This is a genomic window from Pseudomonas sp. RC2C2, assembly GCF_018390435.1.
Taxonomy (GTDB): Bacteria; Pseudomonadota; Gammaproteobacteria; order Pseudomonadales; family Pseudomonadaceae; genus Aquipseudomonas; species Aquipseudomonas donghuensis.
This window is the reverse complement of the sequence record NZ_JAHBAX010000001.1, coordinates 1,979,856-2,036,352: the sequence shown is the minus strand read 5'-3', so window position 1 is coordinate 2,036,352 and position 56,497 is coordinate 1,979,856. Positions and strand designations below refer to the sequence as shown.

Sequence of the window (56,497 nt, the reverse complement as noted above, 5' to 3'; positions counted from 1 at the left end):
TGGCCCCAGCGGGTATCCAGCAACTCTTCGGCGAATTGCTCGGGTGCGGCACGGCGTACGTCTTCATCGTCAATACCGGCCAATACCAGCGGGCGCCAGTCTTCGAGCAGGGCGTCGAGGCTGTTGCGCAGCTCGCGGGTGCTGGCGCGTGGGCCGGCCTGGCCGAGGCTGCTGGCCAGGGCGCGCAGTTCCCAGAGGTTGTCGACCCAGTCCTGCAGCAGGCGCCAGTGGCCGTTGAAACGGTACTGTTCGGCCAGGCGCTGGCTGCTGCCGAGCAACTGCCAGGCCAGTGCGGCGAAGGCGTCGTCGAGGGACATCTGGGCGTTCAGTTCGGCGGCCGGCAGGCTCAGGGCGTAGCTGCCGGCGTCGAGCAGGCGATAACCGCGCTCGGCCTTGCTGATGTCACACGGCATCAGCGGCAACTTGGCCGACAGCTCGGCGGCCAGCTCCAGCAGGGCTTCGGGGGCGCCTTCGCGCAACTCGAGCTCCAGCTCGCAGATTTCTTCCTTGTGCTTGCCGGCAACCACGGTGCCGAGGTCCAGTGCGGCCTCGATCACCACCTTGGCCTTGCCGCGGCCCCAGGCGATTTCTGCGTATTCACGGGTGAAGTCAGTGGTGAACAGCGCCTTGATGGTCTTTTTGTCGACATCGGCCAGTTGCTCCGGCCAGCACTCGGCGTCGAGTTTTTTCAGGTCGAGCTTGGCCTTGGGCAACTGCCATTCGAACTCGTTGCGCTGGGACAGGCCGGCGACGCTCTGGCCGCGGGTCTTGAGGGTCTGGATGACCACATCGCCGTCGCGGCGCAGGCGCAGGGCGACCTTGGCGGCGGCCAGGTCGCGCTCCGGGGTATCGAAGTACTGGTTGAGCAGTTCGCGGCTTTGCCACCCGGACTTGTTGCGCTTGTTCAGCAATGGGTGTTCACGCAGGGCGGCGAGGGTCTCGCGGCTGACCCGCAGTTTGATTTCGGTTTCTTTATGCATTGCTGGGTAATCCAGGCTCGAATGACAGGGAGCGTCTTGGGGGTGCAGTGTACAGGAGTCGGCTCACGGCGGTTTATTCCCGGTGCCGGATGGCCCTATGATGAGCTTCGCCCAAGGAGAAAGCGCATGCCATTGCCATCGCTCAAAGAGCAGTTCGCCGCCCTGATCGCCGCGCCGTCGGTCAGTTGTACCCAGCCTGCTCTGGATCAGTCCAACCGCGCGGTGATCGACCTGCTGGCCGGCTGGCTGGGGGACCTGGGTTTTGCCTGCGACATTCAGCAGGTGAACCCGGGCAAGTTCAACCTGCTGGCAAGCTATGGCAGCGGCCCGGGCGGCCTGGTGCTGGCCGGGCACAGCGACACGGTGCCGTACGACCCCGAGCTGTGGCAGACCGACCCGCTCAAGCTGACCGAGGTCGACGGCCGCTGGGTAGGCTTGGGCAGTTGCGACATGAAGGGCTTTTTTGCCCTGGTCATCGAAGCCGTGCAGCCATTGCTTGCCCATGACTTCAAGCAACCGCTGCTGATTCTCGCCACCTGCGACGAAGAAAGCTCGATGGCCGGCGCCCGTGCCCTGGCCGAGGCCGGGCGGCCCCTGGGCCGTGCGGCCGTGATCGGTGAGCCGACCGGGCTCAAGCCGATCCGCCTGCACAAAGGGGTGATGATGGAGCGCATCGACATTCTCGGGCGCAGTGGCCACTCGTCCGACCCGAGCCTGGGCCATAGCGCCCTGGAGGCCATGCACCAGGTCATGAGCGAGCTGATGAACCTGCGCCGGCAATGGCAGAAGGCATTCAACAACGCCCAGTTCAGCGTGCCGCAACCGACGATGAACTTCGGCTGTATTCATGGCGGCGACAACCCCAACCGTATCTGTGGCCAGTGCGCCCTGGAATTCGACCTGCGCCCGCTGCCGGGTATGGACCCGGAGGTGCTGCGCAGTGCCATTCGGCAAAAACTGGCGCCACTGGCCGAGCAGCACCAGGTGCGCATCGACTATGCGCCGCTGTTCCCCGAAGTGCCGCCGTTCGAGCAGGCCGCCGATGCGGAACTGGTACGGGTAGCCGAACGTCTTACCGGTCATCGCGCCGAAGCGGTAGCCTTTGGCACCGAAGCGCCTTATCTTCAGCGCCTGGGTTGCGAGACCCTGGTGCTCGGCCCCGGTGACATCGCCTGTGCCCACCAGCCGGGTGAATACCTTGAAATGTCACGCTTGCAGCCTACTGTGCGTCTATTGCGTGAGTTGATCGAACATTATTGCCTCAGCCCGGTAATTGCCCGCTGAGTTGAACCGTTTTGCAGAGGAGATTGCGCGTGACGCCAAGCCTGTTCCGACGATAACCCTTCGAGCGCTGTGTGCTTTCCCGTTCTTGTCCCTATTTTCTACAGGCTCTCCGGTTATGCCCGAATACGTCAATTGGCTGCGTCACGCTTCGCCTTACATCAACGCCCACCGCGACTGCACGTTCGTGGTCATGCTCCCCGGTGACGGGGTCGAGCACCCCAACTTCGGCAATATCGTCCACGACCTGGTGCTGTTGCACAGCCTTGGCGTGCGCCTGGTGCTGGTCCATGGTTCGCGTCCGCAGATCGAAAGCCGCCTGGCCTCCCGTGGCCTGACCCCGCACTACCACCGCGGCATGCGCATCACCGATGCCGCCACCCTGGAATGCGTGATCGATGCCGTCGGCCACCTGCGCATCGCCATCGAGGCGCGCCTGTCGATGGACATGGCCGCCTCGCCGATGCAGGGTTCGCGCCTGCGCGTGGCCGCTGGCAACCTGGTCACCGCACGGCCGATCGGCGTGGTCGAAGGTGTTGATTACCATCACACCGGCGAAGTGCGCCGGGTCGACCGCAAGGGCATCAACCGCCTGCTCGACGAGCGCTCCATCGTCCTGCTCTCGCCGTTGGGTTACTCGCCTACCGGCGAAATCTTCAACCTGGCCTGTGAAGACGTCGCCACCCGCGCCGCCATCGAACTGGGCGCCGACAAACTGCTGCTGTTCGGCGCCGAGCGCGGCCTGCTTGATGAACAGGGCCGGCTGGTGCGTGAGCTGCGTCCACAACAGGTGCCGGCGCACCTGCAGCGGTTGGGCAGCGATTACCAGGGCGAGTTGCTCGATGCCGCCGCCGAAGCCTGCCGTGGTGGTGTGGCGCGCAGCCATATCGTCAGCTATGGCGAAGACGGTGCCTTGCTCACCGAGTTGTTCACCCGTGATGGCGGCGGCACCCTGGTGGCTCAGGAGCAGTTTGAAAAGGTGCGTGAGGCGGCGATCGAGGATGTCGGTGGCTTGCTCGAGCTGATCAGCCCGCTCGAAGAGCAAGGCATCCTCGTGCGTCGCTCGCGCGAGGTGCTGGAGCGCGAGATCGAGCAGTTCAGCGTGGTCGAGCGCGAAGGCATGATCATCGCCTGTGCGGCACTGTACCCGATTGCCGATTCTGAGGCGGGCGAACTGGCGTGCCTGGCGGTGAACCCTGAGTATCGCCATGGTGGGCGTGGTGATGAGTTGCTGGAACGGATCGAGACGCGGGCGCGGGAGATGGGGCTCAACACCCTGTTCGTGCTGACGACCCGGACGGCACACTGGTTCCGCGAGCGCGGCTTTGTGCCCAGCGGGGTCGAGCGGCTGCCGGCGGCGCGGGCCTCGCTGTACAACTATCAGCGTAACTCGAAGATCTTCGAAAAAGCGCTGTAGCCTTTGGGGCTGCCTTACGGCCCATCGCTGGCAAGCCAGCTCCCACAGGTCCGGTGTACACAGCACTTGTGGGAGCTGGCTTGCCAGCGATGAGGCCATAAAAAACGCCGTCGACTCAGGGGCCGACGGCGTTTTTCATTCCAGCATCCAACCGCTGTTACACGGTATGCAGATACCAGTTGTACTCAAGGTCGGAGATGGAGTGTTCGAACTCCTCCAGCTCGCTCTCTTTACAGGCCACGAAGATATCGATGTATTTCGGGTCGATGTACTTGGCCAGGATCTCGCTGTCGTCCAGCTCGCGCAGTGCATCACGCAGGTTGTTCGGCAGGCTTTGCTCGTTCTGCTCGTAGGAGTTGCCTTCGGTCGGCTCGCCCGGGTCGACCTTGTTGGTCAGGCCATGGTGAACACCGGCCAGCACGGCGGCCATCAGCAGGTACGGGTTGGCGTCGGCACCGGCTACGCGGTGTTCGATGCGCACGGCGTCCGGCGTGCCGGTTGGCACGCGCAGGGCCACGGTACGGTTGTCCAGGCCCCAGCTTGGCGAATTCGGCACGTAGAACTGGGCACCGAAACGGCGGTACGAGTTGACGTTCGGGCAGAGGAACGCCATCGACGCCGGTAGGGTCTCGAGCACACCGCCGATCGCGTGACGCAGTGCGGCGTTCTGCTCGGGATCCTCGCTGGTGAAGATGTTCTTGCCATCTTTGTCCAGCACCGAGATATGGACATGCAGACCATTACCCGCCTGGCCCGGATAGGGCTTGGCCATGAAGGTGGTATCCATCTCATGGTCGTAGGCGATGTTTTTGATCAGGCGCTTGAGCAGTACCGCGTAGTCGCAGGCCTTCATCGGGTCGGCAACGTGGTGCAGGTTGACTTCGAACTGCGCCGGGGCGCTTTCCTTGACGATGGCGTCGGCAGGAATGCCTTGTTCCTTGGCGCCTTCGAGGATGTCCTGCAGGCAATCAACGTACTCGTCGAGGTCGTCGATCAGGTACACCTGGGTCGAGATCGGGCGTTTGCCGGAAATCGGCGAGCGCGGCGGTTGCGGACGGCCGTTCACGTTCTCCTGGTCGATCAGGTAGAACTCAAGCTCGAACGCGGCGCAGATGGTCAGGCCCAGCTCGTCGAACTTGCTCACGACCTGGCGCAGGACTTCCCGCGGGTCAGCGAAGAACGGTTGGCCTTCGAGCTCGTGCATGGTCATCAGCAGTTGCGCGGTCGGGCGCTTCTGCCAGGGCTCGTTGGACAGGGTATCGGGGATTGGATAGCAGATGCGGTCGGCATCGCCGATGTCCAGGCCAAGGCCGGTGCTTTCGACGGTCGAACCGTTGATATCCAGGGCGAAAAGGGAGGCCGGCAGATTGATGCCTTTCTCGTAAACCTTGTGGAGGCTGGTGCGCTCGATGCGCTTGCCGCGCACCACACCATTCATATCTGCAATCAGAAGGTCAACGTAGAGAACCTCAGGATGTTCCTTAAGGAACGCGTTCGCTTCGTTAAGCTGAACGGCACGCGGGGGTACCGACATGATGCAACACCTTTGTTGTTAAAAATATCAATCAATGGGGGCTTGCAGGTTCAGTCAATCGGAAAGCCTTGCTGAAGTCAAGCCAACCCCATGATGCCCTAAAATGGCCCTCAAGCGGCATTTTTGCTGCAATTGGGGGCGCCGACAAGGGCTGCTTTCGTACGGTAACGGCGATCTTGAGCGGGCCGTGTTCTATTTTTTACGGGGGTGTTGTGTAAAAAAATGAACAAGGCTAAGCTCGGTGGCAACCCATAACACCAATAATACCGGGGGTTACATGTCACGCCTGCCGACAACCGGCATCATCGCCCGCCGTTCACAGAACGGTTTGCACGCGTTCCTCGCGGGTGGCTTGCGCCATGCGCCAGCACCTTGCGCCCCGGCTGAAATAATTGACGGCCCGGGCGTCCTGCCTGCTGCCGACGCTGCTTCGAATTACCTCTGCCATCACTATAGCGGGCTCGTCAGTCTTGCGGGAACTGCCCGTCGCGGCCACCCTGCGTCTGACTTTTGCTTTAGCCCCGTAGGGCATCCAGAATGTCTGGGACGGCCCACTCCGGGTATCGTCCTGACGTCTGTCCAGACATTTACCTCCTGAGGTATTTATGAGTAGCAACCTCGACCAGCTCACCGATTGGTTGAAAGAACACAAGATCACCGAAGTCGAGTGTCTGATCAGCGACCTCACCGGTATCACCCGTGGCAAGATCTCGCCGACCAACAAGTTCATTGCCGAAAAAGGCATGCGCCTGCCCGAGAGCGTGCTGCTGCAGACCGTGACCGGCGACTATGTCGATGACGACATCTATTACGAACTGCTCGACCCGGCTGACATCGACATGATCTGCCGCCCCGACGAGAACGCGGTGTTTCTCGTACCTTGGGCCATCGAGCCGACCGCCCAGGTGATCCACGACACCTACGACAAGCAGGGCAACCCGGTCGAGCTGTCGCCACGCAACGTGCTCAAGAAGGTATTGAAGCTCTATGCCGACAAGGGCTGGCAGCCGATCGTGGCGCCAGAGATGGAGTTCTACCTGACCAAACGCTGCGAAGACCCGGACTTCCCCCTGCAGCCGCCAATCGGCCGCTCCGGGCGCCCGGAAACCGGCCGGCAGTCGTTCTCTATTGAAGCCGCCAACGAATTCGACCCGCTGTTCGAGGACGTCTACGACTGGTGCGAGCTGCAGAACCTTGATCTCGACACGCTGATCCACGAAGACGGCACGGCGCAGATGGAGATCAACTTCCGTCACGGCAACGCCCTGTCGCTGGCCGACCAGATCCTGGTGTTCAAGCGCACCATGCGCGAGGCTGCGCTCAAGCACAACGTCGCTGCCACCTTCATGGCCAAGCCGATGACCGGCGAACCGGGCAGCGCCATGCACCTGCACCAGAGCATCATCGACGTGCGTACCGGCAAGAACATCTTCTCGGACGAAGACGGGAGCATGAGCGAGCTGTTCCTCAACCACGTCGGCGGCCTGCAGAAGTTCATTCCGGTGGTGTTGCCGCTGTTCGCACCGAACGTCAACTCGTTCCGCCGCTTCCTGCCCGACACCTCGGCACCCGTGAACGTCGAGTGGGGCGAAGAGAACCGTACCGTGGGCCTGCGCGTACCGGATGCCGGGCCGCAGAATCGCCGGGTCGAAAACCGCCTGCCAGGCGCCGACGCCAACCCGTACCTGGCGATCGCCGCCAGCCTGCTGTGCGGCTTCATCGGCATGGTCGAAGGCATCAAGCCAAGTGCGCCGGTGCAGGGGCGTGGCTATGAGCGGCGCAACCTGCGCCTGCCGCTGACCATCGAGGACGCCCTGGAGCGCATGGAGAACTGCCAGGCGCTGGAACCTTACCTGGGCAAGAAATTCATTGCCGGCTACGTCGCCACCAAGCGCGCCGAGCATGAAAACTTCAAACGCGTAATCAGCTCCTGGGAACGTGAGTTCCTGCTGTTTGCGGTCTGATCAACCCGGAGCCGCAGGACCGCGGCCGTCAACAAACGGAGAAGCACATGAGCGTCAACAACCCGCAAACCCGTGAGTGGCAAACCCTTAGCAGTGAGCATCACCTGGCGCCTTTCAGTGACTATAAACAGCTGAAAGAGAAGGGGCCGCGGATCATCACCAAAGCCGAGGGCGTGCACCTGTGGGACAGCGAGGGCAACAAGATCCTCGATGGCATGGCGGGCCTGTGGTGTGTGGCGGTCGGTTACGGCCGTGAAGAGCTGGTTGAAGTGGCCGCCAAGCAAATGCGCGAGCTGCCGTACTACAACCTGTTCTTCCAGACTGCCCACCCACCGGCACTGGAGCTGGCCAAAGCCGTCTGCGACGTCGCGCCCAAGGGCATGACCCATGTGTTCTTCACCGGCTCCGGTTCTGAAGGCAACGACACCAACTTGCGCATGGTCCGTCACTACTGGGCGCTCAAGGGCAAGCCGCAGAAACAGGTGATCATTGGCCGCATCAACGGTTATCACGGTTCCACCGTGGCCGGTGCCGCCCTGGGTGGCATGAGCGGCATGCATGCGCAGGCCGGGACGCTGCCGGGCATCGTGCATATCCCGCAGCCGTACTGGTTCGGCGAAGGCGGTGACATGACCCCGGACGAATTCGGCGTATGGGCCGCCGAGCAGCTGGAAAAGAAAATCCTCGAAGTCGGCGAAGACAACGTCGCCGCCTTTATCGCCGAGCCGATTCAGGGTGCCGGCGGGGTGATCATTCCGCCAGACACCTACTGGCCGAAGATCAAGGAAATCCTCGCCAAGTACGAGATCCTGTTCATTGCCGACGAAGTGATCTGTGGCTTTGGTCGCACCGGCGAGTGGTTCGGTTCCGATTACTACGACCTCAAGCCCGACCTGATGACCATCGCCAAGGGTCTTACCTCCGGTTACATCCCCATGGGCGGTGTGATCGTGCGTGACGAAGTGGCCAAGGTGCTCAGCGAAGGCGGCGACTTCAATCACGGCTTCACCTACTCCGGCCACCCGGTGGCGGCGGCGGTGGGCCTGGAAAACCTGCGGATCCTGCGCGACGAGAAGATCATCGAGCGGGTTCAGGAAGAAACGGCACCGTATTTGCAAAAGCGTCTGCGTGAGCTCAGCGATCACCCGCTGGTGGGCGAAGTGCGTGGCCTGGGCATGCTCGGTGCCATCGAGCTGGTCAAGGACAAGGCCACCCGTGCGCGTTACGAAGGCCGGGGTGTGGGCATGATCTGCCGACAGTTCTGCTTCGACAACGGGCTGATCATGCGCGCTGTGGGCGACACCATGATCATCGCGCCACCGCTGGTGATCAGTCATGCAGAGATCGACGAGCTGGTGGAAAAGGCGCGCAAATGCCTGGACCTGACGCTCGAAGCGCTGAACTAGCCAAGTGCTAGGCTAGCGTAATGGCATCAATGAGTTTCAAGGCGCCTCTTTCCTTGAAAGAGCGCCTTGTAACTTGCCAGACTAACGACTGTTTCAGTCGCTCGGAGCTTGCGCCGAATAAGCCGGCCGCTGAACAGATGGCTAAATAAAAATTCTGGAGCATTACGCATGAAGAAATTGGGCAAGACGTTGCTGGCTATGTCCCTGATGGGCGCCATGGCCAGTGCTGTTCACGCGGATGACAAAGTACTGCACGTCTATAACTGGTCCGACTACATCGCACCGGACACTGTCGCCAAGTTCGAAAAACAGACCGGTATCAAGGTCGTTTACGATGTCTTCGACAGCAACGAGACCCTCGAGGCCAAGTTGCTGGCAGGCAAGTCCGGCTACGACGTGGTAGTGCCGTCGAACAACTTCCTGGCCAAGCAGATCAAGGCCGGTGTCTATCAGGAGCTGGACAAGTCCAAGCTGCCGAACTGGAAGAACCTCGACGAAGACCTGCTCAAGGCCGTTGGTGATGCCAGCGACCCGGGCAACAAACATGCGTTCCCGTACATGTGGGGCTCCATCGGCATCGGCTACAACCCGGAGAAGGTCAAGGCCGCGCTGGGTATCGACAAGATCGATTCCTGGGACGTGGTGTTCAAGCCGGAGAATATCGCCAAGCTCAAGAGCTGCGGTGTGAGCTTCCTCGACGCTCCGACCGAAATGATCCCGGCGGCGCTGCACTACCTGGGCAAGCCGACCAACAGCACCAGCAAGGAAGACCTCAAAGCCGCCGAAGACCTGTTCCTGAAGATCCGTCCGTCGGTCGGCTACTTCCACTCCTCCAAGTACATCTCGGACCTTGCCAACGGCAACATCTGCGTGGCCGTGGGTTACTCGGGGGACCTGGAGCAGTCCAAGGCCCGTGCCCACGAGGCCGGTGACAAGGTCAAGCTGGACTACATCATTCCGAAAGAAGGCGCCGGTACCTTCTACGACATGGTCGCCATCCCCAAAGATGCGGTCAACGTCGACGCTGCCTACAAGTTCATGGACTTCCTGATGCAACCGGAAGTCATGGCCGAGATCACCAACGCCGTGCGTTTCCCGAACGGCAACAAGGCGGCGACTCCCCTGGTGGACAAGGACATCACCAGCGATCCAAGCATCTACCCGCCGGCTGATGTGAAGAAGCAGCTGTACGCCATTGCTGACCCGGGTGCCAAAGCCCAGCGCGAAATCACTCGCAGCTGGACCAAGATCAAATCGGGCAAGTAAACCTGGTTGCCTCCCTGGGCGCGGTGTAAATCCCGCCCAGGGAGCATGAAAGCACAAATTTTTTTTGCGGCATGAGTGCATCGAAGGTAAGTTGCGCGCCGGTTTGGTTATCCGGCAGGTATTCCTGTCGTTTGCCACGGGCACATTTGTGAGGACCTCCCACTTGTCTATTTCTGTATTTCGCAAGGCCATGCTGGCTGGAGCGGGTCTGACGCTGGCGATCAGCGTCCAAGCGGCGCCCACGGTGCACATTTATAACTGGTCGGACTACATTGGTCAGACCACCCTCGCGGACTTCGAAAAAGCCACTGGCATCAAGCCGGTGCAGGATGTCTTCGATTCCAACGAAACCCTGGAAGGCAAGCTGCTGGCCGGTCGTACCGGCTATGACGTGGTCGTGCCGTCCAACCATTTTCTCGGCAAGCAGATCAAGGCGGGCGCGTTCCAGAAGCTCGACAAGGCGCTGCTGCCCAATTACGCGAACCTTGACCCGGCGCTGATGAAGCGCCTGGAAAAAAACGATCCAGGCAACCAGTACGCCGTCCCCTACCTGTGGGGCACCAATGGCATCGGCTACAACGTCGAGAAGGTCAAGGCGGCGCTGGGTACCGACAAGATCGATTCCTGGGCCATGCTGTTCGAGCCACAAAACATCAAAAAACTCTCCACGTGCGGGGTCGCCTTCCTCGACTCGGCCGACGAGATGCTCCCGGCAGTACTCAACTACATGGGGCGTGACCCCAACAGCACCAACCCCAAGGATTATGCCGACGCCGAGAAGAAACTCTTGGCCGTGCGCCCGTACGTGACCTACTTCCATTCATCCAAATACATCTCGGACCTGGCCAACGGCGACATCTGCGTGGCTGCCGGTTTCTCCGGCGATGTGTTCCAGGCCAAGTCCCGCGCCGAAGAAGCCGGCAAGGGCGTCAAGCTGGCCTATGCGATTCCCAAGGAAGGCGGCAACCTCTGGTTCGACATGCTGGCGATCCCCAAGGATTCCAAGAATGTCAAAGAGGCCCACGCCTTCATCAACTATTTGCTGCAGCCTGAGGTTATTGCCCAGGTCAGTGATTACGTCGGTTATGCCAACCCGAACCCCAAGGCTGGCGATCTGATGGACCAGAACGTGCGAACCGACGCAGCGGTTTACCCACCGCAAGAAGTGCTGGACAAGTTGTACGTCAATTCCGAGCTACCTCCCAAGGTGCAACGGTTGATGACCCGTAGCTGGACCAAGGTCAAGTCGGGCAAGTAAAAATCCAGGGTCCGTCACGGCAGGGGCGGGCGCAAAAAATCTTGTTGGGAGTTTCACAAATGGCAGTTGCCTCCGGTGCCTATAAGAAAGCCCTCGAGGGCGACCAGCAACCTAAACAGGTGCTGGTCAAAATCGACCGGGTCACGAAAAAGTTCGACGAAACGGTCGCCGTGGACGATGTGTCCCTGGAAATCAAGAAGGGCGAAATTTTCGCCCTGCTCGGTGGCTCGGGTTCGGGTAAGTCGACCTTGCTGCGCATGCTCGCCGGCTTCGAACGACCAACCGAGGGGCGTATTTTCCTCGATGGCGTAGACATTACCGATATGCCGCCCTACGAGCGGCCGATCAACATGATGTTCCAGTCGTACGCGCTGTTTCCGCACATGACCGTGGCCCAGAACATCGCCTTCGGCCTGCAGCAGGACCGTATGCCCAAGTCCGAGATCGACGCCCGCGTGGCCGAGATGCTCAAGCTGGTGCACATGACCCAGTACGCCAAGCGCAAGCCGCACCAGCTCTCCGGTGGCCAGCGTCAGCGTGTGGCCCTGGCCCGTTCGCTGGCCAAGCGGCCCAAGTTGCTGCTGCTCGATGAGCCGATGGGGGCACTGGACAAGAAGCTGCGTTCGCAGATGCAACTGGAGCTGGTGGAGATCATCGAACGGGTCGGTGTGACCTGCGTGATGGTGACCCACGACCAGGAAGAGGCCATGACCATGGCCCAGCGCATCGCCATCATGCACCTGGGCTGGATCGCCCAGATCGGCAGCCCGATCGACATCTATGAAACCCCGACCAGCCGCCTGGTCTGCGAGTTCATCGGTAACGTCAACCTGTTCGAAGGCGAAGTGGTCGACGACGCCGAAGGCCACGCGGTGATCGCCAGCCCCGAGCTTGAGCGCCACATCTACGTTGGCCACGGGGTTACCACCTCGGTGGAAGACAAGCGCATCACCTACGCCCTGCGTCCGGAAAAACTGCTGGTGACCACCGCGCAGCCGACCTGCGAGCACAACTGGTCGCGCGGCAAGGTGCACGACATTGCCTACCTGGGCGGCCATTCGGTGTTCTACGTCGAGCTGCCTGGCGGCAAGATCGTCCAGTCGTTCGTCGCCAACGCCGAGCGCCAGGGCACCCGACCGACCTGGGACGACCAGGTCTACGTCTGGTGGGAGGATGACAGCGGCGTGGTACTGCGGTCATGAATGCGCGCAAGCTCAAGCGAGCCGTCAACCGAATAAAGCCCGAGGGACGCCATCTGGTGATCGGCGTGCCGTTCATCTGGCTGTTCCTGTTCTTCATGCTGCCGTTCTTCATCGTCCTGAAGATCAGTTTCGCTGAAGCCGACGTGGCGATCCCGCCGTATACCGAGATCTACAGCTACGTCGAAGACAAGGTGCAAGTGGTGCTCAACCTGGCCAACTATGGCCTGTTGACCGAAGACGAACTCTACATCTCGGCGTACCTGGGGTCGTTGAAGATGGCCTTCTTCAGCACGCTGTTGTGCCTGCTGATCGGCTATCCGATGGCCTATGCCATCGCCAACGCGCGCAAGGAAGCCCAGACGGTCCTGTTGCTGCTGATCATGATGCCGACCTGGACGGCGATCCTGATCCGCGTCTATGCCTGGATGGGCATCCTCAGCAACAACGGCCTGCTCAACGCCTTCTTGCTGTGGCTGGGGTGGATCGATCAGCCGTTGCAGATCCTCAACACCAACCTCGCGGTGTATATCGGCGTGGTCTATTCGTACCTGCCGTTCATGATCCTGCCGCTCTACGCCAACCTGGTGAAGCATGACCAGAGCCTGCTTGAGGCCGCGTCGGACCTGGGTTCGAGCACCTTCAACAGCTTCTGGAAGATCACCGTGCCGCTGTCGAAGAACGGCATCATCGCCGGCTGTATGCTGGTGTTCATTCCGGTGGTGGGTGAGTTCGTCATTCCTGAGCTGCTCGGCGGCCCGGAAACCTTGATGATCGGTAAAGTGCTCTGGCAAGAGTTCTTCAACAACCGTGACTGGCCGGTGGCCTCTGCCCTGGCGGTAGTGATGCTGGCGATCCTGATCGTACCGATCCTGCTCTTCAACCGTAGTCAGGCCAAAGAGATGGAGGGCAGGGCATGAAGCGTTTCAGTTTCTCCAAATTGATGTTGGTCCTGGGCCTGCTGTTCATCTACCTGCCGATGCTGATCCTGGTGATCTACTCGTTCAACGCCTCCAAGCTGGTGACGGTATGGGGCGGCTGGTCGGTGAAGTGGTACGTCGGCCTGCTCGACAACACCCAGCTGATGGGTTCGGTGATGCGCTCGCTGGAGATCGCCTGCTACACCGCGATCGCCGCCGTGGCGCTGGGCACCCTGGCGGCCTTCGTGCTGACCCGGGTGACCCGCTTCAAGGGCCGTACCCTGTTCGGTGGCCTGGTTACCGCACCGTTGGTAATGCCCGAGGTGATCACCGGTCTGTCGCTGTTGCTGCTGTTCGTGGCCATGGCGCAGATGATCGGCTGGCCGCAGGAGCGTGGCATCGTCACCATCTGGATCGCCCACACCACCTTCTGCGCAGCCTATGTGGCGGTGGTGGTGTCGGCGCGCCTGCGTGAGCTGGACCTGTCGATCGAAGAAGCGGCGATGGACCTCGGTGCGCGGCCGTGGAAGGTATTCTTCCTGATCACCATCCCGATGATTGCACCGTCGCTGGCAGCCGGCGGGATGATGTCCTTTGCCCTGTCGCTGGATGACCTGGTACTGGCCAGCTTCGTCTCGGGCCCGGGTTCGACCACTTTGCCGATGGAAGTCTTCTCTGCCGTGCGTCTGGGCGTGAAGCCGGAAATCAACGCGGTGGCCAGCCTGATCCTGCTCAGCGTGTCGTTGGTGACTTTCATGGTCTGGTACTTCAGCCGCCAGGCCGAAGAGCGTCGCCGTCGGGCGATCCAGCAGGCGATCGAAGAAAGCGCTGCCGACTCGTGGAAACAACCGGACGTGCGTCGCGCGCCGGCGCCGGTTTCGGCGTGATCTGACGGGCCTCATCGCCGGCAAGCCGGCTCCCACAGGTTCTGTGTACAGCAGCCCCTGTGGGAGCTGGCTTGCCAGCGATGGGGCCTTCGGGTTTTTACTCCGGCCAATGCCAGGCTGGCTCATCCAGCATCCCCTGACCGGCAACGCGGGTCTGCCCCAGCACCTTCTCCAGCACGATCGAATTGCAGGTCGCATCCTGTTCCAGCGCCGCCACCAGGCGCCGTGCATGTGACACCACCCACACCTGACACTGCTCCGACGCGCGGATGATCAAGCGCGCCAGCGCAGGCAGCAAGTGATTGATCGAGCGGTAGTTGGCGACAGCCAGGGTGGTCAGCATGGCAGCGTCCATTCAGGCAAAGAGGGCAGTATCGCCGATTCCGCGTGTTGAACGAATTGTGTACGCCGACAAGCGATCAAGGGATCCCTGATCTACGCTAACACTCGCATTCCTAAATAGATCTGGCACGTGCAAGGAGCCTGCATGACGATGTCGCGTCCTTTATCGATCGTCTGCCTGGGGGGGTGGTTGGTGCTGACGGGGTGCGGTGAGCAAAAAACCGCTGAAGCCGAGCTGCCCAGAGTCGGTGTACAACGTGTTGAACCCAGTGATTTCGCGGCTTCCGTAACCCTGACCGGTGATGTCCAGGCGCGGGTGCAGACTGACCTTTCGTTTCGCGTGGGCGGCAAGATCATTTCCCGCAGCGTCGATGTCGGTGATCACATCAAGGCCAACCAGGTCCTGGCCCGCCTTGACCCCAAGGACCTGCAGACCAGCGTCGACTCGGCCAAGGCCGAAGTCTTTGCCGAACAGGCACGCGTGACCCAGACTGCCGCCGCCTTTGTCCGCCAGCAGAAGCTGTTGCCCAAAGGCTATACCAGCCAAAGCGAGTACGACTCTGCCGAAGCTGACTTGCGCAGCAGCCAGAGCGCCCTCAAGGCCGCTCAGGCGCAACTGGCCAACGCCCGTGAACAGCTGAGCTATACCGCGCTGGTGGCTGAGGCGGACGGGGTGATCACCGAGCGCCAGGCCGAAGTCGGCCAGGTGGTCCAGGCCACGGTGCCGATTTTCAGCCTGGCCCGCGATGGCGATCGTGACGCGGTGTTCAATGTCTATGAGTCGTTGCTGGTGGCGCCGCCGAGCGAGCATGCGATTACCGTGCGCCTGGTCGACAACCCGAAGATCCAGACCCTGGGTTATGTGCGCGAAATCACCCCGACGGTGTCGGCGCAAAGCGGTACGGTGCAGGTCAAGGTGGCCTTGAAAAACGTACCTGCGGGCATGGAACTGGGCTCGCCAGTCAGTGCCACTGCCGATGCCCAGGGCAGGCCGAGTATCGAACTGCCCTGGTCGGCGCTGACCAAGGACCTGCATGACCCGGCCGTGTGGGTGATCGGCGAGGGTCACAAAGTCAGCCTGCAGAAGGTCAAGGTCATCCGTTACCTCACCGGCAAGGTGGTGGTCGGCGAGGGCCTTAAAGGCGGCGAGACCGTGGTGGTGGCCGGTGGTCAATTGCTTAACCCGGGAATGCAGGTACAAGTGGCGCCGACGACCGACAGCGGGGTGGCGCAATGAACAGGCTGACGCTGACGTTGTGCAGTGCCCTGCTGCTGGCCGGCTGCGGGAAACCCGCCGAGGCGCCTGAACCTGTGCGACCGGTGTTGTCGCTGGTGGTCGAGCCGCAGAGCCAGGCAAACCTTGGCCGCTTCGCCGGGAGCATTCAGGCCCGCTACGAAAGCACCCTGGGTTTTCGCGTGGGCGGGCGCATTGCCCGACGCTGGGTGGATGTCGGCAGTTCGGTAAAACCGGGCGACGTGCTCGCCAGCCTTGACCCCACCGACCAGCGCAACCAGTTGCGCGCCGCCGAAGGCGACCTGGCCAAAGTGCAGGCACAGTGGATCAATGCCCAGGCCAACGCCCGCCGCCAGCAGCAGCTGTTCGACCGCGGCGTGGGCGCCCAGGCCCAGCTGGATATCGCCCAGACCGACCTGAAAACCACCGGTGCGTCCCTGGAACAGGCGCGTGCGGCAGTCGAGCAGGCCCGCGACCAGCTCGGCTACAGCGAGCTGAAAGCCGATCACGCCGCGGTGGTCACCAACTGGCAGGCCGAAGCCGGGCAAACCGTGAGCGCCGGGCAAGCAGTGGTGACCCTGGCCCGCCCGGACATCAAGGAAGCGGTCATCGACCTGCCCACCAGCCTGGCCGAGCAGGTCTCCGGCGAGCAGGTCTCCGGCGAGCTGAAGTTCCTGGCCGCCTCGCAACTGGACTCAAGCATCAGCACCACTGCCACCTTGCGAGAGCTGGAGCCCCAGGCCGATGCCGCCACCCGTACCCGGCGCGCGCGCCTGACCCTGGCCGATACGCCACTGGCATTCCACCTGGGCACGGCAATCAGCGTCACCCTGACTTCGGCGGTGTCGCCGCGCGTCGAACTACCGGCATCGGCATTACTGGAAAGCGAGGCCAAAACCCGGGTATGGATCGTCGATCCACAACAGAAAACTGTTTCTACTCGCGAGGTAAAGCTGCTTGAGCGGACCACCAACAGCGTAGTACTGGCCTCTGGTGTGCAGGCTGGCGAGCGGGTGGTGACGGCAGGCGTGAACAGTCTCAAACCGGGCCAGAAGGTCATAGTCGACGAGGAAGACCCGAAATGAAAGGAAGCTTCAACCTGTCGGAGTGGGCGCTGAAGCACCAATCCTTTGTCTGGTACCTGATGTTCGTCGGCTTGCTGATGGGCGTGTTTTCCTACATGAACCTGGGGCGTGAGGAAGACCCTTCGTTCACCATCAAGACCATGGTCATCCAGACCCGCTGGCCCGGTGCGACCCAGGATGAAACCCTGTACCAGGTCACCGACCGCATCGATAAGAAGCTCGAAGAGCTGGACTCCCTCGACTACGTGAAAAGCTATACCCGCCCGGGCGAGTCGACGGTGTACGTCAACCTGCGTGACACCACCAAGGCGGCGGACATCCCGCAGATCTGGTACCAGGTGCGCAAGAAGATCCAGGACATCCGCGGCGAGTTTCCCCAGGGTATCCAGGGGCCGGGCTTCAACGACGAGTTCGGTGACGTGTTCGGCTCGATCTATGCCTTTACCGCCGACGGCCTGACCATGCGCCAGTTGCGTGACTACGTCGAGCAGGTGCGCGCCGAAGTCCGCGAAGTGCCCAACCTGGGCAAGGTCGAGATGATCGGTACTCAGGACGAAGTGCTGTACCTGAATTTCTCCACGCGCAAGCTGGCCTCCTTCGGCATCGACCAGCGCCAGGTCTTGCAGGCGCTGCAGAGCCAGAACGCGGTGACCCCGGCCGGGGTGATTGAAGCCGGGCCCGAGCGCATCTCGGTGCGCACCACCGGCCAGTTCGCCTCCGAGAAAGACCTGGAGACGGTCAACCTGCGCATCAACGATCGTTTCTTCCGCCTGGCCGACATCGCCGATATCCAGCGCGGTTATGTCGACCCGCCGACCTCGATGTTTCGCTACAACGGCCAGACCGCCATCGGCCTGGCCATCGGCATGAAGGCCGGCGGCAATATCCAGGCGTTCGGTGCCGACCTGCACAAGAAGATGGACAGTGTGATCGCCGAGCTGCCGGTGGGCGTGGGCGTGCACACCGTGTCGGACCAGGCGGTGGTGGTCGAGGAAGCGGTTGGCGGCTTTACCAGCGCGCTGTTCGAGGCGGTGGTCATCGTCCTGGTGGTGAGCTTCGTCAGCCTTGGGGTGCGTGCCGGTCTGGTGGTGGCCTGCTCGATTCCGCTGGTGCTGGCCATGGTGTTCATCTTCATGGAGTACAGCGGCATCACCATGCAGCGGATCTCCCTGGGCGCCCTGATCATTGCCCTGGGCTTGCTGGTGGACGATGCGATGATCACCGTCGAGGTGATGGTCACGCGCCTGGAAAAGGGCGAGAGCAAGGAGCAGGCGGCGACTTTTGCCTACACCTCGACGGCCTTCCCGATGCTCACCGGGACCCTGGTGACGGTGGCCGGTTTCGTGCCCATCGGGCTCAACGCCAGCTCGGCGGGGGAGTACACCTACACGCTGTTTGCGGTGATCGCCGCGGCGCTGCTGGTGTCGTGGGTGGTGGCGGTACTGTTTGCCCCGGTGCTCGGCGTGCATATTCTCAGCACCAAGATCAAACCGCACGACGAAGAGCCGGGGCGCATCGGCAAGGCTTTCGGCAACAGCCTGCTCTGGTGCATGCGTCATCGCTGGCTGACCATCATCGGCACCGTGTTGCTGTTCGTGCTGGCGGTGTTCTGCATGCGTTTCGTGCAGAACCAGTTCTTCCCGTCCTCGGACCGTCCGGAAATCCTCGTCGACCTCAACCTGCCGCAGAACGCCTCGATCGAGGAAACCCGCAAGGCGGTGGACCGCCTCGAAGCGACGCTCAAGGGCGACCCGGACATCGTGCGCTGGAGCACCTACATCGGCCAGGGTGCGATCCGCTTCTACCTGCCCCTGGACCAGCAACTGCAGAACCCGTACTACGCCCAACTGGTGATCGTCAGCAAGGGCCTGGCGTCGCGCGAGGTATTGATGGCGCGTCTGCAGAAGCGCCTGCGCGAAGACTTCGTCGGCATCGGCAGCAACGTTCAGTCCCTGGAAATGGGCCCGCCGGTAGGGCGGCCGATCCAGTACCGGGTCAGCGGCAAGGACATCGACCAGGTGCGCAAACATGCCATTGCCCTGGCCTCGCTGCTCGACAGCAACGAACACATTGGCGAGATGATTTACGACTGGAATGAGCCGGGCAAGGTGCTGCGGGTCGAGATCGCCCAGGACAAGGCGCGCCAGCTCGGGTTGTCGTCCGAAGACGTGGCCAATGTGATGAACAGCATCGTCAGCGGCGCGCCGGTGACCGAGGTCAACGACAACATCTACCTGATCGACGTCATCGCCCGCGCCGAAGACAGCGAGCGTGGCACGCCGCAGACCCTGCAGAACCTGCAGATCGTCACCCCCAACGGCACCTCGATCCCGCTGCTGGCCTTCGCCACCGTGCGCTACGAGCTGGAGCAGCCGCTGGTATGGCGCCGTGACCGCAAGCCGACCATCACCATCAAGGCTTCGGTACGCGGCGACATCCAGCCCACCGACCTGGTGGCCGAGCTCAAGCCGCAGATCGACGACTTCGCCAGCAAGCTGCCAGTGGGTTACGGTGTGGCCACCGGCGGCACCGTGGAAGAAAGCGGCAAGGCCCAGGGGCCGATCGCCAAGGTGGTGCCGCTGATGCTGTTCATGATGGGCACCTTCCTGATGATCCAGTTGCACAGTGTGCAGAAGCTGTTCCTGGTCGCCAGCGTGGCGCCGCTGGGGCTGATCGGCGTGGTCCTGGCGCTGGTGCCGACCGGCACGCCGATGGGCTTTGTGGCGATTCTGGGGATCCTCGCGCTGATCGGCATCATCATCCGCAACTCGGTGATCCTGGTGACTCAGATCGATGAATACGAAGCCCAGGGCTATTCACCCTGGGACGCGGTGCTGGAGGCGACCAACCACAGGCGCCGGCCGATCCTGCTGACGGCGGCAGCGGCGAGCCTGGGCATGATCCCGATCGCCCGCGAAGTGTTCTGGGGGCCGATGGCCTACGCAATGATTGGCGGGATCATCGTCGCCACCTTGCTGACCCTGCTGTTTCTGCCGGCACTGTATGTGGCCTGGTACAAGATCCGCGAGCCGCAGCACCATTGACTACGCCATCGCTGGCAAGCCAGCTCCCACAGGGTCCGGTGCATGCAGACCCTGTGGGAGCTGGCTTGCCAGCGATGAATTCAGCGTTTGTTCAAGCCCTTCGCCAACCGATCCCCGCCCAGCTGAATCAGCGCCACCAACACTACCAGCATGACGATCACCGTCAGCATGATCTGGCTGTCGAAGCGCTGGTAGCCATAGCGGTAGGCAATGTCGCCCAGGCCCCCGGCACCAATGGCGCCAGCCATGGCCGAGGAGTTGATCATGGTCACCAAAGTGATGGTAAAGCCGCCGACAATACCCGGCAGGGCTTCTGGCAGCAGCACATGCCAGACGATGTGCCAGCGCCGGCAACCCATGGCCTGGGCCGCTTCGATCAGGCCATGGTCGACCTCGCGCAGGCTGACTTCGGCGATGCGCGCAAAGAACGGCGTGGCGGCAATGGTCAGCGGCACTACCGCCGCCCAGACACCATAGGTGGTGCCGACGATCAAACGGGTGAAGGGGATCAGCGCCACCATCAGAATCAGGAACGGAATCGAACGGAACAGGTTGACGAAGGCGCCGAGCACCCGGTTCAGGGTGGGCGCTTCGAAGATCCCGCCCTTGCCGCTGGTGACCAGGATCACCGCCAGCGGTACACCGGCGAGCAGGGCAATCAGCGACGAGACGCCAACCATCAGCAGGGTGTCGAGCACACCCTGGAGCAAGCGATCAAACCACATAACCCAGTACCTCCACCTGTGCAGCCCATTGCCGGGCGCGCTCAATCACGTGCGCGTGGCTGTGCGGCGAGTCGGCCACCGACACCACAAGTTGCCCCAGAGCACGGCCCTGGATCGGTTCGATGCCACCTTGCAACAGGCTGACCCGGCCGCCCAACAAGTTGAACAACGCAGAAAGCTCCGGCGCCTGCCGGTCCTTGCCGCTGACCCGCACACTCAACACCAGTGCAGCCTCCGGGCCAGGCGGTTGTACCTGCAAGCGTGCTTGCAGGGCCGCCGGCAGGGCAGGTTGCAACGGTGCCAGCAAGGTCTTGCTGACTTCATGCTGCGGGTCGCCAAACACTTGCCAGACCGCGCCCTGCTCAACGATGCGCCCGCGCTCGAGCACTACCACCCGGTGGCAGATATCGCGGATCACTGCCATCTCGTGGGTGATCAGCACGATGGTCAGGCCCAGGCGCCGGTTGATGTCGCGCAACAGGCCGAGGATCGATTCGGTGGTTTCCGGGTCGAGCGCCGAGGTGGCTTCGTCGCACAGCAGAATCTGCGGGTCATGCACCAGTGCCCGGGCAATGCCGACGCGCTGCTTCTGCCCGCCCGACAACTGCGCCGGGTAAACCTGGTGTTTGTCCTGCAGCCCGACCAGCTCCAGCAACTCGGCGACCTTGCGCTGGCGCTGGGCCTTGGGCACACCAGCAACCTTGAGCGGCAACTCGACGTTTTGCCAGACGGTCTTGGCCGACATCAGGTTGAAGTGCTGGAAGATCATGCCGATGCGTCGACGCAGGCGCACCAAGCGGTCTTCGTCGTACTCGCCGATGTCCACCTGGTCGATCAGCACCCGGCCATGGCTCGGGTGCTCCAGGCGGTTGATGGTACGGATCAGCGACGACTTGCCGGCACCGCTACGGCCGATGATGCCGAAGATCTCACCGTGCTGGATATTCAGGTCGATACCGTCCAGCGCCGGGGTTTGCTGGCCGGGGTAGGTCTTGCCCAGGCCGATGAAACGCACATGGGCGTTACCCAGCTCCGGGTGCAAAGCCCGTTGCTGAGCCTGCTGCAGGGGCGCGAACGGCTGTTGCTCCTGCGCCACGCGGGCGCTGACGGCGCTCATCTCAGCTCTCCCAGCCAGCTTGGTAGAGCTTGCCGTGGGCCTGATCGAGGGCGGCACGCACCACCGGCGAGTGCTGGTAGATGTCGATGAACTTGGCCAGGCGCGGGTCGTCCTTGCTCTGCGGGCGGATGACGAACTGGATCACGTATTCCTTATGGTCAAGGCCGTCGAACAGCAGCGCCGAGGTGGCGTCGAAAGTCTTCGCCAGGCGGATGTAGGCCGGGTAGCCCTGGACCAGGTCGGCGTCATCGTAGGCGCGCACCAGTTGTACCGCTTCGACCTGGAGAATCTTCAGTTTTTTCGGGTTGGCGACGATGTCTTCCTCGGTGGCCTTGTAACCGACGCCAGGCTTGAGGGAGATCAAACCGGCCTTGGCCAGCAGCTGCAAACCGCGGCCGCTGTTGATCGGGTCGTTGGCAATGGCAACGCTGGCGCCCACGGGCAGCTCAGCGAAGCTTTTGTACTTTTTCGAGTACAGGCCGACATTGTTGATGATCCCCGGGGCGAAGGGCACCAGGTCGAAACCGGCGGCGGCCTTGGCGTTTTCCAGGAACGGGATGTGCTGGAAGTAGTTCACGTCGATGTCACCGGCCGCCAGGCTGACGTTTGGCGCGATCCAGTCGCTGAACTCGATCAGCTCGACGTCCAGGCCCTGTTTCTTCGCTTCGCTGACGGCCGCTTCGAGGGGGATGGAGAAGGCCGCGGTGGTGCCGACTTTCAAGGCATCGGCGGCCTGAGCGGCGCCGAACAGACCCAAGGTCAGGGCCAGGGCTGCGACCGGGCGGCCAATAAAGGTCTTAAGCATGCTGTAGCGCTCCCGTCGGGGTCGTAGGGGTGTGGCGGGAGCTGGCGCCAGGATGGTCTGCCGGCAGGTGAGGCTGGTCGCTGGCGAAGAGTTTCTCGCGCAGGCTGCCCTGTTCGTAGGCGGTCTTGTACGAGCCGCGGCGTTGCAGCTCGGGGATCACCAGGTCGATGAAATCAACATAGCTTTCCGGGGTTACCGTGCGTGCCAGGTTGAAACCGTCCAGGCCGGTTTCGGCGATCCAGCTTTCCAGCGCGTCGGCAACCTGGGTCGGCGAGCCGATCAGGGTGATGTAGCGCCCGCCGAGGGCGTGTTGTTCGAGCAGCTTGCGCCGGGTCCAGTCGTTGTTCTGCAGGTGCTTGGTAGCGGACTGGATAGCGTTGCTTTTCACGTACTGGATCGGCTCGTCCAGTTCGTACTCGGAGAAGTCGATACCGGTGGAGCTGGCAAAGTGCGCAACACCGGCCTCGGCGCTGGCATAGCGCAGGTACTCGGCGTGCTTGGCTTTGGCCTGCTCTTCAGTGCGGGCGACGATCACCGTCAGGCCCATGAACACCTTGATCGCCTGCGGGTCACGCCCCGCCGCCACGGCGGCAGCGCGCACCTTGTCGACCTGGGCGCGGGTGGCGGCCTTGTTCTGGCCGCTGATAAACACGCACTCGGCGTGGCTGCCGGCAAAGCTCAAGCCGCGCTCGGAGCTGCCGGCCTGGAACAATACCGGGGTGCGCTGTGGCGATGGCTCGCACAGGTGATAACCCTCGACCCGGTAGAACTCGCCCTGGTGGTTGATTTTGTGCACCTTGTCCGGCTGGGCATAGACCCGCTGCTGGCGGTCGTTGAGCACCGCGCCGTCTTCCCAACTGCCTTCCCAGAGCTTGTACAGCACCTGCAGGTACTCGTCGGCCTGGTCATAGCGACGGTCGTGCTCGGGCTGCTGGTCCAGGCCCATGGCCTTGGCTGCGCTGTCCAGGTAGCCGGTGACGATGTTCCAGCCCACCCGGCCACGGCTCAGGTGATCGAGGGTGGAAAGGCGCCGGGCGAACAGGTAGGGCGGCTCGTAGGTCAGGTTGGCGGTCAGGCCGAAGCCGAGGTTGCGGGTGACGGCGGCCATGGCCGAAACCAGCAGCAGCGGGTCGTTGACCGGCAACTGAATCGACTCTTTCAGCGCTACATCGACAGACTGCTGGTAGACGTCATAGACGCCGACGATATCGGCGATGAACAAGCCGTCGAACAACCCGCGCTCCAGTAGCCGGGCCAGCTCGGTCCAGTATTCGAGGGTCTTGTACTGGCTCGAGTTGTCCCGTGGATGGGTCCACAGGCCGTGGTTGATATGCCCGACACAGTTCATGTTGAAGGCGTTGAGCAGGATCTTCTTCTTGGCCATCAGATGGTGCCCCGCAACGGTGGATTTTCATCGTTGAGGTAGTAATTGCCGATGGCGTGGTACTTCCAGCGCACCGGGTCATGCAGGGTGTGCACCCGGGCGTTGCGCCAGTGCCGGTCTAGGCCATGCTCGGCCAGGGTCGCCTGGCTGCCAGACAGCTCGAACAGGGTGGTGCCGGCGGCCAGGGATATCTCGGTGCTGATCGCCCGCGCTTCGGCCACGGCGATCGAGGCGGCGGCGACGGTTTCGGCATTCGGCTCGGCCTGGGCGCGGTCGAGGTATTCACCGGCGCGTTCGAGCAGGGCTTCGCTGGCGTGCGAGCGAATCGCCAGGTGGCCGAAGGACTTCAGGGTCAGCGGGTCTGCGCTGGCCTGATCGACCCCGGCGTCGACCCAGGGCCGGCTGCGGGTGCGCACGAAGTGCAGGGCATCTTCATAGGCGGCGCGGGCGATGCCGGTGTCGATGGCCGCGTGGAGGATCTGCGCCAACGGGCCGACCGTGGTCGGGCGCTCGAAGGCGCTCTGGAACGGCAGCACGTCGTCAGCGGCAACCGGCACGTTGTCGAACACCACCGAACCGCTGCCGGTGGTGCGCTGGCCGAAGCCGCTCCAGTCGTCGATGACTTTCAGCCCGCTGCTGTCAGCCGGTACGAAGGCCAGGCGCTGGACGCCGTCTTCATCGACCACCGAGGTAGGAATGCGCTGGGCATAGATCGCGCCCGTGGCGTAGAACTTGCGGCCATTGATGCGGTAGGCGTCGCCCTCGCGGGTGAGGGCGGTGGTGCGGTCGTGGGCGGTCTTGGTGCCCAGTTCCGCCAGGGCATTGCCGAAGCGCTTGCCGGCCAGTACTTCGGCGTACAGGCGTTGCTGTTGCGCCGGGCTGCCGTTGACCCGCAGCACTTCCAGCGCATAGAAATGGTTTTGCGGGATCTGCCCCAGCGAAGCGTCGGCCTGGGCAATGCGGGCGATGACCTTGGCCAGGGTGACGTTGGACACGCCGGCGCCACCAAAGGCCTTGGGCACGCTGATGCCCCACAGGCCGGAGTGGGAGAACAGCTCGAGTTCAGGCTGCGGCAGGCGCCGTTCACGGTCGCGCAAGGCGCTGTCGCGACGCAGTTGGACGGCGATTTCCTCGGCGATTTGCAAGGCCTGGGCGTCAGCGTGGATGACCGCGACGTTAGCGTGCGGTTGCGGCAAAAGGCTCATAAACAGGGCTCCAGTGGTCTGGTCAAATCCAGGAGTGCCGGGCAGGCAAGGTACCGTTGAGGTGATAGGCGCCGACGGCGTGGTATTTCCAGCGCACCGGGTCGTGCAGGGTGTGCACGCGGGCATTGCGCCAATGCCGGTCGAGGTTGAACTCGGCCAGGGTGGCGCGGCTGCCGGAGAGTTCGAAGAGCTTCTCGCTGGCCTGCAGGGCGATCTCGGTGGTCAGCACCTTGGCTTCGGCCACGGCGATCGAGGCGCGGGCGGCAGCGGCGGCGTCGACCGGCGCGGCGTTGACTTCGTCGAGCACTCGCGCGGCTTTGCTCAGCAGCGCCTGGGCAGCATGCAGCTCAAGCTGCAGGCGACCGACATCGGCGATCACGTAGAGATCGTCACTGGCGCGCTCGACCTTGGCGTCGATCCACGGCCGGGCTTTTTCGCGGACAAAAACGATGGTGTCGGCAATTGCCGCTTCAGCGATACCGGCATCGATGGCCGCCTGGATCAGTTGCGAAGCGGCGCCCTGAATGTTCGCGACTTCGCCTTGCTTCCAGGTGTCGATCACCAGCTCTGCATCGACCTGCACCTTGTCCAGCAGCACGGTGCCGCTGGCGGTGGTGCGCTGGCCGAAACCGGACCAGTCATCGACGATGCGCAAGCCCGGGGTGCCACGGCGGACGAAGGCCATGACCTGGCGACCGTCGTCGTTCAGTGCCTTGACCGCCACCCAGTGGGCAAACAGGGCGCCGGTGGAATAGAACTTCTGGCCGCTGAGCACATAGTGATCGCCCTCGCGGGTGATCCGCGCCTTGAGGTCCAGGGTGTGCTTGGTACCGCGCTCCGGCCCGGCATTGCCGATGCGCCAGCCGTCGAGCACCGATTTGAACAGCAATTCTTTTTGCCGCTCAGAGGCGGTGCCTTTGAGCAGTTGCAGGATGCCGAACTGGTTCTGCGGGATCTGCCCCAGCGCCGGGTCGGCGGCGCTGATGATGCGAAATACTTCGGCGATGGTGACAAACGACACCTGCGCGCCACCAAAGGCCCGCGGGATGCTGATGCTGCCCAGGCCGCTGCGGGTGAACTGTTCGATTTCTGCCCAGGGCAGCTTGCGTTGCTGGTCGCGTTTGGCCGCCTGGGTGCGGGCTACCTCGGCCAGCGCATGGGCTGCCTGCAGGGCTTGCTCGTCGTTGCTCAGCACCTTGGCCGGCAACAGCAGCGGGGCGCTGTCCAGGTCGCTGTGGACTGTGGTTTCTGCCAGATTGGACATCAGTACCGCTCCTTGGCTGCACTCAATGCCCTGGCGTTACGCACTGGGGTGATTGTGTTCCTGACCATACCTACCTCACGAATTGAAAACGTCGGCGCGGGGTGCGGCGACAAAATTGCGCTGGTCCGGTGGTCCGGTTCATATACCCTAATAGCGTATAAAAATTAAATAAACTAACTTTTAGGAATAAATATAGAAGTACTTGGCGGTCGCTGGATGAACGCCTGCCGGGGCAGGGCAGGCGCTGTCAGCGAGGCGGGGAGGGCAGGGAAAAACTCAGTAGCCGGTGTTCTGGGTACCGAGAAATTTACTCAGGAACTGACGGGTGCGTTGCTCCTTGGGATGGGCAAACAGTGCCTTGGCTTCGCCCTGTTCGACGATCACGCCCTTGTCGAAGAAGATCACCCGGTTGGCTACATCGCGGGCAAAACTCATCTCGTGGGTGACGATGATCATGGTGCGTTTTTCTTCGGCCAGGCTGCGGATGGTCGCCAGCACTTCGCCGACCAGTTCCGGGTCGAGTGCCGAAGTCGGTTCGTCGAAGAGGATCACCTCCGGCTCCATCGCCAGAGCCCGGGCTATCGCTACCCGCTGTTGCTGACCACCGGACAGCTTGCGTGGGTAGGAGGCCTCCTTGCCGGCCAGGCCAACCTTGGCCAGCAGCGTCATGCCCAGGGCCACGGCCTGTTCGCGCGGTGTCTTCTTGACCACCAGCGGGCCTTCGATGACGTTTTCCAGCGCCGTGCGATGGGGGAACAGGTTGAAGTTCTGAAAGACGAACCCGACCTCCTGGCGCAAGCGGCGGATCAGCCCGCTCTGCTGGCCGAGCGGGCGGTTGGCGTCGATCTCCACGTTGCCGACCTTGATGCGCCCGCTGCTGGGGGTTTCCAGCAGGTTCAGGCAACGCAGGAAGGTGGTCTTGCCGGAACCGCTGGGGCCGATGATGGCGATCACTTCGCCGGCCTCGACCGTCAGGCTGATGTCATCGAGCACGGTCTGGCCGTTGAACTGCTTGCTCAGGCGTTGTACCTCGATCATGCCTCAGGACTCCTGGTCGTGTCGGTTGACCCGCGCTTCCAGGCGGTTCTGCAGGTGTGCGAGAACGCTGGCCAGCACCCAGTAGATCAGTGCGGCGGCAAGGTACATGGTGAAGATTTCGAAGGTGCGCGCGGTAATCAGCTGCGCCTGGCGGAACAGCTCCGGCACCTGGATGGTGGCAGCCAGGGCGGTGTCCTTGACCAGCGAGATGAAGCTGTTGCCCAGTGGCGGCAAGGCCGTGCGTGCCGCCTGCGGCAGGATCGCCCGGCGCATGGCCTGGCCACGGGTCATGCCGATGCTGGCGGCGGCCTCCCACTGGCCGCGGTCGATGGAACTGATCGCGGCACGCAGGATTTCACAGGCGTAGGCGGCCATGTTCAGCGAGAAGCCGATCAGCGCCGCCGGCAGCGGGTCCAGTTCGATGCCCAGCTGCGGCAGGCCGTAGTAGATCACGAACAGTTGCACCAGCAACGGCGTGCCGCGAAAGAACGAGACATAGACCCGCGCTGTCCAGCTCAGCGGCCTGAGCGCCGACAGGCGCATCAGCGCCAGGCAGAAACCCAGCAGCAGGCCAAAGAACATCCCGCCCAGGCTGAGGATTACCGTGTAGTACGCGCCCCTGAGCAGGAAGGGCGCGGACTCTATGGCGAGTTGGAAAGCTTCTTCCATTATTGAGTGACGTCAGCGTTGAAGTACTTTTCCGAAAGCTTTTTCAGCGTGCCGTCGGCGCGCAGCTTGTCGATCGCCTTGTTCACGGCTTCCAGCAGTTCAGGCTCGCCCTTGCGCAGGGCAATACCGGCTTCCTGACGCGAGAACGCGTCACCGGCGGCGGCAGTGTCCTTGGCTTTCTTGGCGTATTCCAGAGCGGCCAGGCGGTCGATCAGGATGGCGTCGATACGGCCGACACGCAGGTCTTGGAACTTGGTCGGATCGTCTTCGTATGTGCGTACGTCAGCGGTCGGTACATTGGCTTTGACCCACTCTTCGTAGTTGGTGCCCAGGCCTACCCCGACCTTCTTGCCGCCCAGGTCGGCAGCGGACTTGATATTGAGCTCATCCTTCTTCTTGGTCAGCACCAGCGCCTGAATCCCGGAAACGGTATAGGGCTTGGAGAAGTCGTATTTCTTCTTGCGCTCTTCAGAGATGGTCACCTGGTTGACCACCGCGTCCAGGCGCTTGGACTCCAGGGCGGCGAGGATGCCGTCCCACTTGGTCGGTTGCAGCTTGACCTTGACCCCCAGCTCCTTGGCCAGGGCCTCGGAGAGTTCCACTTCGAAGCCGGTCAGCTTGCCGTCGGCATCGACGAAGCTGAACGGTGGATAGGTGCCTTCAAGGCCGACGTTGATCACGCCCTTGTCCTTGATCTGCTGCAGTTGTTCACCAGCCACAGCTTGGCTGAGCATACTGGCCCCGAGCAGCAGGCCCAGGCCGGCGGCGACTGCCTGTTTACCGAAAGCGGAAATTTTCATGGTTAGCCCCAGTGTTGTTGTGAGTGTGGCGCTGACTATAGGGTGACGCTTTTAGTCTTAAAAATAATATAAGTTCATGTTCTTATATTATTTTCAAATAAAAAGTTATCCGTTCCAGACCTCAGGGTAGGCGAATAATGCCGGTGCCCCACCGGTATGCAGAAAAATCAGCGGGCCGTCATCGAATCGCTGGCGGGCAATGCCATCGATCAGCCCGGCCATGGCCTTGCCGGTATACACCGGGTCGAGCAGCAAGCCTTCCTGGCTGGCCAGCAGGCGGATGGCGGCGAGGGTGCCGGCGTTCGGCTCGCCATAGCGCGGGGCGAAGTACTCATCCCACAGTTCGATCTTGAAGGTCGCTGGCAAGCGCACGCCCAGCAGCTCGGCGGTACGTTCGGCCAGGCCCTGGACTTTCGGCCGCTGGTCCTCGTCGCTGCGCGACACGGTCACGCCGATCACTGGCAGGTTCGGCAGTTTTTCCGCCAGGGCGATGGCCAGGCCGCTGTGGGTACCGGCGCTGCCGGAGGCCAGCACCACCCCGGCGAACTGTTCACCGCAATGTTCGATCTGCTTCGCCAGTTCAAGGCCGGCACGCACATAACCCAAGGCACCGAGTGCGTTGGAGCCGCCAATCGGCACGATGTAGGGTTTGCGGCCGCTGGCGTGCAGGCGCACGGCCAGGGCTTGCAGCTGCTCATCGGCATTGTCGAGGTTGTCGACCAACTCGACCTTGGCATCGAACAGCTCCAGCAACAGGCGGTTGCCGTTGTGCTGGTAGTTGGGTGAGTCAGTGCCGATGGGGTTTTCCAGCAGGGCCACGCAGGCAAGGCCCAGTTGCGCGGCCAGCGCCGCAGTCTGGCGCACATGGTTGGACTGGATCGCACCGGCGGTCACCAGGGTGTCGGCGCCCTTGGCCAAGGCATCGGCGGCCAGGTATTCGAGCTTGCGTACTTTGTTGCCGCCTAGCGCCAACGGCGTGCAGTCGTCACGTTTGACGTAGATATCACGGCCGGCCCAGGCCGAGAGCCGATGCAGTTTTTCCAGCGCGGTGGGGGCGCCAAGCAGGTCCAGACGATTGAAGCGGGCGAGCTGTCGGTCGATCATGGGGTCACGTCGGCTAGGGAAAATTCGACTATAGGCAGCCCGGGGCACGCGGGCAACTCCCCGGCTTATGCCGCCTTTATTGCTTTCTGGAATAAAGCGTTATTTTTTCCGCCATGGGAATTTGCCGTAGAGTAATCAGCAATTGCGGCGGCACTACCATCCACCGACCGCCGCTGCAGCAGGAGAGGTAACCGTGAGCGACAACGCGCAAACAGGGCATTGGCAGCTGCAAACCATCGTCGGCCAGCTGCGTGCCGCCCGCGACCAGTGGCGTAGCAGTAACGGTCGCAGCAGCGGCGAACAGGGCGGCCGCGAGCTGCCGTCACGCGAAGCCATGCGGCATATTCTCGAACAGCTGTGTGGCGCGTTGTTCCCCATGCGCCTGGGCCCGGTCGACCTGCGTGAAGAAAGCGAAGACTTCTATGTTGGCCATACCCTCGATGCCGCGCTGACCGCCTTGCTCGCCCAGGCGCGCCTGGAACTGCGCTACGTGGCGCGCCAGGGCAAACAGGCCACGGCTGAAATCGATGCCAAGGCGCTGCGCCTGATCCAGGATTTTGCCGCCGCCTTGCCGGGCCTGCGCAGCATCCTCGATACCGATGTGCTGGCGGCCTTCCATGGTGACCCGGCGGCGCGCAGCGTTGATGAAGTGCTGCTGTGCTACCCGGGCATCCTTGCGGTGATTCACCACCGCCTGGCCCATCACCTGTACCGCGCCGGCCTGCCGTTGCTGGCACGGATCAGTTCGGAGCTGGCCCATTCGGCCACCGGCATTGACATTCACCCCGGCGCGCAGATCGGTCCGAGCTTCTTCATCGACCACGGCACCGGTGTGGTGATCGGCGAAACGGCGATCATCGGCGAGCGGGTACGCATCTATCAGGCCGTCACCCTGGGCGCCAAGCGCTTCCCGGCGGATGAGGACGGGCAGTTGCAGAAAGGCCATCCGCGCCACCCGATTGTCGAGGACGACGTGGTGATTTATGCCGGTGCGACTATTCTGGGACGCATCACCATCGGCAAGGGTTCGACCATCGGCGGCAACGTCTGGCTGACCCGCAGCGTGGCCCCGGGCAGCAACCTGACCCAGGCCAATCTGCAGCATGATGACGGGACCCAGAAGTAGGCGACCCGAAGCTTGGCTTGCGGCAACGGGTCGCATCGCGACCCCCATCCATGTTTAACTTGAACGCTTGTTCAAGTTAAAACGGTGGTCCGCTGCCGGTGTTCAACAGGAGGAAACCCTTTGCTGAACCCGTTCAATCCAAGCTTCTCCCCCCTCGGCGGGGTGCACAATCGATGAGTGCACCCAGCCCCGTCTCCAGCGGCAAGATCCGCATGAACCCGCCGGTTTTCTACTTCGCGGCAAGCTTTATCCTGATATTCGGCCTGGTGGTCATCAGCAATCCGCAAGCGGCCGGCGAGTGGTTGCTGGCAGCGCAGAATTGGGCGGCCAACACCGTTGGCTGGTACTACATGCTGGCGATGACGCTGTATCTGGTCTTCGTGGTGGTCACCGCCTTGTCTGGCTACGGCAAGATCAAGCTCGGTGCCGACCACGACGAGCCCGAGTTCAGCTACCTGTCCTGGGCCGGCATGCTGTTCGCAGCGGGTATCAGCATTACCCTGTTCTTCTTCTGCGTCTCCGAACCCCTGACGCACATGCTCCAGCCGCCGCAAGGCGAGGCCGGCACGGTCGAGGCCGGGCGCCAGGCGATGCAGTTGCTGTTCCTGCACTGGGGCCTGCATGGCTGGGGGGTGTTCGCGTTTGTCGGCATGGCCCTGGCCTATTTCGCCTACCGGCATAACTTGCCGCTGGCCCTGCGCTCGGCGCTGTATCCGTTGATCGGCAAGCGCATCAACGGCCCGATCGGCTATGCCGTGGACGGCTTCGGCATCATCGCCACGGTGTTCGGCCTGGGCGCCGACATGGGCTTTGGCGTGTTGCACCTCAATTCGGGCCTCGACTACCTGTTCGGCGTGCCCCATACCCAGTGGGTGCAGGTGATCCTCATCACCCTGATGATGGGCGCGGCGGTCGCCGTGGCAGTTGCCGGGGTCGAGAAGGGCGTGCGGGTGATGTCCGATATCAACATGTTCCTGGCCTGCGCGCTGCTGCTGTTCGTGTTGTTCGCCGGGCCCACCCAGCACCTGTTCAACACCTTGATCCAGAACCTCGGCGACTACCTCGGCGCCTTGCCGCGCAAGAGCTTCGATGTCTATGCCTACAACCAGGCCAATGAGTGGCTGGGTGGCTGGACCGTGTTCTACTGGGCCTGGTGGATTGCCTGGGCGCCGTTTGTCGGCCTGTTCATCGCGCGGATTTCCCGCGGCCGGACCATTCGCGAGTTCGTCTTCGGCGTGCTGCTGATCCCGCTGGGCTTCACCCTGGCGTGGATGTCGATCTTCGGCAACAGCGCCATCTCCCAGGTGCTCGACCACGGCATGACCGCGCTGGGGCAATCGGCCCTCGACAACCCGTCGATGACCCTTTACCTGCTGCTGGAAACCTACCCGTGGAGCAAGGCGGTGATTGCCGTTACGGTGTTTATCAGCTTCGTGTTCTTCGTTACCTCCGCCGACTCCGGCACCGTAGTGCTCTCGACCCTCTCGGCCAAGGGCGGCAACGCCGACGAAGATGGGCCGAACTGGCTGCGGGTGTTCTGGGGCGCGATGACCGCGCTGGTTACCAGCGCCTTGCTGTTTGCCGGCAGTATCGATTCGCTGAAGTCGGCGGTGGTGCTCACCTCGCTGCCGTTCTCGGTGATCCTGCTGTTGATGATGTGGGGGCTGCACAAGGCGTTCTACCTGGAGTCGCAACGCCAGATTGCCCAGCTGCATTCGCTGGCGCCGTTCGCCAACTCACGGCGTGGCCGGGGCGGCTGGCGTCAGCGCTTGAGCCAGGCCGTGCATTTCCCGTCACGCGATGAGGTGTACCGCTTCATGGATGACGTGGTGCGTCCGGCGATTGCCGAGGTGACTGAAGTGTTTGGCGAGAAGGGCCTGCATGTCATCACCCAGGAGGATCCGAGCCACGACAACGTCAGTTTGAAGATCGGCCATGGTGAAGAGCAGCCGTTCATTTACCAGGTGCAGATGCGCGGTTACTTCACACCGTCCTTTGCCTTGGGCGGCCTGGGTACCCAGGAGCTGAAGAATCGCCGCTACTACCGTGCCGAAGTGCACCTGAGCGAAGGCAGCCAGGATTACGACCTGGTTGGCTACAGCAAGGAGCAGATCATCAACGATATCCTCGATCAGTACGAGCGGCATATGCAGTTCTTGCATCTGGTGCGTTGATTGTTCTGGCCTCATCGCTGGCTTGCCAGCGATGGTAGCGCCGCGATGGATCTTTAAAACGGCGCATCCCCCAGAATCGTCGCCCGGTGCATCACCCGCCGTGTCGGCCGGTAGTCGTCCACCGCGTAATGCTGGGTCACGCGGTTATCCCAGAACGCCACGTCGTTTTCCTGCCAGCGCCAGCGAATGGTGAACTCCGGGCGGGTCGCGTGAGCGAACAGCAGCTTGAGAATCGCCTCGCTTTCAGCCTCGCTCAGTTCATTGATGCGGGTGGTGAAGCCGTCGTTGACGAACAGCGCCTTGCGTCCGCTCACCGGGTGGGTACGGATCACCGGGTGCGACAGCGGTGGGTTGTTGCGCCGCGCCGCTTCCCAGCGCGCCAGATCTTCCGGGGTGGTGCCGAAGCGCTCCAGCGGGAACGACTTGGTGAAGTCGTGGGTCGCGGTGAGGCCGGCGAGCAGCTGCTGCAGCGGTGCCGACAGCGCCTCATAGGCAGCTATGCCACTGGCCCACAAAGTGTCGCCGCCGTAGGCCGGCAGTTGCTTGGCGCTGAGCACCGCACCCAGTGCCGGGGTCGGCAGGAAGGTCACATCGGTGTGCCAGATGGCGTTGTCGCGCACGTCGGTGACGGCGGTGTCGAGCACCAGCACCTGTGGCGTTTCCGGCACATTCGGGTAGATCGGGTGGATATGCAGGTCGCCAAAACGGGCGGCAAATTCGGCCTGTTGCTGTGGGTTGATCGGCTGGTCGCGGAAGAACAGCACCTGGTGCTTGAGCAGCGCCTGTTCGATGGCGTCGCGTTGTTCTTGGCTGATTTCGCGGCTGAGGTCGATGCCGCTGATGTGTGCGCCGAGGGCAGGGCTCAGCGGGGTAATGGTCAGGCTCATGGTTGTTCTCTATCCGTTGTCAATGGCTCTGGCCGTGCCAGGGCACCAGCTTGCGCTGCAGGGCACGCAAGCTCATCTCCAGGGCGAAGGCAATCAAGGCGATCACCAGGATGCCCAGCACCACCACGTCGGTTACCAGGAACTGCGCGGCCGACTGGACCATGAACCCCAGGCCGCTGGTGGCGGCGATCAGCTCGGCCGCCACCAGGGTCGACCAGCCAACACCCAGGCCGATGCGCACACCGGTAAGGATGTCGGGCAGGGCGCTGGGCAGGATCACATGGCGAATCAACTGCCAGCGCGTGGCCCCCAGCGACTGCGCGGCGCGCAGTTTGGTCGGGTCGACGGTACGCACGCCGGTAGCGGTGGCAATGGCGATCGGGGCGAAGATCGCCAGGTAGATCAGCAGCACCTTCGACAGCTCGCCAATGCCGCACCAGATCACGATCAGCGGCAGGTAAGCCAAGGGCGGAATCGGCCGGTAGAACTCGATCAGCGGGTCGAGAATGCCGCGGGCAATGCGGTTGTGGCCGATGGCGATACCAATCGGAATCGCCGTGACGATCGCCGCACCGAGAGCCAGGCCGATACGTTGCAGGCTGGCACCCAGGTGCTGCCACAAGGTTGATTCCATGTAGCCCTGGGTCAGCAGCAACCAGGCCTTGCTCAACACCGCTGCGGGTGAGGGCAGGAACAGCGGCTCGATCCATTCGGCGGCGGTGACCGCCCACCACAGCAACAGCAGCGTGGCCAGGGTCAGGCCGCTGATCCAGCGGGTGTTCAGGCTGCGCCGGAGTGTGCTCGGCGCGATTTGGCTGGTGGCACGTTTGGCCGCGACCGGGACATCCAGGCTGCTCATGCGAACTCCTGCCGCGTAACGGCACTGCGTTGGGAGAACACCCGGGCCAGCACGTGCTCGCGGGTTTCGATAAAGCGCGGGTCGGACTTGATCGCGCGGGCTGATTCACCAGCGCTGTAGCGCTGGCCGAAATCCAATTGCAGGCGTTCGACGATCTGCCCAGGGTTCGGGGCCAGCAACACCAGTTCGGTGGCGAGGAACACCGCCTCTTCAATGTCGTGGGTAATCAGGAACACCGGCTTGGCGGTACGCTGCCAGACCTGCAACAGCAGCTCCTGCATCTGTTCGCGGGTAAAGGCATCCAGCGCGCCGAACGGCTCGTCCATCAGCAGTACCCGCGGGTCGGCAGCCAGGGCCCGGGCCAGGCCCACGCGCTGCTTCTGGCCTCCGGACAACTGCCAGATCCGCCGGCTGGCAAACTCCGCCAGGTCGACCAGGGCGAGCATCTCGCGGGCCTTGCTTTCCCTCACGGCACGCGGCACCCCGGCCAGCTCCAGGCCGAAGGCGACGTTGGCCAGCACGTCTTGCCAGGGCAGCAGCGCATCGTCCTGGAACACCACGCCGCGCTCGGCGCCGGGGCCTTGCACCGGTACGCCGTCGAGGGTGATGCGGCCGCTGCTGGGCGCCACGAAACCGGCAATCAGGTTGAGCAACGAGGTCTTGCCGCTGCCCGAAGGGCCGAGGGCCACCAGCAATTGCTGCGGGCCCAGGCTCAGGTTGATATCGGCCAGCACCGGCTCGGCCGCGCCGGGGTACTGTGCGCTGATGCGCTCCAGTTGTAACAGGGCCATGGTCTGCTCCGAGTCTCAGTTGGCGATGAATTTGGCGCTGACGTATGGCGCGTAGTCCGGCAGCACCGCTTCGACCTTGCCTTGCTCCTTGAGGAAGGTGGCGGTGTCGGTGATCGCCTGGGTGGTCGGTGCGCCCAGCGCTGCAACCTGGTCGGCGGCCAGCGGGAACACGTTGCCTTGCAGCAGGCCGGGGATGTCAGCCGCCTTGGCGCCGGAGAGCTTCACCAGCTTGTCGACGTTGCTCTTGTTCGCCAGCCACGCTTGCGGGTCTTTGCGGTAGTCGGCGTAGGCATCCAGGGTGACCTTGGCGAAGGCCTTGACGATCTCCGGGTGCTTGGCGGCGAAGTCCTTGCGCACGATCCAGGCGTCAAAGGTCGGTGCGCCTTTCGCGGCCAGCTCACCGGAGGTGATCAGCACCTTGCCGTTTTCCTTGGCCACGCCCAGGGCCGGGTCCCAGACGTAGGTGGCGTCGATGTCGCCGCGCTTCCAGGCGGCGATGATTGCCGGTGGTGCGAGGTTGAGGATCTGCACCTTGGCCGGGTCGATGTTCCATTGCTTGAGCGCGGCCAGCAGGCTGTAGTGACCGGTGGATACGAACGGCACGGCGATCTTCTTGCCGATCAGGTCCTGCGGCGAATTGATGCCGGCACCATCGCGGGCGACCAGGGCTTCGGCGGCGCCGATCTGGGTAGCAATCAGGAAGGTTTCCACCGGCAGCTTGCGGGTCGCGGCAGCGGCCAGCGGGCTGGAACCGAGGTAGCCGATCTGCACATCGCCAGAGGCCACGGCGGTGATCACGTCGGCGCCGCTGTCGAACTTGCGCCAGTCGATGTCAGCCTTGCTGGTTTTCTCGTAGGTACCGTCGACCTGGGCGACTTTCGCCGGGTCCACGGTGGTCTGGTAGGCCACCGTCAGGTCGGCCGCCTGGGCAAACCAGCTGGTGCCGGCCAGGGTCAGAGCGGCGAACAGGCGCAGGGGAGCATGCAGGGTCATGGTGAACTCCTTGTCAGGCGGGCGGTTGTGTTGGGGTGAAATAAGACTAGATGATCTAAGAAAGTTAAAATAAATAACTTTTTTGCATTAGCTTAGGAGCCAATTGATTTAAGGCTCTGGGAAGGTGCTGGCTTCATCGGCCTGGGCGCCAAACGTGATGCTGGTCAAGGCCGGGGCACAGGGGAAAGGCAATGATGGTCGGGCCATGGGGCTGCCCTGCCGAAAGGGGACGGTTCGACAAAGCTATGCGGTCTAAAAAGCCGCTTCCCAATACCCTTTAGGAATTAGCTTAGGTGCCGATAACGGCAGCGGAGAAAAATTTGGATCATATTCCGCAATAATCTGAAAAATTACGAAATAAGTCTTTTTGGATTTATACGATTGTCATTATCCTTCACCCCCACCGTTGGCGCATTAGACCAAAGTAGTGAAATGAATGGTTACGATTGACTAGACGGTCACCCTTTGGTGCTAATCGCCAATCGACGTCGAGCGGGACACAAAGATCCTGCCGTAAGCGACACACAAGAATTAGAACGTAGAGGAGCAAAACATGTACAAGTCCACCTTGGCACTTGCCGTGGCCGTTGGGGTTCTGGCCCAGCAAGCGGGTGCTGCCGGTTTCGTTGAAGACAGCAAGCTGTCGCTCAGTTCCCGCACCATGTATTTCAATAACGACAACCGCGAAGTTCACACTCCGGCCAACAACCGTGGTGGTGACAACCGTGAAGTCGGTCAGGGCTTCAAGCTCGACTACTTGTCGGGTTTCACCGAAGGTACCGTAGGTTTCGGCGTTGACGTCCAGGCGCTGTGGGGCATCCACCTGGATGGCGGCCGTGGTCGTCACCCTGATAACAGCAGCTTCTTCCCAAGCGATACCGATGGTTCGGCTTCCAGCCAGTGGGCGCGCATTGGTGGTAACGCCAAGGCCCGTTTCTCCAAGACTGAAGCTCACTTTGGTAGCGCCCTGGCGCCTAACCTGCCAATCCTGGTGTCCAACGACGGCCGACTGCTGCCACAGACCTTTGAAGGCGGCACAATTCAGTCGAAAGAAATCGACAACCTGACGCTGAACGCCGGTCAACTGACTCATGCTATGGGTCGTGCATCGAGCAACCGTACTGGTCTGTCTGTTGCAGGTGCCACCGAGGACAGTAACAAGTTCCAGTTCGCTGGTGGCGACTGGAAGGTCACCAAAGACCTGACCCTGCAGTACTACTACTCGAACCTGGAAGACTTCTACAAGCAGCACTTCCTGGGCCTGGTTCACGTTTACCCGATCGGCAACGATCAGTCGTTCAAGACCGACCTGCGCTATTTCGATAGCAGCAGCGATGGCAAGAACGGTGACGTTGGCTACCGTTTCAACAACAACGGTGGCTATGCCAAAAATACCGGTGAGGTCGACAACAAAACTTGGAGTGCCATGTTCACCTACACCCTGGGTGGCCATGCGCTGATGCTGGGTCATCAACAAGTCGGTGATGACGGTGGCTTTGTCTGGCTGAACCAAGGTAGTGTCACTGACGGCAATGGCCGCAATGAAGGCGCCGCTGGCGCCAGCTTCTACCTGTTCACCGATAGCATGATCAACCAGTTTGCTCGTGCAGGTGAAAACACCACCTTCGGTCAGTACTCGTATGACTTCGCGCGCCTGGGCGTTCCAGGCCTGAAAGCATCGGTTGCCTACCTGCGTGGCGACGACGTCAAGAACCCTGTGGGCGGCGGTACTTACCACGAGTGGGAGCGCGATGCGCGTGTCGACTACGTGATCCAGGAAGGTACCCTCAAAGGTCTGGGCGCTAGCCTGCGCCATGGTAGCTACCGTGGTGAAGGTCAGAGCATCGACGACCAGGATCAGACCCGCCTGATCTTCAACTACACTTACAACTTCATGTAAGTCTGGTTGAAACGAGAGCCTCGCCCAGTGCGAGGCTTTTTTTTGCCTGCACCAGATTAGATTTATTGGTTATAAATAAATCGATATTTATTCTTTTTGATTTTACAACGAAGCAGGCACAGTGAAGCCATAACGAACTCAGCCAAGGAGCCGCACCATGAGCCTCAGACTCGGCGATATCGCCCCCGACTTCGAACAGGATTCCAGCGCCGGCAAGATCCGCTTCCACGAATGGCTGGGCGACAGCTGGGGCGTGCTGTTCTCTCACCCGGCCGACTTTACCCCGGTGTGCACCACCGAACTGGGCTTCACTGCCAAGCTCAAAGAGCAGTTCGCCGAGCGTGGGGTCAAGGCCATCGCCCTGTCGGTGGACCCGGTGGATTCGCACCACCGCTGGATCGAAGACATCAACGAAACCCAGAACACTATCGTCAACTTCCCGATCCTGGCCGATGCCGATCGCAAAGTCTCCGACCTCTACGACCTGATTCATCCCAATGCCAGCGACACCCTGACGGTGCGTTCCTTGTTCGTCATCGACCCGAACAAGAAGATCCGCCTGACCATCACCTATCCGGCCAGCACCGGGCGCAACTTCCACGAGATCTTGCGGGTGATCGACTCGCTGCAGCTGACCGACAACCACAAGGTCGCCACCCCCGCCAACTGGCAGGACGGTGACGAGGTGGTGATCGTGCCGTCGCTCAAGGATGAAGAGGAAATCAAACGCCGCTTTCCAAAGGGTTACCGGGCGGTCAAGCCGTACCTGCGCCTGACCCCGCAACCCAATCGTTGATCTTTAGCCATAGCAGGGATTTTGGGCCGTTTACGGCCCTTTTTTTATTGCCCCCAAGGCCTGTAGGCGCGGGCTTGCCCCGCGATGCACTTATAGGTCAAAAAGGAATAAACAAATGAAAAAATATGATTTATGGATATATATGTCGAGCTGTTAAGGTCACTCCACTCCAGCGAGAACTTCAACTCGCGGCCCTCTAGAACACGATCAAGGATGCGTTCCAATGCTGGTTGTTTCTCTCGGTGGTAGTCCCAGCCTGCGTTCGCGCTCCGGCGTCCTGCTTGAGCGCAGCCGCCAGTGGCTGCAAGGCCAGGGCGTGGAAGTGGTGACTTTCCAGGTGCGGGATTTTCCGGCCGAAGACCTGCTCCATGCGCGCTTCGACAGCCCCAAGGTGCAGCACTTTCTGCAATTGGTAGAACAGGCCGATGGCCTGGTGGTTGCTACCCCGGTGTACAAGGCCTCGTTCGCCGGTGCGCTGAAAACCCTGCTCGACCTGCTGCCCGAGCGTGCCCTGAGCCACAAGGTGGTGCTGCCGATCGCAACCGGCGGCAGCATCGCCCATATGCTCGCGGTGGATTACGCGCTCAAGCCGGTGCTGTCGGCACTCAAGGCCGAGGAAACCCTGCAAGGGATCTTCGCCGACGATAGCCAGATCGCCTACGGCGAAGGCAGCGCCGCCGCGCAACTGGCGCCGGCCCTGGAGCAGCGTCTGCTCGAATCGCTGGAACTGTTTCACCGCGCCCTGGCGCGTCGCCCCAAGCCGGTTGCGCCGGGCGTGTTGAATGAACGTCTGCTCAGTGCTCGCTGGAGCATCTGAGGCGTACCACCCGCTACCTGTAATTCCCACCTTACTCGCCCGCCAACGGGCAAGCAGGTGCAGCCTGAACCCCAACAGCAAAGGAGAGCGCTATGCGCACTGTCATTTTGCGTCGTGGTCTGGTCGCTCTGTTTGCTGCGGCTGTGTCCTTCGGCGCCATTACTCAAGCCCAGGCTGAAAGCCTGCGTATCGGTTACCAGAAGTACGGCACCCTGGTGCTGCTCAAGGCCAAGGGCACGCTGGAAAAGCGCCTTGCCGCCCAGGGCGTGCAGGTGCAATGGACTGAATTCCCAGGTGGCCCGCAGCTGCTCGAAGGCTTGAACGTCGGCTCGATCGACTTCGGGGTAACCGGTGAAACACCGCCGGTGTTCGCCCAGGCCGCTGGCGCTGACCTGCTCTATGTCGCCTACGAGCCGCCAGCGCCGCACAGCGAAGCCATCCTGGTGCCCAAAGGGTCGCCGATCCAGTCGGTGAAGGAACTCAAGGGCAAGAAGGTCGCGCTGAACAAAGGCTCCAACGTGCACTATCTGCTGGTCCGCGCCCTGGAAGACGCCGGCCTCAAGTACAGCGACATCCAGCCAGTGTTCCTGCCGCCCGCCGATGCCCGCGCCGCCTTCGAGCGTGGCAGCGTCGATGCCTGGGTGATCTGGGACCCGTACCAGGCCGCTGCCGAGCAGCAGTTGCAGGCACGTACCCTGCGTGATGGCCAGGGCATCGTCGACAACCATCAGTTCTACCTGGCGACCAAGCCCTACGCGCAGAAGCACCCTGAAGTGATCAGCGCCTTGGTCGATGAAGTGCGCGCAGTGGGCGAGTGGTCCAAGGCCAACCCACAGGAAGTCACCGACCAGGTCGCGCCGCTGCTCGGCCTGCCTGCCGACATCACCCTGACCTCGGTCAAGCGCCAGGGCTACGGCGCCGCTTTCCTTACCCCGGAAGTGATTGCCGCCCAGCAGAAGATCGCCGACACCTTCAAGACGCTCAAGCTGATTCCCAAACCGTTGAGCATCAAGGACGTGATCTGGACTCCGCCGGCCAAAGTCGCCAGCGCCCCTTGACGATTTGCCCGCGCCGGGGCGCCGCCCCGGTCTGCGCCACCCCTAGGAGACAACTCCAATGAGCCTCAACGTATTCTGGTTTCTTCCGACCCATGGCGATGGCCATTACCTTGGCACCGCCGAAGGCGCGCGCGCCGTCGATCACGGCTACCTGCAGCAGATCGCCCAGGCGGCAGACCGCCTCGGCTTTGGCGGCGTGCTGATCCCGACCGGGCGTTCCTGCGAGGACTCCTGGCTGGTCGCCGCTTCGCTGATTCCGGTGACCCAGCGCCTGAAGTTCCTGGTGGCCCTGCGTCCGGGGATCATTTCGCCGACCGTGGCGGCGCGTCAGGCAGCAACCCTGGATCGCCTTTCCGGTGGCCGGGCCTTGTTCAACCTGGTGACCGGTGGCGATCCGGAAGAGCTCTCCGGTGACGGCTTGTTCCTCAGCCACGAAGAGCGCTACCAGGCCTCGGTGGAATTCACCCGCATCTGGCGCCGGGTGCTGGAAGGCGAAACCGTCGACTACGACGGCCAGCACATACAGGTCAAAGGCGCCAAGCTGCTCTATCCGCCGATCCAGCAGCCGCGTCCGCCGCTGTACTTTGGCGGCTCTTCGGAGGCCGCGCAGGACCTGGCAGCCGAACAGGTCGAGTTGTACCTGACCTGGGGCGAGCCGCCGGCAGCGGTGGCGGAGAAGATCGAACAGGTGCGCGCCAAGGCCGCCAAGCAAGGCCGTACTGTGCGTTTCGGCATCCGTCTGCACGTGATCGTGCGTGAAACCAACGCCGAAGCCTGGCAGGCCGCCGAGCGGCTGATTTCGCACCTGGACGACGACACCATTGCCCGGGCCCAGGCCTCGCTGGCGCGCTTCGATTCGGTCGGCCAGCAACGCATGGCCGCGCTGCATGGCGGCAACCGCGACAATCTGGAAGTCAGCCCCAACCTCTGGGCCGGTGTCGGCCTGGTGCGTGGCGGTGCCGGTACAGCGCTGGTCGGCGACGGCCCGACCGTGGCCGAACGGGTCAAGGAATACGCGGCGCTGGGCATCGACACCTTCATTTTCTCCGGTTATCCCCACCTGGAAGAGTCGTACCGGGTCGCCGAGCTGCTGTTCCCGCACCTGGATGTGGAGCGCCCGGAGCTGCCGAAAAGCGGTGGCTACGTGAGCCCGTTCGGCGAGATGGTCGCCAACGACATCCTGCCCAAATCCTCGGCGCAGCGCTGAGGGCCGGGCCATGAGTCGTTCATCCACTCCCTGGCAGCAACGCCTGGCGCCCTGGGCGCTGCCGTTGCTGTTGTTGGCGGTCTGGCAACTGGCAGTCAGCCTCGGCTGGCTGTCGACGCGGATCCTGCCGGCGCCGAGCGCGGTATTGAGCGCCGGCGTCGAGCTGGTGCGCAGTGGCGAGATCTGGACCCACCTGGCAATCAGCGGCTGGCGGGCAGCCGTCGGCTTTCTGATCGGTGGCGCCATCGGCCTGGCGCTGGGCTTTATCACCGGCCTGTCGAAATGGGGCGAGCGCCTGCTCGACAGCTCGGTGCAGATGATTCGCAACGTGCCGCACCTGGCGCTGATCCCGCTGGTGATCCTGTGGTTCGGCATCGATGAGTCGGCGAAGATTTTCCTGGTGGCCCTGGGCACCTTGTTCCCGATTTACCTGAACACCTACCACGGCATCCGCAACGTCGATCCGGCCTTGGTGGAAATGGCCCGCAGCTATGGTTTGTCCGGCTTTGAGCTGTTTCGCCAGGTGATTCTGCCGGGCGCCTTGCCATCGATCCTGGTCGGTGTGCGCTTTGCCCTGGGCTTCATGTGGCTGACGTTGATCGTGGCCGAAACCATTTCGGCCAACGCCGGCATCGGCTACCTGGCGATGAACGCCCGCGAGTTCCTGCAGACCGATGTGGTGGTGCTGGCCATCGTCCTCTATGCCGTGCTCGGCAAGCTTGCCGACCTGGCCGCACGCGGCCTTGAGCGAGTCTGGCTGCGCTGGCATCCGGCCTATCAACCGAGCAGGGGAGAGGGCGCATGACCATCCTCAAGGAACCACCACTGCGGCTGCTGCGCGGGATTCCGCTGGCGGCGCAGAACCTGCAGAAAACCTTCGGCCAGCGTCAGGTGCTGCGCGACATCGACCTGCACATTCCGGCCGGCCAGTTCGTCGCCATTGTCGGGCGCAGCGGCTGCGGCAAGAGCACCTTGCTGCGCTTGCTGGCCGGGCTTGAGCAACCCAGTGGCGGCGAGCTACTGGCAGGTTCTGCGCCGCTGAGCGAAGCCCAGGAAGACACCCGGCTGATGTTCCAGGAAGCGCGTTTGCTGCCGTGGAAGAAGGTCATCGACAACGTCGGCCTGGGCCTGTCGGGCAACTGGCGGCCGCGAGCCCTTGAAGCGCTGGAGGCGGTCGGCCTGGCCGAGCGTGCCAATGAATGGCCGGCGGCGTTGTCGGGCGGCCAGAAGCAGCGTGTGGCCCTGGCCCGCGCCCTTATTCACCAGCCGCGCCTGTTGCTGCTCGACGAGCCATTGGGCGCGCTGGATGCGCTGACCCGTATCGAGATGCAGCAGTTGATCGAGCGGCTGTGGCGCCAGCATGGCTTTACCGTGTTGCTGGTTACCCACGACGTCAGCGAAGCGGTGGCGGTTGCCGACCGGGTGATCCTCATCGAAGACGGCGAAGTGGGCCTGGACCTCAACGTCGACCTGCCACGCCCGCGGGTACGCGGTTCACACCGCCTGGCCGCACTGGAAACCGAAGTACTCAACCGGGTTCTGTCGATCCCGGGCACACCGCCCGAGCCGGAACCTGTCGCACCTTTGCCGACGCAATTGCGTTGGGCTCTCTGACCTGTAAGGAACCAAGCAGATGACTATCAAAGCGATCAACGTACGTAACCAGTTCAAAGGCACCGTCAAGGAAATCCTCGAAGGCCCGGTGTTGTCGGAAATCGATGTGCAAACGGCCTCGGGGATCGTCACTTCGGTGATCACCACCCGCTCGGTGCGCGAGCTGGAACTGACCATTGGCAGTGAGGTGATTGCCTTTGTGAAGTCGACAGAAGTGTCGATTGCCAAGCTCTGACTACCAGGGCAAGGCTTAGCCTTGCATCGCTGGCAAGCCAGCTCCCACAAGGTTCGGTGTATACAGTCCCTGTGGGCGCTGGCTTGCCAGCGATGAGGCCGTCAGCGTTTAGGCAGGAAAGGCGGCAGATACAAGCCCAGGTATGCATCAAACACCCGCATCCCTTCCTCGGCCATGCGCGGCGTGATCTGCCCGTGCAACTGCACCGAACGGGCATACACCCGATCGCCCAGCTCCATGGCCAAAGCAAACACATCCACATCATCCGGCAACACCGGCAACTGGAAATGCTCGGCGAACAAGGTGTGCATCAGGTCGCCCAACTCGATGTCGTGCTGGCGGTCAGCCTGGGTCACTTCGCTCAAGCCATGCTGGGCCAGAATCAGCTGCCGCGCCGCAGCATCTTCGTTGTAGATCACCAGCATGCGCTGTTCGACCAGGCGCGAGAGGTCGTGCCAGGTGTTCAACGCCGCCGCATCAATCGGCGCTTCAAGGCAGGCGCGAAAGGCGCTGTGCACGTCGGCGGTGAGTGCTTCAAGCAGGGCCGGAACACTGGCGAAGAAGTGATACACCGATGACGGCGGAATCTGCGCACGCTCGGCCACGCTGTAGATCGACAGGCTGGCCACCCCTTCGCTGGCCAGCAGCGTGCGCGCCGCCTCGAGGATCGAATCGATCCTCGCCTGGCTGCGGGCGCGGGGTTTGCGCGGGGTAGCGGTGCGGGTCATGTCAGTTGCTGATCGCCAGGATGCTCGCCTGGTAAGCGCTGACGAACAGGTCGAAGTCGGCCTTGTCTTCTTCGCGTTCAAGCCTGGCCTGGGCCTCAAGGGATTCGCGAGCCGCCGTTTCAAACCCTTGTTGCTGTTCAGCCGCCAGGGCCTGGGCGCGGAAGAACTCGGCATGGGCCTGGCTTTGCCGCAAGGCGAAGCGGCTGAAGCTTTCCTTGTGCTCGGTCATGCTCGCCAGCACCTGCGCCGATGGTGTCAGGGAAGGGTCGCTGACCTTGGCTTTCTGCGCATGCAGGGCCTTGGCGTGTTCGTCGCTGCCGTGGCTGCGGTCGAGCAGTTCGGCCAGGGGCGCAATGCGTTCGAGCAGTTCAGCGGCCCACTGCTTGAGCTCGACCGGCTGACCATCACGCTGCAACTCCAGGCCCGGACGGCGACCTTCCTTGACCACGCTAAGGAAGTTGCTGGTGCAGTTGCCGCATTCCAGGTTGCCCAGCAGCGGGCTTTCTTCCAGGGCGCAGAACAGCAGGAAGGCGTCGAGGAAACGCGCTTCGGGCAAGTCGATACCGGTTGGCAGGAACGGGTTGATGTCCAGGCAGCGCACTTCGACGTACTGGATGCCGCGAGCCATCAGCGCCTGGATCGGCCGCTCGCCGCTGTAGGTGACGCGCTTGGGGCGGATGTTGGAGTAGTACTCGTTTTCGATCTGCAGGATGTTGGTGTTCAACTGAACCCATTCGCCATCCTTGTGCGTACCGATCTCGACATAGGGCGCGTACGGCGTGGCCACCGCCTTGCGCAGGCTGTCGGTGTAGCTGGCGAGGTTGTTGTAGCACGGCGTCAGGCCGGCCTGGGCGTTGCTCTGGTAACCCAGGTCGCTCATGCGCAGGCTGGTGGCGTAGGGCAGGTACAGGGTGTCGGCGTCGAACTGTTCGAGCTGGTGTGGGCGACCGCGCAAAAAGCCGGCGTCCAGGGCCGGCGAGGCGCCGAACAGGTACATCAGCAGCCAGCTGTAGCGGCGGAAGTTACGGATCAGGGCGATGTAGGCCGCCGACTGATAGTCGCGATCATCTTCCGTGCTGTGTTCGGCTGCGCGCAGCAGCGGCCAGAGTTTTTCTGGCAGCGAGAAATTGTAGTGAATCCCGGCGATGCACTGCATGGTGCGGCCGTAGCGCAGGGCCAGGCCCTTGCGGTAGACGTACTTGAGCTGACCGATGTTGGAGGTGCCATACCAGGCGATCGGAATGTCTTCCTCGGCTGGCAGCGGGCAGGGCATCGACGGGCTCCAGAGGAACTCGTTGCCAAGCTTGGTGTAGGCGAAGCGGTGGATGTTTTCCAGGCTTTCGAGGGTCTGCGCCGGGTCGGCCAGGGCTGGGGTGATGAACTCCAGCAGCGACTCCGAATAGTCCGTGGTGATCTGCTCGTGGGTCAGCGCCGCGCCGAGGGCTTCGGGGTGCGGAGTCTGGGCCAGACGACCTTCCTCGGTCACACGCAGGCATTCACGCTCGATGCCGTGCAGGCACTGCTTGAGCAGGGAGAGGTTGTCGCCTTGGCCGAGCAGGCTCAGGCGGCGGTTGAGAAGTTCGCTCAAGATGGATTCCTTCACGCGTCAGTCGCCCCAATATGGGGGTGGAGATGACGGTCTACAAGGGTGGACAGAGGAACTGGCGTTGTCGCCTGGTTGTGGCCGGCTTTCGGCAGCGCCTGCGCTCTGCCGAAAGTACCGCAGTTTGGCCATTTGCGGCTAGAGGACGACGAATGTCCCCTGCGCTTTTGCCACCAGTTTGTCGCCCTGAAGTACATCGGCGTCGACCACCAGCGTGCGCCGCCCGGCATGCAGCACCCGGGCAACGCACAGCACTTCACCTTCGCTGACCGCGCGCAGGTAGTTGATCTTGCATTCCAGGGTCACGCTCTGCTGGTCGAAACCATGGGAACTGGAGCAGGCCAGGCCCATGGTGGTGTCCACCAGGCTGAAGATCGCCCCGCCATGCAGCTTGCCGCCCCGGTTGCGCAGGTGCGGCTCCAGGGCCATGGCCACCTCGGCAACCCCTGCTTCCAGGTGTTGCAGGCGGCAGCCGAGCAGTTGGCTGAAGGCGCTGAAGACGACTTCGTCGGGAACCGTCATCACTTCTTCTTCAACTGCTTGGCGTTGGCGAACAGCGCGGCCATGGCGTTGTTGGCCGGGGCCGGGGTTTCCTTGGCGCGGGCTGGAGCGCTTGGCTGGCGTGGGGCCGAGCCCGGGCGGCTGCCACGGGCGCCATCGATCTTCTCGCCCGGGGTGTCGCTCATGCGCATCGACAGGCCGACGCGTTTGCGCGGAATGTCGATTTCCATGACCTTGACCTTGACCACGTCGCCGGCCTTGACCGCTTCACGCGGGTCTTTGATGAACTTCTCCGACAGCGCCGAGATGTGCACCAGGCCGTCCTGGTGCACGCCGATATCGACGAACGCACCGAAGTTGGTGACGTTGGTCACCACGCCTTCGAGGATCATCCCCAGTTGCAGGTCCTTGAGGTCTTCGACGCCTTCCTGGAACTCGGCGGTCTTGAACTCCGGACGCGGGTCGCGACCGGGCTTGTCCAGTTCCTGGAGAATGTCGGTGACGGTCGGCAAGCCAAAGGTTTCGTCGGTGAATTTCTTCGGGTCCAGGCGCTTGAGGAAACCGCTGTCGCCGATCAGCGAGCGGATGTCGCGGTCGGTTTCAGCGGCAATGCGCTGCACCAGCGGGTAGGCTTCCGGGTGCACTGCGGAGGCGTCCAGCGGGTTGTCGCCGTTCATCACGCGCAGGAAACCGGCGGCCTGCTCGAAGGTTTTCTCGCCCAGGCGGCTGACTTTCTTCAGCGCGGCGCGGGTCTTGAAGGCGCCGTTGGCATCGCGGTGGGCAACGATGTTCTGCGCCAGGGTGCTGTTGAGACCGGAGATGCGCGCGAGCAGGGCCACCGAGGCGGTGTTGACGTCGACGCCGACGGCGTTCACGCAGTCCTCGACCACCGCATCCAGGCCACGGGCCAGTTTCAACTGGGAAACGTCATGCTGGTACTGGCCGACACCGATGGATTTCGGGTCGATCTTCACCAGTTCCGCCAGCGGGTCCTGCAGGCGCCGGGCGATGGATACGGCGCCGCGGATCGATACGTCGAGGTCCGGGAACTCCTTGGCCGCCAGCTCCGAGGCCGAGTACACCGAAGCGCCGGCTTCGGAGACCATGATCTTGGTCATCTTCAATGCCGGATATTTTTTGATCAGCTCGGCGGCGAGCTTGTCGGTTTCGCGGCTGGCGGTGCCGTTACCGATGGCGATCAGCTCCACCGAGTGCTTGGCGCACAGCGCGGCGAGCACGGCGATGGTCTGGTCCCACTGGTTTTTCGGCACGTGCGGGTAGACGGTGGCGGTGTCCAGCAGCTTGCCGGTGGCATCGACCACGGCGACCTTGCAACCGGTACGCAGACCCGGGTCCAGGCCCAGGGTGGCACGCGGGCCGGCCGGGGCGGCCAGCAGCAGGTCGTGCAGGTTGTGGGCGAAGACGTTGATCGCCTCGCCTTCGGCGTTGTCGCGCAGCTCGCCGAACAGGTCGGTTTCCAGGTGGCTATAGAGCTTGACCTTCCAGGTCCAGCGCACCACTTCAGCCAGCCATTTGTCGGCAGGACGGTTCTGGTTCTGCAGGCCGAAACGTTCGGCGACCATCATTTCGCACGGGTGCAGGGTGCCCGGCAGCTCTTCGCCGACTTTCAGCGAAGCGGCCAGCACGCCTTCGTTGCGGCCACGGAAAATCGCCAGGGCGCGGTGCGACGGCACACTCTTGAGCAGCTCGTCGTGTTCAAAGTAATCGCGAAACTTCGCTCCTTCCTCTTCCTTGCCTGCCACCAGGCGGGCACTGAGCACCGCCTCTTGCTTGAGGAAGCTGCGCAGCTTGTCGAGCAGGCTGGCGTCTTCGGCGAAGCGCTCCATGAGGATGTACTTGGCGCCTTCGAGGGCCGCCTTCACGTCCGCCACGCCTTTTTCGGCATCAACGAAACGTGCGGCTTCGGCTTCAGGGCTCAGTTGCGGGTCGTTCAGCAAACCGTCGGCCAGCTCGCCGAGGCCGGCTTCCAGGGCAATCTGGCCCTTGGTGCGGCGTTTTTGCTTGTACGGCAGGTACAGGTCTTCGAGGCGGGTCTTGGTGTCGGCCAGTTTGATTTCACGGGCCAGTTCCGGGGTCAGCTTGCCTTGCTCTTCGATGCTGGCAAGGATGCTGACACGCCGTTCGTCCAGCTCGCGCAGATAGCGCAGGCGCTCTTCCAGGTGGCGCAGCTGGGTGTCATCCAGGCTACCGGTGACTTCTTTCCGGTAACGGGCGATAAAAGGTACGGTCGAACCTTCATCAAGTAGAGCCACGGCCGCTTCGACCTGTTGTGGGCGGACACCGAGTTCCTCGGCGATGCGGCTGTTGATGCTGTCCATAAAACCACCTGACAAATTGTGAATACAAAGGCCGCGGGCGGGCGCTGTAGAGCGCTTGTGGTCAATGCGGCGCTGGCTGAAAGCGGCGCATTATACCCAGCGCGTCCGGCTTGCGGTGATAGCAGCGGGCCAGTTGTCGGCCGGGCAACACTGGCACCCGGGGAAAAATCTGCTAACAATGCACACGGCACGGCCACTGATGGCTAAGCCATAATGCGTGCCGAGATTAGAGGAGCTATCCATGAGCAGCACTGCACAAAACGCCGAAGGCGAAAAAATTCTCATCGTCGACGACGACCCGGGCCTGAGCAGCCTGCTGGAACGATTCTTCACCAGCAAGGGTTATCGTGCTCGTGCAGTACCCAATACCGAACAGATGGATCGCTTGCTGGCCCGCGAAGTCTTCAACCTGGTGGTGCTCGACCTGATGCTGCCTGGCGAGGACGGCCTGACCGCCTGCCGGCGCCTGCGCGCCGCGAACAACCAGATCCCGATCATCATGCTCACCGCCAAGGGCGATGAGCTGAGCCGCATCAAGGGCCTGGAGCTGGGCGCTGACGACTACCTGTCCAAGCCTTTCAACCCCGACGAACTGATGGCCCGGGTCAAGGCCGTGCTGCGCCGCCAGGCGCCGGCAGTACCGGGCGCGCCGGGCAGCGAGGACGAAACCGTCACTTTCGGCGACTACGAGCTGTCGCTGGCCACCCGTGAACTCAAGCGCGGCGAAGAAGTGCACATGCTCACCACCGGGGAGTTCGCCGTGCTCAAGGCGCTGGTCATGCATGCGCGCGAGCCGCTGACCCGCGACAAACTGATGAACCTGGCCCGTGGCCGCGAGTGGGACGCGCTAGAGCGTTCCATCGACGTGCAGATCTCGCGCTTGCGCCGGATGATCGAACCCGACCCGTCCAAGCCACGCTATATCCAGACTGTCTGGGGTGTAGGCTATGTGTTCGTGCCGGATGGCAATGCCAGCAAGTGATGTTCCGTTTGTAGAAGTAGCTCACCGCAAGCAGGGCGAACCTTCGGGTTGCCCTGTTTTTGCCTGTGCACTACTTCGCAAAGCCTGCGAGCCCCGCTCGCGCTCGCAAAGTGTGTAGCCGTTGTCGATGAAAACGCCCCTGTGGTTCCCGCAAAGCTTCTTCGCCCGCACGCTCTGGCTGGTGCTGATCGTCGTGCTGTTCTCCAAGGCTCTGACCCTGGTGTACCTGCTGATGAACGAGGACGTACTGGTCGACCGGCAATACAGTCACGGTGTTGCCCTGACCCTGCGTGCCTACTGGGCCGCCGATGAGTCCGACCGTGACAAGATCGCCGAGGCGGCAGGGCTGATTCGCGTGGTGGGCTCCGGCGTTCCCGAGGGTGAACAGCACTGGCCGTACAGCGAGATCTACCAGCGCCAGATGCAGGCCGAGCTGGGCGCCGATACCGAAGTTCGCCTGCGCGTGCATGCACCACCGGCCTTGTGGGTGCGGGCGCCGAGCCTGGGTGATGGGTGGCTGAAGGTGCCGCTGTATCCGCATCCGCTGCGCGGGCAGAAGATCTGGAGCGTGCTCGGCTGGTTCCTGGCCATCGGCCTGTTATCCACCGCTTCGGCGTGGATCTTCGTGCGCCAACTCAATCAGCCGCTCAAGCGCCTGGTGTTCGCCGCCCGGCAACTGGGCCAGGGGCGCAGTGTGCGCCTGCCGATCAGTGACACGCCCAGCGAGATGACCGAGGTCTACCGCGCCTTCAACCAGATGGCCGAGGATGTCGAGCAGGCCGGGCGCGAGCGCGAGCTGATGCTGGCTGGGGTGTCCCATGACCTGCGCACGCCACTGACGCGCTTGCGCCTGTCGCTGTCGCTGCTGGCCAACGAAAGCGACCTGACCGACGACATGGTCCGCGATATCGAAGACATGGACGCGATCCTCGACCAGTTTCTGGCGTTCATCCGCGATGGTCGCGATGAGCCCGTCGAAGAGGTCGACTTCAGTGAGCTGGTGCGCGAGGTGGTGGCGCCGTTCAACCAGCCGCAGGAGCAGGTACGCCTGTGCCTGGAGCCGATACCGCCATTCCCGCTGCGGCGGGTGTCGCTCAAGCGCCTGCTCAACAACCTGATTGGCAACGCTCTCTATCACGCCGGCAAGGGTGTCGAAGTGGCGGCCTATGTCTCGGGCGAGGGTGGTGCGCCCTATGTGGTGCTGAGCGTGCTGGATCGTGGTGCCGGGATCGACCCGGGCGAACTGGAGGGCATTTTCAACCCGTTCATTCGCGGCGACCGTGCCCGTAGCGGCAAGGGCACCGGGCTGGGCCTGGCGATCGTCAAGCGGATCGCCGCCCAGCACGGTGGCAATGTGCAGTTGCGCAACCGTTCAGGCGGCGGCCTGGAGGCGCGGGTGAGGCTGCCGCTAGGCCTGATGCTGCCGCGCGACGCGGTCTAGGCGCTAGCCTTTGCCCTTGGTGCGGGTCAGGTTCGGCCCGCCGTTCTTCTCCAGATGCTCGATGATCATCCCGGCGACGTTCTTGCCGGTGGTGACTTCGATGCCTTCCAGGCCCGGCGAGGAGTTCACCTCCATCACCAGCGGGCCGTGATTGGAGCGCAGGATATCCACCCCGGCCACGCTCAAGCCCATGACCTTGGCCGCGCGGATGGCGGTCATGCGCTCTTCCGGAGTGATCTTGATCAGGCTGGCGCTGCCGCCGCGGTGCAGATTGGAGCGAAACTCACCGGGCTTGGCCTGGCGCTTCATCGAGGCGATGACCTTGTCGCCGACCACGAAACAGCGAATGTCCGCGCCGCCGGCTTCCTTGATGTATTCCTGGACCATGATGTTCTGCTTCAGGCCCATGAACGCTTCGATCACCGACTCGGCTGCCTTGGTGGTTTCGCACAACACCACGCCGATGCCCTGGGTGCCTTCGAGTACCTTGATCACCAGCGGCGCGCCATTGACCATCTGGATCAGGTCGGGGATATCGTCCGGCGAGTGGGCAAAGCCGGTGACCGGCAGGCCGATCCCCCGACGCGACAGCAGTTGCAACGAGCGCAGCTTGTCCCGCGAGCGGGCAATGGCCACCGATTCGTTGAGCGGGAACACCCCCATCATCTCGAACTGGCGCAGTACCGCGCAGCCGTAGAAGGTTACAGAAGCGCCGATCCGTGGGATCACCGCGTCGAAGTTTTCCAGCGGCTTGCCACGGTAGTGGATCTGCGGCTTGTGGCTGGCAATGTTCATGTAGGCGCGCAGGGTGTCGATCACAACCACCTCATGGCCTCGTTCGGTACCGGCTTCGACCAGGCGACGAGTGGAATACAGACGCGGGTTTCGCGACAGCACGGCGATCTTCATGCAACACCTGTGGAGGGAGTGATAGTGGCCGGGAATGCCGGCTTGTCCTGAACGTACTTGAGCCCCGGGTTGACCACCAACTGGCCATGGATCAGGGCTTTGGAACCGAGCAACAGGCGATAGCGCATGGCCTTGCGGCAGGCCAGGGTGAACTCCACCTCCCACACCCGGTCACCCAGCGCCAACGGCGTGCGGATGACGTAGCGGGTCTGGGCCTGGCCGTTGGAGCTCTTGATGGTCTTCATCGTCACCAGTGGCGCCTCGCAGCGCCGGTGCCGCAGTTGTACCACCGAACCCAGGTGGGCATTGAAACGCACCCACTGCTCGCCATTGCGCTCGAAGGGCTCGACTTCGGTGGCATGCAGGCTCGAGGTGCTGGCGCCGGTGTCGATCTTGGCCCGCAAGCCGGCCAGGCCGAGGTCCGGCAGGGCCACCCACTCGCGCAGGCCGATCACGGTCAAATGGTCAAATGTCTTCAAAATGCTCAACCAGCGTAGAAAGTCGTCAGGCTCCAGAATGGGCGTGAGCGACAGGTCGGTGAACTGTAAGCACGCCGCGTGTTTTTTGCATCCGCCAGATACGGTAGTACAGTTCTCTTTACGAAAATAAGTGGGGAAATGTGATGGCACAAAAGCCGGAAGAGGACGACAAGGTCCGCTTGGACAAATGGCTATGGGCGGCGCGCTTCTACAAGACCCGGGCGCTGGCCAAGGCGGCCATTGAAAGCGGCAAGGTGCATTGCCGGGGCGAGCGCTGCAAGCCGGGCAAGGAACCGCGGGTGGGCGATGAGTTCGTGCTGCGCACTGGCTTCGACGAGCGCACGGTAGTGGTCAAGGCGTTGTCGGTGGTGCGCCGCGGCGCGCCTGAGGCCCAGGCGCTGTACGAGGAAACCGCGCAGAGCATTGCCCGCCGTGAACAGGCTGCGGCTATGCGCAAGGCCGGCGCCCTGGGTGTCAGTACCGATGGCCGGCCCACCAAGAAACAGCGGCGCCAGCTGCATCAGTTACATGACAGCGCCGGTTAAGCGCGCGAGTCGATCACGTTCAGGCGCCCGAGCAGCGGCAACCGCGCCAGCAGGTCGAACAACGGTGCGGTCAGGCGCATCAAGGCTGCGCTGGCCTTGGCGGCAAACGGGGTGTAGCAGCTCCAGCCCAGGGCCAGCACCGCCATCAGCACGCCACCGATGTAATCGTCCTGGCCCCAGTGCGCACCGGCCACCAGGCGTGGCAGCATGAACAACAGCGCCAGGGCCCAGATCAGCAGCTGCTGCAGCAGCTTGCGGCTGAACAGGCTCATGAACATCGCCCAGATCAGCAGCACTGAGGCATGGTCACCGGGGAAGCTCTGGCTGGAGCGGTCCTTGAGCTCCCAGCGGGCTTCCAGGTGCGGGTAGAAATCGCTGAGGTGGATGGCATCGCTGAACACCATCGACGGGCTGTTGTGCTGCCAGCCCATGGCGTTCATCCATTTCGAGAACACGGCGCGAATCACCAGCAGCAGCACCAGGGTGGCGAAGAAGCCGAAGAAGGCCTGGCGCACCTGGCTGGCCTTGAACACCCAGTCGCCGCGGATCAGCAGGCTGAGCAGGATCAGGCCGACGACGATATCGAACGGACGCAGGCTGCCGACGGTCCAGATGTAACGCCAGGTGTTATTGTCGGCCAGTGGTCGATTGAGCAGGTGAAACAGCCATTCGTCGAAAGTCAGGCAGATGATCTGGCCAAACGGCCACAACCAGAAACACAGTAGCGCAACGGGCAAAACCGTGCAGAGAATCAAGGGACCCCAAGCCCACCTTGCTTGGAACAGTGAAGAATTGTCCATAAACTACCTCTTTGCTGCGAACCACGAGTGCACCATTCTGGTGCTCTAGACCGGGCTTTATAGGCCCTTGAAATTATTTTGTCATCATTCAGAAAGCCAGAGCCCATGTCCGATTTGCCAGATACCGACTACACACAACGCTTCATCTTCGACGACCGCGATGTACGCGGTGAGATGGTCGGGCTGGAGCGCAGCTACGCCGAAGTGCTGGCCAAGCATCCTTACCCGCAGCCTGTCGCGCAGCTGCTCGGCGAGCTGATGGCGGCAGCCGCGCTGCTGGTCGGTACGCTGAAGTTCGACGGTCTGCTGATTCTTCAGGCACAGTCGAGCGGGCCGGTGCCCCTGCTGGCCATTGAATGCACCAGCGACCACGAAATTCGCGGCCTGGCACGCTATGCGGCCGAGCAGATCAAGGATGATGCAAGCCTTGCCGACCTGATGCCTGGCGGGCATCTGGTCCTGACCATCATTCCGGTCAACGGTCAGCGCTACCAGGGCACGGTGGAGCTGGACGGCAAGGACCTGTCGGAGTGTTTCACCAACTATTTCGTCATGTCCCAGCAGATCAACACCTGCATCTCGCTGGCCGCCGACGGCATTCGAGCCCGTGGTCTGCTGGTGCAGCAGCTGCCTGCCGACCGCCAGAAGGACATCGAGGAGCGCGAGGACAGCTGGAACCATGTGAAAGCGCTGGCCAATACGGTGAAAGCCGAGGAGCTGCTGGGGCTGGACAACGAAACCGTGCTGCATCGCCTGTATCACGAGGATGCCGTGCGCCTGTTCGATATCCAGCCGCTGCATTTCCGCTGCAGCTGCTCGCGTGAGCGCTCCGGTAATGCGTTGGTCAGCCTTGGCAAACATGACGCGCTGGAGCTGATTAACGAGCATGGCGGCAAGATCGAAGTCGATTGCCAGTTCTGTAATCAGTGCTATCAATTCGATGCGGCCGATATCGAGCAATTGTTCGCCGGTGGCGGTGTAGACACACCGTCAGATACTCGGCACTAAAACGTTTCAGTACAGGTAATTCTCCTGTCTAACGCCGGAAACACGCCGTTCTGACAGGAGGGCCCTACTTTTTTTGGGCGTTTCTGGCATAATCCGGCCACTTTTTTCGCTGTAGTAGTTTGGAAAGATCTACTACAAAACGTTTGGAGCACTCGGCCGCAGGCCGGATGGGGAATCTCATGACGCAAGCCAACAACACCGTGTACACCGACCTGAGCGTCGATGAGCTGGTAAAAGAAGCGCTGAACCGCGGTGAAGGCGAGCTGGCCGATACCGGCGCGCTGGTCGTGAAAACCGGTCACCGTACCGGTCGTTCGCCGGTTGACCGTTTCATCGTCGAAGAGCCGTCCACTCAGGATGCCATCGCCTGGGGCCCGATCAACCGCAAGTTCCCGGCCGACAAGTTCGATGCCCTGTGGGACCGTGTCGAGGCGTTCAACAACGCCCAGGATCACTTCGTATCCTACGTTCACGTAGGTGCGGCCGCCGAGCACTACCTGCCGGTCAAGATGACCACCCAGACCGCCTGGCAGAACCTGTTCGGCCGTTGCCTGTTCATCAACCCGCAGCAGTACAACCCGGCTGGCCGTGATCAGTGGCAAGTGCTCAACGTTGCCAACTTCGAGTGCGTGCCTGAGCGTGACGGCACCAACTCCGATGGCTGCGTGATCCTCAACTTCGCCCAGAAGAAAGTGCTGATCGCCGGTATGCGTTACGCCGGTGAAATGAAAAAAGCCATGTTCTCGGTGCAGAACTTCCTGCTGCCGGCTGCCGACG

At 62.5% G+C, this 56,497-nt stretch carries 50 protein-coding genes and 1 pseudogene (2 of these 51 only partly in view); 27 read left to right on the top strand and 24 right to left on the bottom strand.

Annotated elements, in window-relative coordinates; genetic code table 11:
* Positions 1-980, bottom strand: the 5' portion of a protein-coding gene (locus KHO53_RS09420; RefSeq protein ID WP_010221187.1) for a CYTH domain-containing protein. The gene continues 388 nt to the left of window position 1, outside the view; only the first 980 of its 1,368 coding nucleotides appear in the window; the start codon lies at positions 978-980; the stop codon falls past the left edge of the window.
* A gap of 126 nt (positions 981-1,106) precedes the next feature.
* Here KHO53_RS09420 and argE point away from each other — a divergent pair, with 126 nt between their 5' ends.
* Positions 1,107-2,264, top strand: coding sequence for an acetylornithine deacetylase (argE, locus tag KHO53_RS09415; RefSeq protein ID WP_010221188.1), 1,158 nt, complete (start codon positions 1,107-1,109; stop codon positions 2,262-2,264).
* A gap of 115 nt (positions 2,265-2,379) precedes the next feature.
* On the top strand, positions 2,380-3,678 hold the full coding sequence (gene argA / locus KHO53_RS09410; protein WP_036994906.1) for an amino-acid N-acetyltransferase: 1,299 nt from the start codon (positions 2,380-2,382) through the stop codon (positions 3,676-3,678).
* A gap of 157 nt (positions 3,679-3,835) precedes the next feature.
* On the opposite strand, the gene KHO53_RS09405 is transcribed toward argA, so the two are convergent.
* Entirely contained in the window at positions 3,836-5,212 is a 1,377-nt protein-coding gene (locus KHO53_RS09405) for a glutamine synthetase family protein (protein WP_010221191.1), read from the bottom strand.
* 605 nt (positions 5,213-5,817) lie between these two features.
* On the opposite strand from KHO53_RS09405, the gene KHO53_RS09400 reads away from it, so the two are divergent.
* The 7 genes from KHO53_RS09400 (at position 5,818) to KHO53_RS09370 (ending at position 14,112) form a co-directional block, all read left to right on the top strand.
* The gene (locus tag KHO53_RS09400) at positions 5,818-7,176 is read left to right on the top strand and encodes a glutamine synthetase family protein (protein WP_010221192.1); all 1,359 of its coding nucleotides are present in this window, start codon (positions 5,818-5,820) and stop codon (positions 7,174-7,176) included.
* Positions 7,177-7,223: 47 nt separating this feature from the next.
* Positions 7,224-8,582 carry an aspartate aminotransferase family protein gene (locus tag KHO53_RS09395; protein ID WP_010221193.1) on the top strand — a complete coding sequence of 453 codons (1,359 nt, stop codon included), beginning with the start codon at positions 7,224-7,226 and terminating at the stop codon, positions 8,580-8,582.
* Positions 8,583-8,750: 168 nt separating this feature from the next.
* Entirely contained in the window at positions 8,751-9,848 is a 1,098-nt protein-coding gene (locus KHO53_RS09390) for a polyamine ABC transporter substrate-binding protein (protein ID WP_036994907.1), read from the top strand.
* Positions 9,849-10,011: 163 nt separating this feature from the next.
* Positions 10,012-11,106 (top strand): polyamine ABC transporter substrate-binding protein, encoded by a 1,095-nt coding sequence (locus KHO53_RS09385; protein WP_010221195.1) that lies wholly within the window; start codon positions 10,012-10,014, stop codon positions 11,104-11,106.
* A gap of 59 nt (positions 11,107-11,165) precedes the next feature.
* Positions 11,166-12,308 carry an ABC transporter ATP-binding protein gene (locus KHO53_RS09380; protein ID WP_010221196.1) on the top strand — a complete coding sequence of 381 codons (1,143 nt, stop codon included), beginning with the start codon at positions 11,166-11,168 and terminating at the stop codon, positions 12,306-12,308.
* Positions 12,305-13,225, top strand: a complete 921-nt coding sequence (locus tag KHO53_RS09375; RefSeq protein ID WP_010221197.1) for an ABC transporter permease subunit — start codon at positions 12,305-12,307, stop codon at positions 13,223-13,225. Before KHO53_RS09380 ends, KHO53_RS09375 begins: the two co-directional genes overlap by 4 nt.
* Entirely contained in the window at positions 13,222-14,112 is an 891-nt protein-coding gene (locus tag KHO53_RS09370) for an ABC transporter permease subunit (protein WP_010221198.1), read from the top strand. The genes KHO53_RS09375 and KHO53_RS09370 overlap by 4 nt, the downstream gene beginning before the upstream one ends.
* Before the next feature lie 97 nt (positions 14,113-14,209).
* Here the strand turns inward: KHO53_RS09370 and KHO53_RS09365 are convergent.
* Positions 14,210-14,410: pseudogene (locus KHO53_RS09365) on the bottom strand (ATP-binding protein); the annotation flags it as partial.
* A gap of 189 nt (positions 14,411-14,599) precedes the next feature.
* On the opposite strand from KHO53_RS09365, the gene KHO53_RS09360 reads away from it, so the two are divergent.
* The 3 genes from KHO53_RS09360 to KHO53_RS09350 are packed head-to-tail and all read left to right on the top strand — an operon-like array spanning position 14,600 to position 19,817.
* Positions 14,600-15,691, top strand: coding sequence for an efflux RND transporter periplasmic adaptor subunit (locus KHO53_RS09360; RefSeq protein WP_213570240.1), 1,092 nt, complete (start codon positions 14,600-14,602; stop codon positions 15,689-15,691).
* Entirely contained in the window at positions 15,688-16,773 is a 1,086-nt protein-coding gene (locus KHO53_RS09355; protein ID WP_213570239.1) for an efflux RND transporter periplasmic adaptor subunit, read from the top strand. The genes KHO53_RS09360 and KHO53_RS09355 overlap by 4 nt, the downstream gene beginning before the upstream one ends.
* Entirely contained in the window at positions 16,770-19,817 is a 3,048-nt protein-coding gene (locus KHO53_RS09350) for an efflux RND transporter permease subunit (protein ID WP_213570238.1), read from the top strand. Before KHO53_RS09355 ends, KHO53_RS09350 begins: the two co-directional genes overlap by 4 nt.
* 80 nt (positions 19,818-19,897) lie before the next feature.
* On the opposite strand, the gene KHO53_RS09345 is transcribed toward KHO53_RS09350, so the two are convergent.
* The 10 genes from KHO53_RS09345 to KHO53_RS09300 all read right to left on the bottom strand — a co-directional run bounded on the left by KHO53_RS09345 (position 19,898) and on the right by KHO53_RS09300 (position 29,928).
* The gene (locus KHO53_RS09345; RefSeq protein ID WP_036994912.1) at positions 19,898-20,542 is read right to left on the bottom strand and encodes a methionine ABC transporter permease; all 645 of its coding nucleotides are present in this window, start codon (positions 20,540-20,542) and stop codon (positions 19,898-19,900) included.
* Entirely contained in the window at positions 20,532-21,659 is a 1,128-nt protein-coding gene (locus tag KHO53_RS09340) for a methionine ABC transporter ATP-binding protein (protein WP_213570237.1), read from the bottom strand. Before KHO53_RS09340 ends, KHO53_RS09345 begins: the two co-directional genes overlap by 11 nt.
* A 1-nt stretch (position 21,660) precedes the next feature.
* Entirely contained in the window at positions 21,661-22,464 is an 804-nt protein-coding gene (locus tag KHO53_RS09335) for a MetQ/NlpA family ABC transporter substrate-binding protein (RefSeq protein ID WP_213570236.1), read from the bottom strand.
* Positions 22,457-23,848, bottom strand: coding sequence for an LLM class flavin-dependent oxidoreductase (locus KHO53_RS09330; RefSeq protein ID WP_213570235.1), 1,392 nt, complete (start codon positions 23,846-23,848; stop codon positions 22,457-22,459). The genes KHO53_RS09335 and KHO53_RS09330 overlap by 8 nt, the downstream gene beginning before the upstream one ends.
* Positions 23,848-25,053: an SfnB family sulfur acquisition oxidoreductase gene (locus KHO53_RS09325; protein WP_213570234.1), complete on the bottom strand. Its 1,206-nt coding sequence runs from the start codon at positions 25,051-25,053 to the stop codon at positions 23,848-23,850. Before KHO53_RS09325 ends, KHO53_RS09330 begins: the two co-directional genes overlap by 1 nt.
* Before the next feature lie 22 nt (positions 25,054-25,075).
* Positions 25,076-26,317, bottom strand: a complete 1,242-nt coding sequence (locus tag KHO53_RS09320) for an SfnB family sulfur acquisition oxidoreductase (protein ID WP_010221209.1) — start codon at positions 26,315-26,317, stop codon at positions 25,076-25,078.
* 276 nt (positions 26,318-26,593) lie between these two features.
* Positions 26,594-27,355: an L-cystine ABC transporter ATP-binding protein TcyN gene (gene tcyN / locus KHO53_RS09315; protein ID WP_010221210.1), complete on the bottom strand. Its 762-nt coding sequence runs from the start codon at positions 27,353-27,355 to the stop codon at positions 26,594-26,596.
* A gap of 3 nt (positions 27,356-27,358) precedes the next feature.
* Positions 27,359-28,024, bottom strand: coding sequence for a cystine ABC transporter permease (tcyL, locus tag KHO53_RS09310; RefSeq protein WP_010221211.1), 666 nt, complete (start codon positions 28,022-28,024; stop codon positions 27,359-27,361).
* Positions 28,024-28,824, bottom strand: a complete 801-nt coding sequence (gene tcyJ, locus KHO53_RS09305) for a cystine ABC transporter substrate-binding protein (RefSeq protein ID WP_036994921.1) — start codon at positions 28,822-28,824, stop codon at positions 28,024-28,026. The genes tcyL and tcyJ overlap by 1 nt, the downstream gene beginning before the upstream one ends.
* 105 nt (positions 28,825-28,929) lie before the next feature.
* Positions 28,930-29,928 (bottom strand): D-cysteine desulfhydrase, encoded by a 999-nt coding sequence (locus KHO53_RS09300; protein WP_010221213.1) that lies wholly within the window; start codon positions 29,926-29,928, stop codon positions 28,930-28,932.
* Positions 29,929-30,121: 193 nt separating this feature from the next.
* Between KHO53_RS09300 and epsC the strand changes: the two genes are divergently transcribed.
* Both epsC and betT read left to right on the top strand, forming a co-directional pair.
* Positions 30,122-31,054, top strand: coding sequence for a serine O-acetyltransferase EpsC (gene epsC / locus KHO53_RS09295; protein WP_010221214.1), 933 nt, complete (start codon positions 30,122-30,124; stop codon positions 31,052-31,054).
* A gap of 212 nt (positions 31,055-31,266) precedes the next feature.
* Entirely contained in the window at positions 31,267-33,228 is a 1,962-nt protein-coding gene (gene betT, locus KHO53_RS09285) for a choline transporter BetT (RefSeq protein WP_174242344.1), read from the top strand.
* Between the two features lie 53 nt (positions 33,229-33,281).
* Here betT and tauD read toward each other — a convergent pair whose 3' ends face one another.
* The 4 genes from tauD to tauA are packed head-to-tail and all read right to left on the bottom strand — an operon-like array spanning position 33,282 to position 36,758.
* A complete protein-coding gene (tauD, locus tag KHO53_RS09280) occupies positions 33,282-34,115 on the bottom strand; it encodes a taurine dioxygenase (protein WP_159389307.1) in 834 nt (277 codons plus the stop codon).
* A 19-nt stretch (positions 34,116-34,134) separates the two neighbouring features.
* A complete protein-coding gene (tauC, locus tag KHO53_RS09275; RefSeq protein WP_010221217.1) occupies positions 34,135-34,974 on the bottom strand; it encodes a taurine ABC transporter permease TauC in 840 nt (279 codons plus the stop codon).
* On the bottom strand, positions 34,971-35,765 hold the full coding sequence (gene tauB / locus KHO53_RS09270) for a taurine ABC transporter ATP-binding subunit (RefSeq protein WP_213570233.1): 795 nt from the start codon (positions 35,763-35,765) through the stop codon (positions 34,971-34,973). The genes tauC and tauB overlap by 4 nt, the downstream gene beginning before the upstream one ends.
* A 15-nt stretch (positions 35,766-35,780) precedes the next feature.
* Positions 35,781-36,758 carry a taurine ABC transporter substrate-binding protein gene (tauA, locus tag KHO53_RS09265; protein ID WP_036994925.1) on the bottom strand — a complete coding sequence of 326 codons (978 nt, stop codon included), beginning with the start codon at positions 36,756-36,758 and terminating at the stop codon, positions 35,781-35,783.
* A 553-nt stretch (positions 36,759-37,311) separates the two neighbouring features.
* Between tauA and KHO53_RS09260 the strand changes: the two genes are divergently transcribed.
* The 8 genes from KHO53_RS09260 to KHO53_RS09225 all read left to right on the top strand — a co-directional run bounded on the left by KHO53_RS09260 (position 37,312) and on the right by KHO53_RS09225 (position 44,385).
* Entirely contained in the window at positions 37,312-38,658 is a 1,347-nt protein-coding gene (locus KHO53_RS09260) for an OprD family porin (protein ID WP_213570232.1), read from the top strand.
* Positions 38,659-38,815: 157 nt separating this feature from the next.
* A complete protein-coding gene (locus KHO53_RS09255; protein ID WP_036994929.1) occupies positions 38,816-39,454 on the top strand; it encodes a peroxiredoxin in 639 nt (212 codons plus the stop codon).
* Between the two features lie 223 nt (positions 39,455-39,677).
* Complete coding sequence (ssuE, locus tag KHO53_RS09250) at positions 39,678-40,271, top strand: NADPH-dependent FMN reductase (protein WP_010221222.1); 594 nt, start codon at positions 39,678-39,680, stop codon at positions 40,269-40,271.
* A 92-nt stretch (positions 40,272-40,363) separates the two neighbouring features.
* Positions 40,364-41,329 carry a sulfonate ABC transporter substrate-binding protein gene (locus KHO53_RS09245; RefSeq protein ID WP_010221223.1) on the top strand — a complete coding sequence of 322 codons (966 nt, stop codon included), beginning with the start codon at positions 40,364-40,366 and terminating at the stop codon, positions 41,327-41,329.
* Positions 41,330-41,387: 58 nt separating this feature from the next.
* Entirely contained in the window at positions 41,388-42,536 is a 1,149-nt protein-coding gene (gene ssuD / locus KHO53_RS09240; protein WP_010221224.1) for an FMNH2-dependent alkanesulfonate monooxygenase, read from the top strand.
* A 10-nt stretch (positions 42,537-42,546) separates the two neighbouring features.
* The gene (ssuC, locus tag KHO53_RS09235) at positions 42,547-43,341 is read left to right on the top strand and encodes an aliphatic sulfonate ABC transporter permease SsuC (RefSeq protein ID WP_010221225.1); all 795 of its coding nucleotides are present in this window, start codon (positions 42,547-42,549) and stop codon (positions 43,339-43,341) included.
* Positions 43,338-44,150, top strand: a complete 813-nt coding sequence (gene ssuB, locus KHO53_RS09230) for an aliphatic sulfonates ABC transporter ATP-binding protein (RefSeq protein WP_010221226.1) — start codon at positions 43,338-43,340, stop codon at positions 44,148-44,150. Before ssuC ends, ssuB begins: the two co-directional genes overlap by 4 nt.
* A 19-nt stretch (positions 44,151-44,169) precedes the next feature.
* A complete protein-coding gene (locus KHO53_RS09225; RefSeq protein ID WP_010221227.1) occupies positions 44,170-44,385 on the top strand; it encodes a TOBE domain-containing protein in 216 nt (71 codons plus the stop codon).
* Between the two features lie 101 nt (positions 44,386-44,486).
* Here KHO53_RS09225 and KHO53_RS09220 read toward each other — a convergent pair whose 3' ends face one another.
* From KHO53_RS09220 to KHO53_RS09205, 4 genes are all read right to left on the bottom strand, one after another.
* Positions 44,487-45,113, bottom strand: coding sequence for a TetR/AcrR family transcriptional regulator (locus KHO53_RS09220; protein ID WP_010221228.1), 627 nt, complete (start codon positions 45,111-45,113; stop codon positions 44,487-44,489).
* Position 45,114: 1 nt separating this feature from the next.
* A complete protein-coding gene (gene gshA, locus KHO53_RS09215) occupies positions 45,115-46,701 on the bottom strand; it encodes a glutamate--cysteine ligase (protein ID WP_010221229.1) in 1,587 nt (528 codons plus the stop codon).
* 153 nt (positions 46,702-46,854) lie between these two features.
* Positions 46,855-47,238: a PaaI family thioesterase gene (locus KHO53_RS09210; RefSeq protein WP_010221230.1), complete on the bottom strand. Its 384-nt coding sequence runs from the start codon at positions 47,236-47,238 to the stop codon at positions 46,855-46,857.
* Positions 47,238-49,556, bottom strand: coding sequence for a Tex family protein (locus KHO53_RS09205; RefSeq protein WP_213570231.1), 2,319 nt, complete (start codon positions 49,554-49,556; stop codon positions 47,238-47,240). The genes KHO53_RS09210 and KHO53_RS09205 overlap by 1 nt, the downstream gene beginning before the upstream one ends.
* A 241-nt stretch (positions 49,557-49,797) precedes the next feature.
* On the opposite strand from KHO53_RS09205, the gene ompR reads away from it, so the two are divergent.
* Both ompR and KHO53_RS09195 read left to right on the top strand, forming a co-directional pair.
* Positions 49,798-50,538 carry an osmolarity response regulator transcription factor OmpR gene (gene ompR / locus KHO53_RS09200; RefSeq protein WP_010221232.1) on the top strand — a complete coding sequence of 247 codons (741 nt, stop codon included), beginning with the start codon at positions 49,798-49,800 and terminating at the stop codon, positions 50,536-50,538.
* A gap of 127 nt (positions 50,539-50,665) precedes the next feature.
* A complete protein-coding gene (locus tag KHO53_RS09195; RefSeq protein ID WP_010221233.1) occupies positions 50,666-51,979 on the top strand; it encodes an ATP-binding protein in 1,314 nt (437 codons plus the stop codon).
* Positions 51,980-51,982: 3 nt separating this feature from the next.
* On the opposite strand, the gene rimK is transcribed toward KHO53_RS09195, so the two are convergent.
* Together rimK and rimB are read right to left on the bottom strand one after the other, a co-directional pair.
* A complete protein-coding gene (gene rimK / locus KHO53_RS09190) occupies positions 51,983-52,888 on the bottom strand; it encodes a 30S ribosomal protein S6--L-glutamate ligase (RefSeq protein WP_010221234.1) in 906 nt (301 codons plus the stop codon).
* Entirely contained in the window at positions 52,885-53,367 is a 483-nt protein-coding gene (gene rimB, locus KHO53_RS09185) for a retropepsin-like aspartic endopeptidase RimB (protein ID WP_010221235.1), read from the bottom strand. Before rimB ends, rimK begins: the two co-directional genes overlap by 4 nt.
* Positions 53,368-53,510: 143 nt before the next feature.
* On the opposite strand from rimB, the gene KHO53_RS09180 reads away from it, so the two are divergent.
* Entirely contained in the window at positions 53,511-53,912 is a 402-nt protein-coding gene (locus KHO53_RS09180) for an RNA-binding S4 domain-containing protein (protein ID WP_010221236.1), read from the top strand.
* Here the strand turns inward: KHO53_RS09180 and KHO53_RS09175 are convergent.
* A complete protein-coding gene (locus tag KHO53_RS09175) occupies positions 53,909-54,712 on the bottom strand; it encodes a phosphatase PAP2 family protein (RefSeq protein ID WP_010221237.1) in 804 nt (267 codons plus the stop codon). The two genes, KHO53_RS09180 and KHO53_RS09175, sit on opposite strands and share 4 nt — an antisense overlap.
* Before the next feature lie 105 nt (positions 54,713-54,817).
* Between KHO53_RS09175 and hslO the strand changes: the two genes are divergently transcribed.
* Both hslO and KHO53_RS09165 read left to right on the top strand, forming a co-directional pair.
* Complete coding sequence (gene hslO, locus KHO53_RS09170; RefSeq protein ID WP_010221238.1) at positions 54,818-55,720, top strand: Hsp33 family molecular chaperone HslO; 903 nt, start codon at positions 54,818-54,820, stop codon at positions 55,718-55,720.
* 179 nt (positions 55,721-55,899) lie between these two features.
* Positions 55,900-56,497, top strand: partial view of a phosphoenolpyruvate carboxykinase gene (locus KHO53_RS09165; protein WP_010221239.1) — the start only. 944 nt of this gene lie beyond the right edge of the window; the window shows 598 of its 1,542 coding nt (coding positions 1-598); its start codon is at positions 55,900-55,902; the stop codon falls past the right edge of the window.

Excerpts from the sequence above, each read along its gene's own strand:
- argE (WP_010221188.1), top strand. The coding sequence starts at position 1,107 with ATGCCATTGCCATCGCTCAAAGAGCAGTTCGCCGCCCTGATCGCCGCG.
- argA (WP_036994906.1), top strand. The coding sequence starts at position 2,380 with ATGCCCGAATACGTCAATTGGCTGCGTCACGCTTCGCCTTACATCAAC.
- KHO53_RS09405 (WP_010221191.1), bottom strand. The coding sequence starts at position 5,212 with ATGTCGGTACCCCCGCGTGCCGTTCAGCTTAACGAAGCGAACGCGTTC.
- KHO53_RS09400 (WP_010221192.1), top strand. The coding sequence starts at position 5,818 with ATGAGTAGCAACCTCGACCAGCTCACCGATTGGTTGAAAGAACACAAG.
- KHO53_RS09395 (WP_010221193.1), top strand. The coding sequence starts at position 7,224 with ATGAGCGTCAACAACCCGCAAACCCGTGAGTGGCAAACCCTTAGCAGT.
- KHO53_RS09390 (WP_036994907.1), top strand. The coding sequence starts at position 8,751 with ATGAAGAAATTGGGCAAGACGTTGCTGGCTATGTCCCTGATGGGCGCC.
- KHO53_RS09380 (WP_010221196.1), top strand. The coding sequence starts at position 11,166 with ATGGCAGTTGCCTCCGGTGCCTATAAGAAAGCCCTCGAGGGCGACCAG.
- KHO53_RS09375 (WP_010221197.1), top strand. The coding sequence starts at position 12,305 with ATGAATGCGCGCAAGCTCAAGCGAGCCGTCAACCGAATAAAGCCCGAG.
- KHO53_RS09370 (WP_010221198.1), top strand. The coding sequence starts at position 13,222 with ATGAAGCGTTTCAGTTTCTCCAAATTGATGTTGGTCCTGGGCCTGCTG.
- KHO53_RS09360 (WP_213570240.1), top strand. The coding sequence starts at position 14,600 with ATGACGATGTCGCGTCCTTTATCGATCGTCTGCCTGGGGGGGTGGTTG.
- KHO53_RS09355 (WP_213570239.1), top strand. The coding sequence starts at position 15,688 with ATGAACAGGCTGACGCTGACGTTGTGCAGTGCCCTGCTGCTGGCCGGC.
- KHO53_RS09350 (WP_213570238.1), top strand. The coding sequence starts at position 16,770 with ATGAAAGGAAGCTTCAACCTGTCGGAGTGGGCGCTGAAGCACCAATCC.
- KHO53_RS09345 (WP_036994912.1), bottom strand. The coding sequence starts at position 20,542 with ATGTGGTTTGATCGCTTGCTCCAGGGTGTGCTCGACACCCTGCTGATG.
- KHO53_RS09340 (WP_213570237.1), bottom strand. The coding sequence starts at position 21,659 with ATGAGCGCCGTCAGCGCCCGCGTGGCGCAGGAGCAACAGCCGTTCGCG.
- KHO53_RS09335 (WP_213570236.1), bottom strand. The coding sequence starts at position 22,464 with ATGCTTAAGACCTTTATTGGCCGCCCGGTCGCAGCCCTGGCCCTGACC.
- KHO53_RS09330 (WP_213570235.1), bottom strand. The coding sequence starts at position 23,848 with ATGGCCAAGAAGAAGATCCTGCTCAACGCCTTCAACATGAACTGTGTC.
- KHO53_RS09325 (WP_213570234.1), bottom strand. The coding sequence starts at position 25,053 with ATGAGCCTTTTGCCGCAACCGCACGCTAACGTCGCGGTCATCCACGCT.
- KHO53_RS09320 (WP_010221209.1), bottom strand. The coding sequence starts at position 26,317 with ATGTCCAATCTGGCAGAAACCACAGTCCACAGCGACCTGGACAGCGCC.
- tcyN (WP_010221210.1), bottom strand. The coding sequence starts at position 27,355 with ATGATCGAGGTACAACGCCTGAGCAAGCAGTTCAACGGCCAGACCGTG.
- tcyL (WP_010221211.1), bottom strand. The coding sequence starts at position 28,024 with ATGGAAGAAGCTTTCCAACTCGCCATAGAGTCCGCGCCCTTCCTGCTC.
- tcyJ (WP_036994921.1), bottom strand. The coding sequence starts at position 28,824 with ATGAAAATTTCCGCTTTCGGTAAACAGGCAGTCGCCGCCGGCCTGGGC.
- KHO53_RS09300 (WP_010221213.1), bottom strand. The coding sequence starts at position 29,928 with ATGATCGACCGACAGCTCGCCCGCTTCAATCGTCTGGACCTGCTTGGC.
- betT (WP_174242344.1), top strand. The coding sequence starts at position 31,267 with ATGAACCCGCCGGTTTTCTACTTCGCGGCAAGCTTTATCCTGATATTC.
- tauD (WP_159389307.1), bottom strand. The coding sequence starts at position 34,115 with ATGAGCCTGACCATTACCCCGCTGAGCCCTGCCCTCGGCGCACACATC.
- tauC (WP_010221217.1), bottom strand. The coding sequence starts at position 34,974 with ATGAGCAGCCTGGATGTCCCGGTCGCGGCCAAACGTGCCACCAGCCAA.
- tauB (WP_213570233.1), bottom strand. The coding sequence starts at position 35,765 with ATGGCCCTGTTACAACTGGAGCGCATCAGCGCACAGTACCCCGGCGCG.
- tauA (WP_036994925.1), bottom strand. The coding sequence starts at position 36,758 with ATGACCCTGCATGCTCCCCTGCGCCTGTTCGCCGCTCTGACCCTGGCC.
- KHO53_RS09260 (WP_213570232.1), top strand. The coding sequence starts at position 37,312 with ATGTACAAGTCCACCTTGGCACTTGCCGTGGCCGTTGGGGTTCTGGCC.
- KHO53_RS09255 (WP_036994929.1), top strand. The coding sequence starts at position 38,816 with ATGAGCCTCAGACTCGGCGATATCGCCCCCGACTTCGAACAGGATTCC.
- ssuE (WP_010221222.1), top strand. The coding sequence starts at position 39,678 with ATGCTGGTTGTTTCTCTCGGTGGTAGTCCCAGCCTGCGTTCGCGCTCC.
- KHO53_RS09245 (WP_010221223.1), top strand. The coding sequence starts at position 40,364 with ATGCGCACTGTCATTTTGCGTCGTGGTCTGGTCGCTCTGTTTGCTGCG.
- ssuD (WP_010221224.1), top strand. The coding sequence starts at position 41,388 with ATGAGCCTCAACGTATTCTGGTTTCTTCCGACCCATGGCGATGGCCAT.
- ssuC (WP_010221225.1), top strand. The coding sequence starts at position 42,547 with ATGAGTCGTTCATCCACTCCCTGGCAGCAACGCCTGGCGCCCTGGGCG.
- ssuB (WP_010221226.1), top strand. The coding sequence starts at position 43,338 with ATGACCATCCTCAAGGAACCACCACTGCGGCTGCTGCGCGGGATTCCG.
- KHO53_RS09225 (WP_010221227.1), top strand. The coding sequence starts at position 44,170 with ATGACTATCAAAGCGATCAACGTACGTAACCAGTTCAAAGGCACCGTC.
- KHO53_RS09220 (WP_010221228.1), bottom strand. The coding sequence starts at position 45,113 with ATGACCCGCACCGCTACCCCGCGCAAACCCCGCGCCCGCAGCCAGGCG.
- KHO53_RS09210 (WP_010221230.1), bottom strand. The coding sequence starts at position 47,238 with ATGACGGTTCCCGACGAAGTCGTCTTCAGCGCCTTCAGCCAACTGCTC.
- KHO53_RS09205 (WP_213570231.1), bottom strand. The coding sequence starts at position 49,556 with ATGGACAGCATCAACAGCCGCATCGCCGAGGAACTCGGTGTCCGCCCA.
- ompR (WP_010221232.1), top strand. The coding sequence starts at position 49,798 with ATGAGCAGCACTGCACAAAACGCCGAAGGCGAAAAAATTCTCATCGTC.
- KHO53_RS09195 (WP_010221233.1), top strand. The coding sequence starts at position 50,666 with ATGAAAACGCCCCTGTGGTTCCCGCAAAGCTTCTTCGCCCGCACGCTC.
- rimK (WP_010221234.1), bottom strand. The coding sequence starts at position 52,888 with ATGAAGATCGCCGTGCTGTCGCGAAACCCGCGTCTGTATTCCACTCGT.
- KHO53_RS09180 (WP_010221236.1), top strand. The coding sequence starts at position 53,511 with ATGGCACAAAAGCCGGAAGAGGACGACAAGGTCCGCTTGGACAAATGG.
- KHO53_RS09175 (WP_010221237.1), bottom strand. The coding sequence starts at position 54,712 with ATGGACAATTCTTCACTGTTCCAAGCAAGGTGGGCTTGGGGTCCCTTG.
- hslO (WP_010221238.1), top strand. The coding sequence starts at position 54,818 with ATGTCCGATTTGCCAGATACCGACTACACACAACGCTTCATCTTCGAC.